Origin of the sequence: Paenibacillus sp. S28, assembly GCF_016624415.1 — a bacterium.
In the GTDB taxonomy this organism is placed as follows: Bacteria; Bacillota; Bacilli; order Paenibacillales; family Paenibacillaceae; genus Paenibacillus_AQ; species Paenibacillus_AQ favisporus.
On record NZ_JACVTM010000010.1, the window covers coordinates 228,284 to 270,116 of the forward strand.

Genomic DNA, 41,833 nt, shown 5'->3' on the forward strand with positions numbered 1-41,833 from the left:
TATGAGGAAGAAAAAGCGAAGCTGGAAGCAAGACTGTCTGAATAAGAATAACATCAGCAACTTTTGAATAGACATACAAAGCTAGGGAAGCAGTTCACCGGTTAATCAACAGCGGGGGACTGCTTTCTTGGCAAATAAGAAAGGGCATGAACATGATTGATCGCTATCGAACCGTCCGGGGGGCGGGATCCAAGGAAATTGTCATTAAGAAGTCCCGTTTTATCGGCCATGTGAAACCGGTGGACAGCGAAGATGATGCAAACGCTTTTATTGAAGAGATCAAGAAGCTGCACTGGAACGCCACCCATAACTGCTCCGCCTACATGATCGGGGAGAGGGATGAAATCCAGAAGCAGTCGGATGACGGGGAGCCGAGCGGAACGGCCGGCAAGCCGATTCTCGAGGTAATCCGCAATCAAGGGTTGAAAAATGTGGCGATCGTCGTGACCCGGTACTTCGGCGGCATCATGCTGGGGGCGGGAGGACTGATCCGGGCATACACGGACGGTGCTGTGGCGGCGATTGAAGCGGGGGAAGCGATCACACGCGTGCTTCACCGCGAGATTTTTGTAGAAATCGACTATACCTGGCTGGGGAAGGTCGAGAACGAGCTCCGGGGCCGTGAGGTCCGAATGGGGGAAACGGTGTTTACGGATAAGGTGCGGCTGACGTGCCTGCCGAAAGACCGTGAAGCGGAGACGTTTATGTCGTGGATGGTGGATTTGACGCAGGGGCAATCCCTGATTACGGAGGGCGAAAAGCTTTATTTTATTGAAGGGGAATAAGGTCTATGGCAAGAAGAGCAGTGGAACAGGAGTTGTCGAGGGAGAGGATTCTGGAAGCGGCCAGGCATTTGTTTGTGACCAAGGGATACCGGGCCATTTCTATGCGCAGTATTGGTCAGCATTTAGGTTACAGTCATGGTTCCTTATACTATCATTTCAAGGAAAAGGCAGAATTGTTCTACGCCATCGTGGTTGAGGATTTCAACAATCTCGCTGTACAGCTGAATAAGGTGCTCAAGGTCGCTCCGACCCAGGACTTGACCAAGGTGGAACAGCTCATGCTGGAGTTCATCCGTTTCGGCCTGGACCATCCTTATCAGTACGAGATCATGTTCATGATCCGGGACGAAGAACTGCTGTCCTACTGCCGTTCTGAGCAGGGGCGCTGCTTCGAATTGTTTGCCTCCATGGTGCGCCGTTATATGAACGAGGAGGAGCACGGCCCCGATCATTGCCGCAATCTGCCGTTAACGTTATTTTTGTCCATGCACGGATTCATATCGTATTACATCCAGGATCGCGTGACTTTTGAGGAGATCAAACCCGCGGCCATCACGCATGTGAAGATATGCTGCCGCAGTCTGCGGTAATTTTTTTAGGTACTTACTTTATAACGGTGAATTGGTATTGCGCCAACGTATAAATGCTGTGGTGAGTGTGAGCGCAGCTGAAGAAAATAAGGTGAAGGGGAGGGCATGCAGAAATGCCTCACACCCCGACACCTGTTTTGTCATGCCTGCTTTTGGGGATACGGCGGGCTTCCTTATCCCTCCATAATTTTTACATGGTATTGTCTGCGGCGCGGCCCGTCGAACTCGCAAAAATAAATCCCCTGCCAGCGTCCGAGCAGCAGCTCACCTTCCGTAATGATCACGGTCTGCGAAGGTCCGCAGGTGATCGACTTCAAATGGGAAGCCGTGTTGCCTTCGGCGTGGCGGTATTTCGGATGCTCCCACGGATATACCTCATCCAAACGCAGCAGCACATCATGCTTCACGTCCGGATCGGCGTTTTCATTAATGGCGATGCCGGCGGTCGTGTGCGGGCAGTAAATCAGCACCGTTCCCTCCTTGACCCCGCTCTGATGAACCAGCGAGATAATCTCGCGGGTAATATCCCTCATTTCGTCCCGTGACGCTGTACTTAATTCCAGGGTATGCAGCATGTTGTATGTCTCCTTTCCTAAAGTGGATTTTACCTGATATTGGACATGTCATAAGCCTATGATACAGCTGCTGTGCCGTAAGCACAATGAACGGGCTGGCCTATTCCTCCACAGGATAAAGTTAATCTAGAAGGTAGCTGGAGAGGGAACGGCAATCAGCAGCGTCTCCCCCTCGGCGATATTTTTGTAACTATGCGGCGTTCGGGCATCGTAATAAATGCTGTCGCCTTCTTCAAGCGTGAACCGTTCATTTCCAAGGATGAACTCCAATCGTCCGGTATGGATAAAAAGAAACTCCTCCCCTTCGGGATGGCCAACGCCTACATCCCCTGATGTTGCGCCTTTTTCGAGAACTCCCCAAATCGGTCCCATCTTATTGCCGCTTCCATGACTGAGAGCATACCAAGTTATTCTGGAACCCTCGGAGTGAACGAGAGGTTTTCGTTCGTTTTTTCTGATGACGATGCTTCGTTTCTCCTCGCCAAACAGATCGGTAAAATTCACACCCAGAGCGTTTGCTATACGCTTGAGAACGCTTAGGGATGGATTCACTTTGTCGCGTTCGATTTCACTGAGAAAAGACAAAGAGATGGAGGCCATGGTGGAAACCTCTTTGAGCGTCAAATTTTGTTTTTTTCTCGTATTTCGAATGGTATCGCCGATTGAATTCATCTGAAGTCCTCCTCACCTGAAAATTTCGCTGTGAACGTAATTTTTATGTGTATCATAGCGGATATTTGCAGTGGTATCAAGCACTTTGAAGCAGAGCGAATTACGCTGTAAAACCGTTGAAATATCAGGGGTTAAGAACTACTATTATATCAAGGTTGATGTTCAGTCTCATACCCGGGTATTTACGAATTCTTTCAACCATTTCCATATTGAGCGAAATTTTTGGGGTGCTTTCAGATCCCATTACAATAGTTGTCTCGAACGATCTACGATTTAGAAAGAAAACCGGAGGATTTCAAATGAACAAAGTCTATAAAGTAGGCGACGCAACCGTAACCCGTGTCACGGAAATGACGCTGAGCGGCGTCCCGCCGGAAGTTTATTTTGCGGGCTCGTGGGACCCGGCGTTTCTGGAAAAGAATCGGAATATCCTGCCTGCCGGGCTAATCGACGGGGATTCTCAACTTGTCGTTAGTATTGGAACTTGGGTCGTGAAGACTCCGGACCATACGATCCTTATTGATACCGCGACGGGAAACGATAAAAATCTTCCGTATAATCCGGAATTGTCCAATCTAAAGCTGCCGTATCTTGATCGTCTCCTGGAGGCAGGGGTTACGCCGGAAGATGTGGACTATGTCCTGTTGACGCATTTGCATGTGGATCATGTCGGCTGGAATACAAGGCTTGCAGGCGGTAATTGGGTACCGACGTTCCCGAACGCCACCTATGTATTTCCGCTTTCGGAACAACAATATTACTCCAGCCCGTCCAGCCATAATAAAGAAAACGAACCTAACTTTAACGCATACGAAGAGAGCGTTTTGCCTGTCGTCGAAGCTGGAATGATTAAGACGATCCCTCCCGAGGGGGGAGAGTTCCTCGACATGTTCAAATTTATTCCGACTCCCGGCCATAGCATCGGTCAGATGTCGATCAGCCTCACGTCCGGCGGAGAAGAAGCTTTGTTCGGTGCTGACGTGATGCACCATCCGTTTCAGGTATATCATCCCGAGTGGAATTCCATGTATTGCGAATTCACGGAACAAGCACGCGTTTCCCGGCGCAGGGTATTGGATTATGTCGCGGATCGGCCCATCATTTATTTCAGTACCCATTTTCCGGGGAGTTCTGCGGGGTACGTGACTCGTGACGGCAACGGATTCAAATGGGAATTCATCTAATAAATTTACCTAATCACATTGAAAGGTGCTGACAACATGACGACAAACGATTTTAGGCACGATATACCGATTTTGACCGAAGACCATCGTATCCCCAGCGATACGCCAGGAATCAAACTATATGTACGCAACAAACGTCCGGCTTCCATGAACACGTTCACGAACGAGAAAACGATTGTCATGGTTCACGGTGCCACATATCCGATTGGTAGTTTGTATGACGTTGAATTGGATGGTTTCACGTTCTTGGACTATTTGGCAAGTCATGGTTACGACGTGTATGCCGTGGATGTACGCGGCTATGGAGGCTCGACGAGACCCCCTGAGATGGAGCAGCCCGCTGACTCCAACCCTCCGCTGGTTCGCACGGAAACCGGGATTCGCGACCTGGGCTCGGCGGTAGACTTTGTTTTAAAACATCGGAACTTATCGAAGGTCAACATTCTGGGAATGTCCTGGGGAGGAACGGTCGCCGGGGCGTATACGAGCCGAAACAACGACAAAGTAAACAAGCTTATTCTTGTTGCGCCTCAGTGGCTGAGCACGAAACCGGTCCCTATCGATAACGGAGGTCCGCTCGGCTCCTATCGTCTCGTCCCGGTCGGAAGCACGAAGGAACGCTGGTTAAGCGCCGCCCCTGAAGATAAACGCGGCGATCTGATTCCGGAAGGCTGGTTCGAACAATGGACCGAAGCGACGTTAGCTTCCGATCCGGGAAGCCAAAGCGTCCATCCGGGACATATTCGGGCGACCAATGGGCCGATTCTGGACATCCGTGAATACTGGACGGCTAACAGAGCTTTTTATGAGCCCAAGGAGATCACGGTGCCTGTCCTTCTTGTTCACGCAGAATGGGACATCGATGTGCCTCTTGATTTGGCGCAAAACTTTTTCACGTCACTGACCGGCGCCGTTTATCGCCGCTGGGTAGAGATTGGGGAAGGAACGCACATGGTGCTGCTGGAGAAGAACAGGATGCAGGCTTTTCAAGCGATCCGCGGCTTCCTGGATGAATCGTACATCCCGGCGAAATAACCCGGGTGCAGTGCCCAACGTTTCATATGCCTAAAACGAGGCCTGCGGCATGCTGCCGCAGGCTTTTTTCGTACCCACTTTTTTGAAAGAAGGCGAATCGTTTGCGATCCTATCTGCTTCTATTGTTTTGCGCATCACTCTACGGTAGCAACTTCGTACTGGGCTCGCTTTTGCTGCAAGCATTTCCTGCGCTGCATCTATCGGCCTATCGGCTTGCCGTCTCCTCGGTGTTCCTGCTCGTTTATTTAATAGGAACCCGGCGATGGGTCCGGGTTACACTGCGGGATGCCGTGTACTTCATACCGTATGCTCTAGTGGGAATGCTGCTGCATCAAGTCTCCTTCTTTACGGGGCTGCGCACGGTCGATGCGACGACCGCTTCATTGATATTATCGTTATCACCGATTTGCACTGCGCTGTTTGCCCGCTTGTTTCTGAAGGAATCGTTTACGCTTCGGATGACGATGGGGTCGGTCGTCGCCTTTGCCGGGGTCTTCTTCGTTGTGGCGAATGGCGCAGGTTTCATGCTTCGCATCTCGTCCGGGATTGGATGGATGCTGATTTGCATGCTGGCATTTTCAGGGTCTGTCATTCTCATGAAAAAGCTGACAGAGCGCATCGAACCGCTTGTAGCAACGACCTACTCTACGATGCTGGGGTGTATTGCGGTATTCCCGGTATCGATCTGGAGCGAACCGCATGCTGAGATTCGTCCACACTATGGATGGTGGCTTGTCTTAATTGGATCCGCGCTGCTTATCCAAGGATTATGCGCCGTCGTCTGGAACGCTCAAATTCGTCAGGTAGGTGCCGCGACCGCGTCCCTGTTTCTGAATTTGCAGCCATTTGTTGCGATGGTGTCAGGCTACTTCATTCTAGGTACGCCGATCAGCTACATGCAAGTTGCGGGTTCGGGGTTGATTATTTGCGGCGTCATCCTGGCAACCTTCCAAAGACGTTCGAAAAGAACTTCGCATGCCGATCAACTCCATATGTCCGTGGTGAAGCGATAACAGAGAGGAGTGCTGGGAATTCCATCGCAGACGGTCTCGATGAGGCAAAGGATCATTACGGTTAGACCTTGACTTTGCCCCGGAACGGATCGAATGTTTTGGACTGAAAAATGCAGGGCCTGCACTCGTGCAGGCTCTTTTCTTTGCGGCGTAAACGGAGACTGGAAATAAATCTATTTTTGTATTGACGGTGTGAGACAGTTTTTGGTAAAGTACTGATAAGTAAAAACCAAGTAGTCAAATAGGAATAATTTAATCTATAATGGAAATCATCAATCGTCAAGCGCCGACCGGGCCGATTCCCGGAGGCAGGGAGGGGTCAAGTGAATACACTGCTGCGACATAAAGGCTGGACCTGGGGTTTTCGAAGCACCGTTCTTCTTTATTTTGTACTGCTGGTCGTGCTCCCTTTGCTGGGAGTGTATTATCATTCGTTCTCGCTGGGATGGAGCGCTTTTGCGGAAAGCGTGAAAGACCCGATTGCCTGGAAATCCGTGCTCCTTACGCTGAAATTGGCCCTTGTGGCCACGATGATTAACGTTTTGATCGGTACGATGATCGGCTGGGTGATCGTCCGCTACCGTTTTCCGGGCAGATCGCTGCTGAACAGTCTGGTGGATCTCCCGTTTGCCCTGCCGACCGCGGTCGGGGGCCTCATGATTCTGCTTCTGCTCGGACCGGGCAGCCTGATCGGCGGAGCCGCCGAAGCGCTCGGCTTTGAAATCGTGTTCCATCAGCCGGCGATCGTCATTGCCATGGTGTTCGTCACGTTTCCTTTCGTCATCCGCGCGGTGCAGCCGCTGCTGGAGGAAATCGATCCTTCCGAGGAGGAGGCGGCGCGGACACTGGGGGCTTCGGGCACCAAAATCTTTTTCAAAGTCGTGCTGCCGTCCATGCTGCCGGGCATGCTCAGCGGAGGAATGCTGGCCTTCTCCCGGGCGCTGGCGGAGTTTGGGGCCGTGGTGCTCGTCGCCGGCAACATTCCGGGCCGAACGCTGATCGCTTCCGTGTTTATCTACGGAGAGGTTGAGAGCGACAATACTGCCGGGGCTGCTGCCGTGTCGATTCTGCTGCTGACGCTGTCTTTTGTCATACTCTGGGTCGTGAATTTTGTGCAGACGAAGGGGAAGAGAGCATGAAGAAACTGTGGATTACGCTGACATACCTGGTCTTTTTCCTGCTGCTGATCGCTCCCCTCGGCAAAATGGTCATGGGCGCCTTTGAAGATGGGCTGGGCGGTCTGGGTGATGCACTGGCAAGGCCCGAGGCGCTGCACGCCCTGATGATGACCGGGCTCATCGTCGTCACCGTGACGGTGCTGAACACGCTGCTCGGCATGATGATGGCCATCTATCTCGTTCGCGGCAGCTGGATGAGCGGAGGGCTCCGGCGGTTTCTGAACAGCATCGTCGACCTGCCGTATGCGGTGTCCCCCGTCATTGGGGGGCTGATGATCGTACTCCTGCTGGGGCCGGGAAGCGCGGTGGGGGCGTTTTTCGAAGATATTGGCTTTAAAATCGTATATGCCTTTCCGGGGATGGTCATTGCTACGCTGTTCGTCACTTTTCCGCTCATGGTGCGCGAGGTGATGCCAGTGCTGCAGGAAATCGGGGCTCAGCAGGAAGAAGCCGCCTCGACGCTGGGGGCCTACGGATGGACAACGTTCTGGAAAGTAACCTGGCCATCGATCCGCTGGGCGGTCATTTACGGCATCGTGCTGACGGTGGCGCGTTCGCTTGGCGAGTTCGGAGCGGTGCTCGTCGTATCGGGTAATATCATTAACAGGACCCAAACGGCGACGACGCTGGTATACCAGGACGTGGAAAATTTCAATGTCATTTCGGCCAACAGCGTTGCGCTGGTTCTGGCTGCTTTTTCGGTAAGTCTGCTCCTCTTGATGGAATGGGCCAAAAAAAGAAGGGAAGTGCGCTGATATGCATGTGGAAGTTCGCGGATTGAACAAGCATTTTGGTGATTTTCATGCCGTAAAGGATGTGCATTTTGGGATTGAAAAGGGCCACCTGATCGGTCTGCTCGGGCCGAGCGGCGGCGGCAAAACGTCGATTCTGCGGATGCTTGCAGGGCTGGAGACGCCGGACAGCGGGGAAATCCGCTTCCACGGAGAGCTGGTCAACGCGCTTCCGCCGCAGGAGCGGGGCATTGGCTTTGTGTTTCAGAACTACGCGCTGTTTAAGCATATGACGGTGTTCGACAATATTGCTTTTGGCCTGAAAGTGAAGAAAACGCCGAAGTCGCAGATCAAGGACCGGGTTATGGAGCTGGTCGAGCTGACCGGGCTGGCGGGCTTTGAGAAGCGTTATCCGCAGCAGCTATCCGGCGGGCAGCGTCAGCGGGTCGCCTTTGCCCGTGCGCTCGCGCCGGAACCGCAGCTGCTTCTGCTGGATGAGCCGTTTGCGGCGATCGACGCCAAGATCCGGCAGGAGCTCCGCTCCTGGCTCAGGGAGCTGATCGAGCGGGTGGGCATCACGTCGATCTTCGTCACGCATGACCAGGACGAGGCGATCGAGGTAGCCGACGAAATCATGATCATTAATCAGGGACGCCTGGAGCAAAAGGGCACCCCGTGGGATATTTACAAGGAGCCGAAGACACCGTTCGTCGCGACCTTTATCGGGGAGTCCACCGTGGTGGAGAATGCGCGCGAGCTGAAAGGCTTCGAGGAAGCTGCCGGGGGCAGCGGCACCCGGGCGCTCATCCGGCCGGAGTACATCGAAGTCGGCGGGCCCGACGAATTCCGGGTGCTGTCTGCAACGGAGGAAGGCATCGTGCGCCATCTGCATTTCCGCGGCAGCGAGTGGATGGTGGAGGTCGAAGTCGGCAGCCACAAGCTGATGACGTACCGCTCGCTGGAGAAGGATACGCTGCAGCCGGGTCAGCCGGTACGGGTGCTGGTGCACCGCGCGTACCTGTTCAACGACGAGCGCAGCTGGATCGAAGAAAACCGGCTTAAGGTCGACCCGATGCCGGTCATTATTTAAAGGGATCCGAGTATCGCTTCTTTGAAATCTCATATTTGACCTCGGAAAATACTTACTCTAGCACGGATAATTCCGAAATTTAGAGATGACACAGCAATACCGCTTCTGTGAACATCATCCGTTTATTACAACTCCAGCCTGCCCTCCGGCAGGCTGATGCGGCAAACACGGCAAGTTTCATCCTAAAGGAGTGGCAGACGATGCGAAAGCAGACGATGCAAAATCACGATAGAAAGCCGGCACTCCGCCCGGGTCTTCTCGGCGCTCTGCTGCTGGCCTGCATTCTCGTCTTTACCGGCTGCAGCAAGGATGCGCCGGTGAATGGCTCCGTATCGGCAGCGGGCGGCGACGTCACCCTGGTGATCGGCGCGTACAGCGTGGCGAAGGATGCGATGGCCGACATCCTGCCGAAGTTTCAGCAGGAATGGAAGGAGAAAACCGGGCAGACGGTCAAATTCCAGGAGTCCTATGAGGCGTCGGGAACCCAGGCGCGGGCGATTGCCGGCGGCTTTGAGGCCGACGTCACCCTGCTCGCGATGGAGGGAGACGTCGATAAGCTCGTCAGCGCGGGGCTCATCGATAAGGACTGGAAGACGAAACATCCGGACCAGGGCATGGTCACCCGCTCCATCGTCGTGCTGGGCACGCGGGAAGGGAACCCGCTCGGGATCAAGGATTTTCAGGACCTGACCAAGCCGGGAGTCAAAGTGCTGTACCCCAACCCGAAAACTTCGGGCGGGGCGCAGTGGGACATCAATGCCATTTACGGCGCAGGTCTGAAAACTTCGGAGCAGCAGGGACACAAGGATCCGGCCGCGGCCAAAGCTTTCCTGAAGCAGGTCCACAAGAACGTGGAGTCGCTCGACAAGAGCGGCCGGGCGTCCATGGCGGCGTTCGAGTACGGCGTGGGCGACGTCATCGTCACGTACGAGAATGAGCTCCTGGCGCGCATCCAGCAGGGCGTCAAATACGACGTCGTCATTCCGGAGAACACGATCCTGATCGAGAATCCGGCTGCCGTCGTGGACGCTTTTGCCAAGAAGCACGGCACCACCAAAGTGGCCGAGGCGTTCGTGAAGTATCTGTGGAGCAAGGAAGCGCAGGAAATCTTCGCCGCACACGGCTTCCGGCCTGTCGACGACGAAGTGCTGAAGGCCAACGCGGCCAAGTATCCGGTGCCGAAAGGGCTGTTCGATATCAACTACCTCGGCGGCTGGGACGAGGTGCGCAGCACGCTCTACTCCAAGCGGGGTGTGTGGTACCAGGTGCTAGCGGGGATTTGAGTGGCAGAAATCGGAGCAGTGTTTAAGCAGGTGACCGCTTGGCGGGGCCTGCTTTTTTTGCTTGGCGGCAAGAATGTCCAGTAGGCGGACGGAAATACGGCCCCCACCCTGCAAAAAAAGCCCGGCCATCAGCCGGGCATTTCTACGTTCATCTCCTGCTGCTGGTGCCTGCGGCTGAGCGAAGGCAGGACAGCGAGGTAATAGACGCTGACGATAAAGATGCTGGCCGCCAGGATCCAGTACAGTGCGGTGACCGATACCAAGCCGGGGAAGGCGACGGCCAGAAATCCGAGCGCGATCGCCTGGCCGGTCGTGTTGAGCGGCTCGATCCAGGCGCTGACACGGCCCATGCTTTGGGGCTCGACGAGCTCCGGCAGCCATCCGCCCAGCACGACGTTGATCGGTGCGAGGATCACACCGAGCAGCACCATCGTGCCCAAGTACAGCTGAATGTGGTTGAAACCGCCGGCGACCAGCGTAATGATGCCGATGAGGAACAATCCGGTGATCAGCACGCCGACTTTACCGATCTTTTTGATAAGCAGGGTACTGATTGCGCTGCCCACCAGGTAGCCGATCCCGAGGAATACCATTACCAAAGGTGTGTACACCTCGTAGTGCTCCGGACTAAGCTTGTATTTCATCGTAAAGAGGGGCAGGATCGAAAACACGCCGTTGACGATGCCGAAGAAGAAAAAGCCGAGAATAATCGCCAACAGCAGGCGCGAACGGACGATGTATTGAAAGCCCATGCCGAAGTCGGCGGCGATGCTTTTCAGATTCAGGTCTTTCAAGCGTACTTTGCCGTTGGGCTGGGAGACATGCTGAGGGAAACGGCATGACATGAGAAGCAGGGCGGAGATGACGAAGCTGGCCATGTCGATCAGAATGGCGCCTTCAATACCGAGGTAATAGTAAGCTGCCGATCCGAGACTCATGCCGAAGAGCATGAATACGCCCGAGATGGACATGTTCAGGCTGGAGGCCTGCACGTACTGTTCGGGTTTCATGACCCCCTGGAGCAGGCTCATTTCGGCGGGTGCAAAAAACTTCGAGATGGCGCTGCGCAGAAATAGAAGGGCAAACGCGCCGACGATCCAGTTTTCATAAATGGCCAGCAGCAGGACCAGGGAGAGGACCGCGCGGATCCAGTCGCTGTTGACGGCGATGCGTTTGCGGTCGAGTCGGTCGGCAAGCACCCCGACGAACAGGAACACGACCAGCGTCGGCAGAGAATACATCAGCTCGGCTAACGTGGCGTAAGCGGGCTGGCTGCTGAAGCGGTCGACGAGATAAAAGGCGAAAGCCATGCTGCCAACCATCGACCCAAGCTGGGATGCGAAGTTGGCCAAAAACACTTTAACAAATGTGGCATTGCGGAAAAGCTCCATGCGGGTGACCTCGTTTCTTCTAAATTTTACGGTACAAATATGGCGAACTTGGAATGGTTGAAGGACTTTCACCCGGGCACCGGGCACCCGCATTATGCGGTCCATCCGGTCATCCGTATCCGGCATGTTGCCGGTCAGGGGCAGTTTTAACAGCGGTGCCTGATGCATCCGTCGTTCGCAGCTTTGATCTCAGTGTACTCGAATAAGCGGCCGGCAAAAATCGCCGCTGGTATGATTTTGAAGTCGGTCTCTGGACCGAGAACTCTCGGAAAGGCGAATATGGTATCATATATAGATTGAACTCAAGTTTCGAATTGAACCCCCTGTTGTAACAGCTTATCCAAGCCCTTCAACATGAATTTCTTGAGTTCATTCTATATAGCTGTAACGAATCAGGAATATGACCACCACCCTACATACATAGGAAAAATAAGGAGATGATCGACTCAATGGACGCATTGATCTTTTTGGGAACCGGGGACGCGATGGGCGTCCCGCGCGTGTACTGCAGCTGCGAGGTATGCGAGGAGGCCCGGACGACGGGGATGAACCGGCGCTTGCGTTCTTCCGTGCTCGTCCAGGGGCAGGGGGAGGCCGACAGCTTTATTATCGATTGCGGCCCGGATTGGCGCAGCCAGATGGAAGCGATCGGGCAGCGGGCGACGGCGCGGATGCTGGTGACGCATGCGCATTTTGACCATATCGGGGGGCTGCCGGAGTGGGCGGATGAATGCCGCTGGCGGCAGGCCAAAGGGGAGCTGTATGCCCCGCAGGAGGTGCTGGACCAAATTCAGCGGCAGTTTCCGTGGATCCACCGGCAGCTTCAAATGATTCCCGCTGATGCTGGAATCGAGCTTGGCGGCTGGAACATCACCACGTGGAAGGTGACGCATGGGGCGAACGGTTATGCCTATGCATACCGGCTGGAGAAGCCGGGCTTCCGCTGGGTGTACTGCTCGGACTCGATCGGTCTGAACGTGGAGGAGAAAAGGCCGCTGCACGGCCTGGATCTGCTGGTGCTCGGGACGAGCTTTTTTCATGAGACGGCGCCATATCCTACCCGGTCCGTGTACGATATGAGGGAAGCGGCAGAGCTGCTGCAAGAGGTGAAGCCGCTGCGAACGGTCTACACCCATATGTCGCATGATATCGACCTGAACCGGTCTTATCCGCTCCCTCCGCAGGTAACGCTAGCTGTGGCCGGGATGAAGGTTGAGCTGGTCTGACCGTTAAGGGAAAAAGGAGGTTCGTATCCATGGCAAACGTCAGCGGATGGAATGGCAGCGAATTGAACGGATGGGAACCCGGCGGATTATTTCCCGAAAAGCTGATGCTGGCGGACTGCCGTCCGGAGGTGAGCGCCTACTATTTTAAAGAGTGGAACGGTTTTGACATGGCGCTGCATACCCATGACTCCTCCGAAATCATGTATGTCATAGATGGGAACTGCTCAGTCGGGGTGAAGCCGTTTGGCGAAAACGAAGCGGTTGTGCATTTGACCAAAGGAGGCTTTATCCTGCTGGACGGAACCGTTCCCCATCGCCTGCTGGTGACGGGAACCTGCCGGATGCTCAACATCGAATTCCGCTTTGCCGAGAGGGATGGGGTGCTGCCGTCGACGAAACAGCTGGCCGAGGGAGAGGAGGCGCTGGCGGCGCTGTTCCGGAACCCGGCTCCCTATGTCGTGCTTAGGGAATTTCATGACGTGCACCAGCTGCTGAAAAATCTAGTTCTGGAGCTGGACGCCGCCGAATCCGGACAGGAGCTGATGCCGCAGCTGATGCTCGCCGAGCTGCTGATCCGGATTGCCCGGCTGCATCAGGAATACGTGGAGGCCGGTCCCGATACGCAGAGTATGTACGTGCGGCAGTGCATCGAGTACCTGTATCAGAACTACGATCGCAGCATCCAGGTAAAAGACGCCGCCGAGCATGTCCGGCTTCACCCCGGGTATTTGCAGCGGGTATTCAAGCAGAAGACGGGTATGTCGATCATGGAATACCTGAACGCCTACCGGATGGATAAAACGGCGATGCTCCTGCGGCAGACGGAAATTCCTGTGGCGGATATCGCAGATTATGTGGGAATCGGCAGCCGCCAATATCTGCATCTGATGTTCAAAAAGCATACCGGGCAGACACCGGTCGAATACCGGAAGGCTTCCCGGATCGCAGGGTACGTGGATTCCCGGGATGTGCAGTAATCCGAATCCAAAAAGTAAGAATTGTTGACACTTTTCCGGCAAAGAGGTCATGAATTTGATAACGTTTTCCCAGAAAGGGTTGCTACAATACCTGTATCAGGGTGAACCTGGCGACTATTCTTGAGGGAGGCGGTTTTTGCCGTGTCATTTAAAATTGCTTTTATCGGGGCGGGAAGCATTGGCTTTACCCGTGGACTGCTGCGCGACCTGTTGTCCGTTCCGGAATTTCATAACGTGGAAGTTGCTTTTACGGACATCAATCCGCACAACCTGGACATGGTAACCGAGCTGTGCCAGCGGGACATTCGGGAGAACGGGCTGGACATTAACATTCACGCGACAACGAACCGCCGCGAGGCGCTGAAGGATGCCAAATACGTCATCTGTACGATCCGCGTGGGCGGCTTGGAGGCGTTCGCGACGGATGTGGACATTCCGCTGAAATACGGCGTCGATCAATGCGTGGGCGACACGCTGTGCGCAGGCGGCATCATGTACGGACAGCGCGGCATCGCCGAGATGCTGAACATCTGTAAGGATATCCGCGAAATGGCGTCCAAAGACGTGCTGCTGCTGAACTACGCCAATCCGATGGCGATGCTCACGTGGGCCTGCAACAAGTACGGCGGAGTCCGCACGGTCGGACTGTGCCATGGGGTGCAGGGCGGCCACTGGCAGATTGCGGAGGCTTTTGGTCTGAAGCAGGATGAAGTGGATATCATCTGCGCGGGCATCAACCATCAGACGTGGTATGTCCAGATCCGCCATTATGGGGAGGACTTGACCGGCAAGCTGCTGGAAGCGTTCGAGAAGCATCCGGATTTCAGCCGGACGGAGAAGGTACGGATCGACATGCTGCGCCGCTTCGGCTATTACAGTACGGAATCGAATGGGCATCTCAGCGAGTATGTTCCGTGGTACCGCAAGCGGGCGGACGAAATCAACGACTGGATCGACCTCGGCAGCTGGATCAACGGGGAGACCGGAGGATACCTTCGCGTCTGCACGGAAGGGCGCAACTGGTTTGAGACCGATTTTCCCAACTGGATGAAGGAGAAGCCGTTCGAATACAAGCAGGACCAGCGCAGCCATGAGCATGGATCTTACATCATCGAAGGCTTGGAGACGGGACGGGTGTACCGGGGGCATTTCAACGTGGTCAACAACGGAGTGATCACCAATCTACCGGATGACGCGATCATCGAGGCTCCGGGATACGTCGACCGCAACGGCATCTCCATGCCGGTGGTTGGGGATCTGCCGCTCGGACCGGCGGCAGTCTGCAATGCGAGCATTTCCGTACAGCGGCTGGCGGTGGGAGCGGCAGTGCACGGCGACGACAAACTGCTCCGCCAGGCGTTTATGATGGACCCGCTGGTCGGCGCGGTGTGCAACCCGAACGAAATTTGGCAGATGGTCGACGAAATGCTCGTGGCGCAGGAGCAGTGGCTGCCGCAATACGGGGATGCTATCGCTGAGGCGTCGGTACGGCTGGCTTCCGGCAACCTGATTCCGACACGGGAAGGATACCGCGGCGCTGCACGCCTCAAGGTGAAGACCGTGGAGGAAATGCAGCAGGACCGGGAAGCCGCCAACAAAAACGCCGGCGAATCGGATAAAGGCAAGGACCGGGCCAAAGCGGTTCAGTAAACGGTAAACCTGCAGGCGGGAAATATCAGCCGGCAAACAAAAAGACAGCTTGCGAACAGGGATCGATGATCTGATTCGCGGCTGTCTTTTTTAAATCTTGCGTATCGCTAAATACTCGACCGAATTAAACGTTCAGCACAAACTTCTCGATCGCGGCCTTCACGCCTTCGTCGTTGTTGCTTAACGTTACGTAGTTCGCAATGTCCTTCAGCGCCGGGATGGCGTTGCCCATCGCAATGCCAAGGCCTGCCGCTTCGAGCATCTCATGATCGTTCCAGGAATCGCCGATGGCGATCGTCTCGGACATGTCGCAGCCAAAGTGGCTGGCGAGGAAGGTGAGGGCATGGCCTTTGGTGCCTTCGCGGTGCATGATTTCGAGGAAGTGCGGCTTCGATTTGGTGATGTGCACTTCGTCTCCCAGCAGGTCGCGCAGAATCGGGATCAGCTGATCCAGGTAGGACGGATCGTCGATGATAAGCATCTTCGGCGTCTTCTGGGCGATCAGCTTTTCAAAATCCGGCTCGATATAGTAAGGCGTGCGGTTCAGCTCGCTGTAATCCTTCAGCTTCTGGTTTTCTTCGCGGGCATACAGCTTGTCGTCGATATAAACCTGCAGGTGAAGGTTATGCTCGATGCAGTATTGGAACAGCTTGTATCCCGCATCCTTTGGCACGTAGCGCTCGTAAAGGACTTTTTCGTCCATCAGGTTTTTGACCAGTGCCCCTTGGTACGTAATGATCGGCACGTTCAGCCCGGTTTGGCGGGCAATGGCTTGGGCAGAGGCATAGGCCCGGCCCGTGGCCAGCGTGACGACTACGTCTTTGGCGACCGCCTGCTCCAGCGCCTGCTGGGTGCCCGGGGTCACCTCTTTATCGTCGTTAATCAGAGTATCGTCGATGTCGATCGCGATCAATTTGTACATGGTTCTCTCTCCTTTAATCATGGCGAACCTCTCTACCTATAAGGGCGCTGAAATGCTCGTCCATGTTCTCTCTACCGCAGGATGGGTATTTCTCTAAACGTTCCTGCACAGTATGGCTCTTATCATTGTACCTCACGCGGGGCAGATTTCAATTCCGCGAGGATCATTCCGGCAAAAATACAAATACATCCCAGTCCCGCCGCAGCGCCCAGCACCTCTCCGCCGAAGGTGACGCCCGTCAATGCCGCAAAGACCGGTTCCATGGCAAAAATGACGGCAACCCGCGACGGGTTCGTATATTTCTGGCACACGGTTTGAATCCAAAAGGCGAAAGCGCTGGTCGGACCGATCGACACCAGGAGCGCCCAGATCACTTCCGGCTTCAGCAGACGATCCGCCGCCTGCGTCAACGGGCCCACATCCTCAAATAACAACGAGGAGAGGAGGCTGAGCAGCCCGACGACCGCCATCTGCATCGCAGCCAGGGGCAGCGCGGAATATCGCGGAGCAAACACGCCCGTATACGCCACATGCAGAGCGAACGCCACCGCGCACAGGAAGATGAGAAAGTCGCCTTTGTTCAGCGTCAGGGCGGTGCCGGCGAAGGCCAGCAGGTACAAGCCGGCGGCGGCCAGCAGCGCGCTGATCCACGTATAGCGGGAAATGGGGCTTTTCAGCAGCAGGAGCGCCAAAAACGGAACAAACACGACGGACAAACCGGTAATAAAACCGGCGTTCGAAGTGGTCGTGTACAGCAGTCCCACCGTTTGAAAGGCATAGCCCAGAAACAAAAAAAGGCCCAGCAGGCACGAGTGGAGCAGCATTTTGCCGGAAATGTCCCGCCACTGGCTGCGGTAGAAAAACGTAATGATCAGGGCCAGGAGCACCGCCGCACCCAAGAAGCGGATGCCGTTGAAGGCAAGGGGAGGCAGGACCCGGACCGCATGTTGCACGATCAAAAAGGTACATCCCCACATCATCGCCACGATGAGCAGGCTGAGGTCGGCAATACGGGAGCGGTTCAAATGAAGTCATTCCTTTCACGGTTCGTACGATCGGCCTGTGCAAAACAGGCAAGCGACCAAATTGTAACGTAAAACCCGAGTGAGAACAAGGATCAAAAAGGCACGAAGGGCGGGTTCAGGGCATGACGGAGCCTGGGAAACCTGCTATAATGTGGGTGGAAACGGAGATGATACGATGGCTAAGAAGAACCGAAACCAAGCCCCGAGCAAGCCGCAAGTCTCGGATAAACCGGCGACGCTGAAGGATCTCCTGAGCAGCGAGGTGCTGGATAAGCTGAAGCAGCAGTCCAACGAGCTGAAGGCGGAGCAGCAGAAGCAGAAGGAAGAGCAGGAGAGACAAGCGGCCGAAGCGCGCAAAGCGGAACAGAAGCGCCTGGATAACGATTTTGAACATCTGCTGGAGAACAGCAGCATGGACTGGCGTAAATATAAATGAGAAAATGATATCTATAAGAAAAGCTGCCGGTTAGCGGCAGCTTTTTGTGTGCTTATTTTTCACTGTCCATATTTAGCTTCTTTTCGAATAAAATGTAATCCTGCCCGGGACCTGCATAGTCTTTGGCCATCGTCAGCTTAAAGCCCATGAGGGCGTGAAATTTCATGGACGTTTCGTTCACAGCTGAGGTAATGCAGCGCACCGTGTCGCAGCCGAGCTGAAGAACTTTTTCAAAAAACAGCTCATACAGCGTCCGGGCCGTACCCTGCTTGCGGTAATCCGGATGGACGCCGACAAAATGGATATACGCCTCGTTCGGATGCGTCTGGGACTGGAAACCGATCAGGAAGGCGACAAGCTTCCCGCTCTCTTTTTCCTCCATCACAAAACTGGTATTTTGAAAATGCTCGAAAAACAGCTTCGGCAGCAGATGCGTCATTTGGCGCCCGCCCCACCAGTCGTTGACGACCGGGATCACGCGGTCATAGTCGGCTTCAAGGATCGGCCTGATTTCCATGGAAAAACCTTACCTCCGTTCATGTGAGCCTGAGCGGTGAGTGAAAGACACCCGTCTGCAAGCTTTTGCAGCCGATTATACCATAGGATGAGAGGGTTCGAGCGATAAAAAAGAGAGGTCCATGGAATTCACGGGGCCTCTCTTTGCTGTATGTCACTATTACCATAAGGACGAATTCCGGGGCTGACTATTCTTCCAAAAAAATCAAACCGATCAGGTCGTCCATCACGATGTTGCCAAAATAGTGCTTCACGTCGATGTCCGCGAGGGCTTCCCGGACTTCGGACTCTTCGTAACGCTTGCCGCGCAGACGCTCCTCAATATCCGCCACATCGCCAACGCCGAAAAAGTCGCCGTATATTTTAATATCCTGAATCCGTGCGTCCTTGATGTCCATCCGGATGTCGATGATGCCGACCGGGAACCGCTTCGTATGCTTGACGTTGGACTGCGGAGACTGCCCGTAATTCCATTCCCAGTTCTGATACCGGTCCTTGGAAATTTGGTTGATAATCTCCCAATCGGCTTCCGTCAGCTTGTACTGCGGCACTTCGTTTGGTTCCATGCCGAAAATGTAGCGGAGCAGCTCGGAGCGGAATTCCTCGATCGTCATCTTCTGGTTCATCAGCTCACTGATGTTAGCGACGCGGCTGCGTACGGACTTGGTGCTCTTCGACTTGAATTTCTCCGGATTGGCGTTCAGGGAAGCCTGAACATCGTCCAGATTCAAGTTGAACATGAGCGTGCCGTGGCTGAACATTCGGCCTCGGGTCGAGAATTGGGCGTTACCGGAAATCTTTTGCTCGCCGACCTGCAGGTCATTGCGTCCGCTCAGCTCCGCGTTAACACCCATATGGTGCAGCGCGTCGATGACCGGCTGGGTAAACTTCAGGAAATTGTGGAACGATTCCCCGTCGTCCTTGGTAATGAAGCTGAAGTTGAGGTTGCCGAGGTCGTGGTACACCGCTCCGCCGCCGGAGAGCCGGCGAACAACCTTGATATTGTTGTCTTTCACGTATTCCTGGTTGATCTCCTCGATCGTGTTCTGATGTTTACCGATGATGATCGAAGGACGGTTAATGTAAAACAGCAGGTAGCTGTCGTCCATGGGCAGATGTTTGAGGGCGAATTCTTCAATCGCCAGATTGACGGCAGGGTCGGTAATTCCCTGGTTATCGATAAACAGCATATTTGATTCCTCCGTTAAAAGGCCTTAATTAATTCGGTTCCTTGTCTATTGTAAACCAATTGCGGACAAGAAACAAAAGCGAAAACCGAATTGACGCGCACCGAAATTTGGCGTAATAATGGGGTCATTCGCAAGCGATTCAAGACAGAGAACTGCTGGGGGGAAAATACATATGCTTGAACGATACGGACATGGCGGGGATCTGGAGAGCGCGTCGGAACTGTACGGCGGCGATCCGGCGTCCTTTCTGGATTTCAGCGCCAACATCAATCCGCTGGGTCCGCCGGAAGGCGTCATGACGAAGCTGGGACAGGCACTGCCTTCCATCCTTCGTTATCCGGATCCGGGACACCGACGCCTGAAAGCGCTGCTGTCCCGCAAACTGGGCGTGGCGCCGGAACATTTAAGCATCGGCAACGGGGCGGCGGAATCGATGGCGCTCCTGCTGCTCGGGCTGGCGCCGTCGAGGGTCGGGATCGTGCAGCCCTGCTTTTCGGAGTACCGGCAGCTGTCGGAGCAGTTCGGCGCCGAGGTGCATGCCGTCTTCGGCAGCCGGGAGCGCGACTGGAGAGCTGAGGTTTCGGACATTGCGGGACTGATGAAAAAGGTGGACCTGCTCTTTCTGGGACAGCCGAACAATCCGAACGGTGTGCAGTATCCGCTCCAAGAGATTCGGGAATTGGCGGCCGAGGCGGAGCGGACCCGGACCTATTTTGTCGTCGATGAGGCGTTCATCGACTTCATCCCGGAAGGGCGGAGGATGACGCTGCTGCCGGAGCTGGAGCGGTTTCCGCGGACGATCCTGGTCCGCTCGATGACGAAGTTTTATGCCATTCCGGGCCTGCGGCTGGGCTATGCGGCCGCGCATCCGGACGTGATCCGGGCGATGACGGGCAAGCAGGTGACGTGGAGCGTCAACGGCTTGGCCCTGCTCGCCGGGGAATTGTGCCTCGAGGGCGGCGAGGCGCATGAGCGCGAGACGCTGGAGCTGATTGCCGCAGAGCGCGCCGGGCTGACGGCGGGTCTGCGGGATCTGGGCTGCCGCGTGAGCGGCGGCGAAGCCAATTTCCTGCTCGCGGAGCTGCCGGCACCGTGGAGTGCCGGGGAGCTGCAGCGCGAGCTCGGGCTTCGCGGCGTCCTGATCCGCAGCTGCGCCATGTACCCGGGCCTGGGGCCGGGACATGTCCGGTTTGCGGTGAAGGGAGCGGACGCCAACGCGCGGCTGCTTGCTGTGATTGGCGACGTGCTTCCTATCCGGGCGGAATGATCTGCACGTTGGGAGCCATTTTGATGTAAGGAGCAGATCTACACGAAAGGAGAGGCTGTGCAGGCCCAAGACGCAGGGCTGGTACGGCTGCTATGCAGGTAGGCGCTGGCAAGGGATGTGCACATTCTTTGCGGGGCGGATTTCGGAGTCCGCATAAACACAAGATTGATATGGGGGAGAAGAAGCGATGACGACACCATTTATGGACGGATTGCAGGATACGTACCGTTCCACCGTGTGGCCGGGGCTCGTGCTGACGCGGAAAGAGCGGCATTTGCTGCTTGAGGCGCCGGAGCTGCTGGACAGCCTCGGAAGCTCCATTCACGGAGGCGGCATGGGCCGACTGCAGCGGGTGACGAATATGTATGTGGACCGGACATATGACTGCAGCGACCCGGTGCGCGATACGGAGGAATGGCTCACGGCGTGGGGATACCCGCTGGAGACCACGGCGGGGCTGCTGACGGCGGTCCAGCTGCGCCATGCGGCGGTGCATGAGGAAAAGAACGAGCAGGCCGCGGTGTTCTGCTGCACGACGGCGGGCATATCCAACGCGGCCCGAGCGGGCTCTGAGCGGCGGACGTTCGCGGCCTATACGCCGGGAACGATCAACATCATGCTGGCCATCGACGGCCAGTTGACGAAGGCGGCCATGCTGAACGCCGTCATGACGGCGGTGGAGGCCAAGGCCGCTGCGCTGGCCGACCTGGACGTGCGCGACCCGGACAATGGGCTGATTGCCACGGGGACGACGACGGACGCCGTCGTCCTCGGCGTCAGCCAAAGCGCCGCTTACGCCGGTCTGCACTGCTATGCGGGCACCGCGACTGACCTCGGCGCGATGATTGGCCGCGCGGTGTACACCACGGTGAAGGAAGGCCTGCTGGCGGCCTGGAGCGAGCGGAAATGACCGCAATATGGATCCTTGCCGCGGCTTTTATCATCGATTGGATCATCGGGGATCCAAGGTGGATTCCCCATCCAGTCATCGGCATGGGCAAGGCGATTAAAAAGGTGGAGAACGCCATTCGGGCAAGGGTCACCCGCCCGGCAGGACTCAAGAGAGCGGGAATTCTGCTCCCGGTCATTGTGGCGGGCGGCTCTATGCTGCTGACATGGTTTGTTCTCTGGGGGCTGCATCTGGTGCATCCGTGGCTGGCCTGGGCAGTGGAGGCGGTGCTCATCGCCACGACGATCGCCGTCAAGGGCCTGAAGGATGCCGGCAAGGAAGTGCTTGGCCATCTGCGGCGCGGCGATCTGCCCGAGGCGCGCAAGTCGCTCGGCATGATCGTCGGCCGGGACACGGCCCATCTGGACGAGCCGGAGATCGTCCGCGGCACGGTCGAAACGGTGGCGGAAAATATCGTCGACGCCGTCGTCTCGCCGCTGTTCTATGCCATCATCGGCGGCGCGCCGCTGGCGATGGCCTACCGGGCGGTGAACACGCTCGATTCCATGGTCGGCTACAAGAACGACAAATATTTGCAGCTTGGCTGGGCGTCGGCGAGGCTGGATGACATCGCCAACTTCATTCCCGCTCGGATCACCGCGGGCATCCTGGTGCTGTCCGCCTGGCTGCTGCGTTTGGACGCCGTCAGAGCCGGGCGCACCGTGCGCCGGGACGCGCGCCGCCATCCGAGCCCGAACAGCGGCTTCCCCGAATCCGCGGTGGCGGGCGCGCTCGGCATCCGGCTCGGCGGCGAGAACGTGTACCACGGCGTCGCCTCGTTCCGGGCTTACATGGGCGAGGCGCTGCGTCCGATGGAGGCGCGCGACATCACGATGACGATCCGGCTGCTTATCACGGTATCGGTCATCTTCATTCTGCTGGGCATCGCCGTGCTGTGGGCGGCAGGAGGCAGCTTATGGACGTCCTAGTGAAACAGGTCGATCTGCTGCTTGTCCGGCATGGCACGACGCGGTGGAACCGGGAGAAGCGTTACCTCGGGCATACGGATATCCCGCTGGATCGGGGCGGCAGGGACGAGCTTGCGCCGCTGGCCCGGGAGCTGGCCGGGAAGGCGTTCCGCGGCGTATATTGCAGCGACCTGGCCCGATGCCGGGAGACACTGGCGATCATCAGTCCGGCGCACGCAGATACTGCGATGTATGACCCTAGGCTGCGGGAAATGCACTTTGGCGCCTGGGAAGGGCATACCTATGAGCAGCTGCAGCATGAGCCCCTATACCGGCAGTGGATCGATTCGCCGCAGCAGGTGATGCCGCCGGGCGGGGAGCCTTGGGCGGATTTTGCCGGGAGGATCGACGGGTTTGTCGGCAGCTTGTTGAAGGACGTGGAAGGGACATGCAGCAGACCGGCAGAGGCCCAGAACGACGGCGGAGCGGCGCATTCCGAATCGAAGGGGATCGGGAATAGCGGGTCGGCACTGCCTAGATCGAAAGGGATCAAGATTGGCGGGTCGGCACTTTCCGAATCGCAAAGGATCGAGATTGGTGAGGCGGCATTGCCCGGTTCGCAAGGGAACGAGAATGGTGGAGTGGAACTTTCCGGATCGAAAGGAAACGAAATTGGCGGGGTGACACTTTCCGGATCGAAAGGAATCGGTGACAGGGAGGCGGTCCTTTCCCGGTCGGAAGGACCGGAAGGCATCGGTCCCGAATCGCAGGTTCCGCCGGAGATGCTGATTGTCGCCCATGGCGGCGTTCTGCGGCAGCTCGCGGTCAGCCTTGTCCCGGGGCTGTCCTTCTGGGACGTTCACGTTCAGCCCGGGAGTTTGCTGCGGATCCGGCTGAGCTTCACTGAAGAAACCGGCGGTTGGAACGGCAAGCTGGTGAATGAAGCTTGAGAGAGGATGCGAACGAGGTAATGGTCGTCATCGACCGGTCCGAGCTTTTCTGCACTCCGGCAATGGGAAGCGGCGAAAGGGCTCAGGCAGCTGACATACAAGGACGTGTTTCCCGGATCGTCCGTTCCCCCGGGTTTGGTCATGGCTCTCGGGCCCGCGTCCGGACATTCCACCGGGCACGCGACTGGACATGTATTCCGGCAAGTGCCGGACACAAAAATTCCATTGTCACCCGCAGGCTTTTCCCCTATAATCAGGACAAAAGAAGCATGGCCAGGATAATTGAATAGGAGTGCTTGTGAGGTCCCGGAAGCTGTCTGCCGTATAAGGAGAGCGTTGATCCGGGTGAAAAGGGAAGCCGGTGCAACTCCGGCACGGTCCCGCCACTGTAAACAGGTATGTCCCCAGGAAGCCACTGTTCCGCCGCTACACGGGATGGGAAGGCGGGGACGATTTTACCCAGCCTGTAAGTCAGGAGACCTGCCTCACGAGAGGAAATGACGGTCCTTCGAGGAAAGGATTACGTTTCACGTGCCCTTCATAACGCATGTTCACCGCGGCTCAAGCAAGCATTGGCTTGACCACTTGACCTCGCAGCATGCCACAAGGCACACCGGTCCATCGCGGCGAAGCCGCGGGATGTTCCGTGCAGACGTAATCCCTGATTCTTGATCGAACAAGAGTCAGGGTTTTTTAGTTGACAAAGAATGGAGCGGCAGACGCCATACACCTGCTCATGGTGAGCAGCGGCGCTGCAACTCTAGCATTTCCGTCAGGTTTATTCCGTTTTCGTATACCGGTCAGGCCTCTTTTGTGCAAATTATTCGATAGACAAAGAGGGAGAGAACGAAATCATGAACGTAACGTTGAAACGCTGGTCCACAGGCCTTGCGGCGCTGCTGCTTGCCTTATCGCTGAGTGCCTGCGGCGCCAAGAACGAAGACAGCTCCGCCTCGCAGCAGCCTGCTGCCCAAACGGAGCAAAGCACGGATAACAGTGCGTCCCAGACAAAGACAGACGAACTGAAAACAACCTATCCACTGACCATCCAGGATGCGACCGGAGAGTCCTTTACTTTCAAGGAAGCGCCGAAGCATATTATCTCGGTATCTCCTGCAGAGACGGAGGCGCTCTTTGCGATTGGGCTGGACAGCGAGATCGTTGGGGTGTCCGATTATGACGATTATCCGGAAGCGGCCAAGTCCAAGGCAAAAATGGGCGGCATCACTAAACCGAACGAGGAAGCGATCATTGCGGCCCAGCCGGACATCGTGTTCACGGGCATTTCGATGAGCGAGGAAGCGGTGAAGAAGCTGCGCGACCTCGGCATTCAAATTTTCAAGACCGATCCGAAAACGGTCGATGACGTCATCAAAAATATCGAAACCTACGGCCTCATCACCGACCATCAGGCGGAAGCCAAAGCGGTGGTCGACAAGATGAAGCAGGAGGAAAATGAGGTTACTGAAGCGGTCAAATCGCTGACGCCGGAGCAGAAGAAAAAAGTATACATCGAATTTTCCCCGGGCTGGACGGTCGGCAAGGGTGAGTTCATGGATGAGCTGATCACCCTGGCCGGCGGCGTGAACGTGGCGGCGGACACCGAGGGCTGGAGCGAAATTAGCGAAGAGAAAATCATCAAGGACAATCCGGACGTGATTTTGTATGCCAACAGCGTCATCGACGAGAAGACGAAGAAAAGCCTTGGCGATATCATTAAAGGCCGCAGCGGCTGGGACCAGATTACAGCTGTGAAGAACGATGCGGTCATCGGTCTTGACGACAATCTGCTGAGCCGTCCGGGCCCGCGCGTCACACAGGGCTTGAAGGAAGTGGCGAAGGCCATTTATCCGGACCTGCTTAAATAATGAGCAAAAAGCTGGCAGGCTATGGAGGAATCGGCATCGTCCTGCTCGTCCTGACCCTGCTGATCTGTCTGGGGATCGGCTCGGTCGCGCTGCCGGTCCGGGACATCGCCCTCATTCTGCTGCACCGGATTCCTTGGATCGGGAGCCATATCGACCCGACGTGGAACGCATCGTTTGAGCAGATTATTGTAAAGGTCCGGCTGCCGCGGATTCTGTTGGGCATGCTGGTCGGCGCGGCTCTGGCCGTGGCCGGCTCGGGGTTTCAGGGCGTGCTGCGAAATCCGCTAGCCGATCCGTTTACGCTCGGGGTTTCCTCGGGGTCGGCGGTAGGCGCGTCGTTCCTGATCTTTTTCGGGCTGCAGTATTCGGTTTTCGGCGGCTGGACGCTGCCTGCGGTCGCTTTCGTGACCGGAATGCTGACGCTGTGGATGGTTATCGCGTTGGCCAGGGAGAGCGGAAAAATTCCGACGAACAGTCTGATTCTGTCCGGCGTGGTGATGCAGTCCTTTCTCGGAGCGGTCGTATCCTTCCTTTCGGCGATGTCGAACCGGACGATCAATGAAATTATATATTGGACAATGGGCAGCCTCAGCCTGCGTGGATGGTCGTATACGGCCATCCTTTTGCCGTATTTTTTGGTGGGATTTGCGGTGGTCTGGAGCCGGGCCCGCGCGCTGAATCTATTGTCCTTAGGTGAGCGGCAGGCGGCCCATATGGGGATGAACGTGGACCGCGTGAAGCTGGGGGTGCTGCTCGTCAGCACGCTGCTCACGGCTGCCGCGGTGTCGGTTGCGGGCATCATCGGGTTCGTCGGACTTGTCATTCCACATGTGATTCGGCTGATTACTGGCCCCGATTACCGGCTGATCGTACCGCTGTCGGCCATTGGCGGAGCTATCTTCATGGTCTGGGCTGACACGATCGCCCGCTCCCTGCTGGCGCCGACCGAGATTCCGCTCGGCGTGGTGACGGCCTTCGTAGGCGCTCCGTTTTTTGCCTATTTGCTGTACCGGAACAAAAAGCAGCGGAAGGGGAGATGGACATGATCGAGATCAGGGAAGCAGGGAAACAGTATGGCGGCATCACAGCTCTCCATGGCCTCAACTGGTCGGTCCAGGAAGGCGAATGGTGGGGGATTATCGGGCCGAACGGCAGCGGCAAGTCGACGCTGTTGCAGCTGGTCTCCGGCGTGGAGAAGGCCAGCAGCGGCGAGGTACTGATTCACGGCAAACCAGCCTCTGCCTATAACCGGAAAATCCTTTCCCGCATGATGGCCGTTCTCCAACAGGACGGCCTTCCTCCTGTTCATTATCCGGTCAGGGAAGTGCTGGAGATGGGACGTTACCCGTATCAGGATTGGCTCGGACGGGACGAGGGCGGCGATCCTGACGCCCTGATTGAGGGCATTATGGATAAGCTGCAGCTGCACGAACTTGCGGACCGCCCCTTGGATGAGCTGAGCGGCGGGCAGCGCCAGCGCGTCGCCCTTGGCAAAGTGATGGCGCAGGAGCCGCAGATTCTGCTGCTTGACGAGCCGACGACGTATCTGGACATCCGCTACCAGCACCAGTTCATGGAGCTGGTGGCGCAGTGGCGGAAGGAAGAGGGCATCACGGTCGTCGCCGTCCTGCATGATTTGAACCTGGCGGCGCAGTTTTGTGATAAACTGCTGGTATTAAGGGACGGGCAGGCGGTCGGAATGGGAACGCCGGAAGACATGCTTACCGAGGAAACGATCCGTCTGGTGTACGGCATTGAGCCGGTCATCGTTCCCCATCCGGTCAGCGGTATTCCGCAGGTGCTGGTGACCAGGCAGCGGTAGGATTAAAGCAGCCCGGAGACGAGTGCGGAAAGTAGGCGGGCCGTGAGTTGATCGGTTTGAAGGCAGTTTTACGAGAGAGGGAGTGGATGCAAGATGAACGAACTTTTGAAGCAGTACGTGGAGCGGATTCAGCCCCTGGATGAGACCGCGTCGAAGGAGGCGGCAGCCCATATCGCCAACCTGACGGTGCCGCCGGGCAGCCTCGGCAAGCTGGAGTCGCTGGCAATCCGCCTGGCCGGCATAACCGGCGAGACGAAGCCGCTGTTCGAGCGCAAAGAGGTTATCATCATGGCTGCGGACCACGGCGTGTGCGAGGAAGGTGTCAGCGCCTTCCCGCAGGAAGTGACGCCGCAGATGATCCTCAATTTTCTCGCCGGAGGCGCAGCGGTCAACGTGCTGTCGCGGCAGGCCGGCGCGGACATCGTCTGCGTCGACATCGGGGTGAAGAGCGACCTTGCCCATCCGCAGCTGGTGTCCCGCAAGGTGCGGTACGGGACGGCCAATATGGCCAAGGGACCGGCGATGACCCGCGAGGAAGCAGAGCAGTCGATCCTGACCGGCATCGCTGTTGTCGAGGAAGCGGTGGCGCAAGGCGTCCGCATCTTCGTTACCGGCGAAATGGGCATCGGCAACACGACGGCCAGCTCGGCCGTCATGTGCGCGCTGACCGGCACGCCGGTCAAGGAGGCGGCCGGACGCGGGACAGGCCTGACCGATGAGCGCCTGCTTCATAAGATCGGCGTCATCGAGAAGGCGCTCGCCGTCAACGCGCCGGACGCGGCCGACCCGATCGGTGTGCTCGCCAAGGTCGGCGGGCTCGAAATCGGCGGCCTGGCCGGCGTCATCCTCGGCGCCGCCGCCCATCGATGTCCCGTGGTCATCGACGGATTTATTTCCAGCGCCGCCGCTCTGCTTGCGCGGGCCATCTGTCCGCTGGCCGCGGAATACATGATCGCGTCCCATGCCTCGCATGAGCAGGGGCACCGCCTGCTGCTGCAGGAGCTCGGGCTGGCGCCGATGCTCGATCTGGATATGCGCATCGGCGAAGGCACCGGCGGCGTGCTCGGCCTGACGCTGGTGGACGCCGCGTGCCGCATCGTGCGCGAGATGGCCACCTTCGAAAGCGCCGGCATTTCCGGTGGCGAGGCGGTGACGTCCGAGTGAGCGTACTCGTAACGGGCGGCGCCCGCAGCGGCAAGAGCTCCTTTGCGGAGCGCTGGATGATGGCCCACGCCGGGCAGGCGGTGTACGTGGCGACGGCGCAGGCCTTTGACGGGGAGATGGAGGAGCGGATCGCCCTCCATCGGCAGCAGCGCACCGAAGCGGCGTATCCCTGGGAGACCCGGGAGGAGCCGCTGCGGCTGGCGGAGCTGCTGCAGGCGCTGCGCACCGCGCAGGCTGATCCCTCTGGCGCTGCTTCATCCGCGGAAGATCGCGCGCCGGCCGTGCTGGTGGACTGCCTGACCTTGTGGCTGTCCAATACGCTCCTGGCGCTGGAGGGCGAGGAGGATATGGAACCGCGCCTCATGGAAGCCATCAACCAGCTCGTGGAGCAGATTCAGGCGTATCCCGCTCCGCTGGTGCTGGTCACCAATGAGGTCGGCGACGGCATCGTGCCGGAATACCGGCTGGGCCGGGTGTTCCGCGATTACGCGGGCATCTTGAACCGCAAGGTAGCGGCCGTCAGCGACCAGGTATTTCTGGTGACGGTCGGCATTCCGATCGAGCTTAAGAGCAGGGAGTATCACCTATGAAAATGAACGTTCAGGCGGCTGCGGCCGCTTTTCAATTTCTGACCCGTTTTCCGGTCAAGATGACCCTGGATTATACGCCAGAGCTATTTCGGCGGAGTACGCGCTTCTATCCGCTGGTCGGGCTGGCGGTCGGCTTGACCGTCTGGATCGGCGGAGCGGCCGCTTCGTATCTGCTTCCGCCGCTTCCTGCCTCCGTGCTCATGCTGATCCTGTGGGTCGGCCTGACCGGAGGCCTGCATCTCGACGGCTGGATGGATACGGCGGACGGCCTGCTCAGCTACCGCTCGCGGGAGCGGATGCTGGAGATCATGAAGGACAGCCGGGTCGGGGCCATGGGCGTCATGGCCTGCGTGCTGCTCCTGCTGCTGAAGGCATCGCTGATTTACTCGCTGCTGCTTGGCGGCCTCCCGCCGCTGCTCCTGCTGCTGCCGCCGGTATGGAGCCGCTGGTTCATGGTCCATGCGATGGCTTCCTGGCCGATGGCGCGGGGCAAAGAGGGACTGGCGGGCAGTTATTTCAACGGCATGACCCGGAAGCAGAGCATGGAGTCCTTCCTGCTGGCGGCTGGGCTCACCCTGATCGCGGTGCTGCTGTCTCCGCTGCTTCCCTATGGACCTGCCGGGATCTGGAATTATAGAGGCATCACCTGGCTTCATGCCGGATTAGCTTGGCTGCTGCTTCCTTTGGCGGCATGGGCTGCCGGATGGTGGGCCGGACGGCGGATGAACGCCAAGCTCGGCGGCTTAACGGGCGACACCTACGGCGCGCTGAACGAGGGCATTGAGACTGTGCTTCTGCTCGTGCTGACCATACTCATCTACCGTTTTTGACTAGGAGGCAGACGCGATGGAATTAACCGATACAACATGGAAGGACGGCTCACCGGGAGCCGTGCTGATGCTGCAGGGAACGGCTTCGGACGTCGGCAAAAGCGTCGTGACCGCGGCGCTCTGCCGCATCTTCGTGCAGGACGGATACCGCACGGCACCGTTCAAGTCGCAAAATATGGCGCTGAATTCCTACGTGACCGCGGACGGCAAGGAAATCGGACGGGCGCAGGGGATGCAGGCTGAAGCCTGCGGGATCGAGGCGACCACCGATATGAACCCGATCCTGATCAAGCCGACGGGCGATATGCATTCGCAGATCGTCGTTCACGGGCGCCCGCTGGCACACATGAGCGCGACCGATTACCGCAGCCGCTTTCTGCCGGAAGCAAAGGACACGGTGCTGGAAGCCCTCGACAGGCTGCGCGGACAGTACGACATCGTCGTGATGGAAGGCGCAGGCAGTCCGGCCGAGATTAATCTGAAGGATCGTGACATCGTCAATATGAACCTGGCCGGCTGGGCGGATGCGCCCGTGCTGCTCGTTGCGGACATCGACCGGGGCGGCGTGTTCGCGTTCCTGGTGGGTACTTTAGAGCTGCTGGAGCCGCACGAGCGGCAGCGGGTGAAAGGTTTTATCATCAACAAGTTCCGGGGGGACTTGTCCCTGCTGCAGCCGGGGCTGGACTGGCTGGAGGATCGGACCGGCATTCCGGTGCTGGGCGTGCTTCCGTATATCCCGGACATCCGCATCGAGGCCGAGGATTCCGTCGTGCTGGATGAGCTGACCGCCAAAGGGCAGTCCAGCCCGGAAGCGGACATCGACATTGCCGTCATCCGCTATCCGCGCATTTCCAACTTCACCGACTTTGACCCGCTGCAGGAGGAAAGGGATGTCCGGGTCCGCTTTATTACCAAGGCTGCCGATCTCGGTCATCCGGATGTGATCATCCTGCCGGGGACGAAGGATACGATCGGGGACCTGCAGTATCTCCGCAGCCAGGGCTTCGATCTGGCGATCGCCGCCGCTGTCGAATCGGGCGATGCGCAGCTGGCCGGCATCTGCGGAGGGTACCAGATGCTCGGCAAAATGTTGCATGATCCGGACGCCGCCGATGGTGGCGTGGCCCGCGAGGAGGAGGGACTCGGCTATTTGCCGGTCGCGACGACGTTTGCGAAGGAGAAGCGCACGGTCCGGGTGACCGGCCGGGTTGCAGACCATTCTCCTCTGCTGCTGTCCGCACAGAGCCGATACCTGCTGGCCGCCGGCGAACCGATTCCCGTCGAAGGGTACGAAATCCATATGGGGCAGAGCCGCAGCCTGAAAGGGAAGCAGATGGCCCCGGTGTTTAAGCTGGGGCCGGACGGAGAGCAGCCGGCAGCTGAAGGCTGGGGGACGCTGGACGGGCGGATCTGGGGCACTTATCTGCACGGGGTGTTTCATAACGACCGGCTTCGCCGTTTATGGCTCGACCGGATCCGCGAGAGTAAAGGGCTCCGCCCGGTAAAGGAGACATTCTCCGCGTCGGGGCTGAAGGAGCAGGAGTTTGACCGGGTTGCGTCGCTCGTCAGAGAGCATCTCGATCTGGAGCGGGTGTATCAAATCATGGGAATATCCGCCAAGACGGTATAGTTTTGAGCAGGTTGCGGGTAATAAATAGAAGTCATTCCGAAGTACACCTGGCGAATGGCTTCTTTTTCTTTTTTTACAGCAAATTGTAACATGAAATTAACCCTACCCAAATAGTATGAATTATGCTACACTAAAGTCCAGTTTCACAGATTGCCCAAAAAAGCAAGCGACCTGCCCGCGGGCAAGCCGCAGGGACAGGCGTTAACATTAGTGTTACAAGAGGGGAGAACGAAAGAGAGATGGACACACTTTGGACTGTAGTGAACGTCGTTGTGATGCTCATCCTGATCGGCTTGTTGATCTGGATGCAGAAGAAGCACGTATCGTTCACGAAACGCGTATTTACCGGCCTGGCGCTTGGTATTATTTTCGGATTTATCCTTCAATGGGCCTTCGGCACGCAATCGGAGGTCGTCAGCAAATCTACCGACTGGTTCAGCCTTGTCGGCAACGGCTATGTCGGCTTGTTACAAATGGTCGTCATCCCGCTGATCATGGTTTCGATCATTTCGGCGATCATGAACCTGAAGGGCAGACAGAACCTCGGCAAAATGAGCGGCTCGATCATCGCTGTTCTGCTTATCACCGTAGCGATTGCAGCTTCGGTAAGTATCGTAACCAGCTTGTCCTTTAACCTGAAGGCGATTGAGATTCAAGCGGGAGACCGCGAGCAAGCCCAAGGTCAGAAGCTGGAAGAAAAAGTGGGAGACGTGAAGGACAAATCGATCCCTCAGCAGGTGCTGGAATTCATTCCAACCAATCCGTTCGCGGATATGACCGGAGCACGCCGCTCCTCGACGCTGGCTGTCGTTATTTTCTCGGCCTTTATCGGAGTTGCTGTTCTCGGCATTGACCGTAAAAAACCGGAGCAGGCGGCTACCTTCCGCAAAATGGTCGAAGCGGTCTATGCGGTGGTCCTGCGAATCGTTACACTGGTGCTCAGGCTGACGCCATACGGCATCCTGGCCTTGATCACGAAGACGACTGCTACCACGAATATCGATGAGATTTTGAAGCTGGCCAAGTTTGTCGGCGCTTCGTATGTGGCCCTGATCGTCATGTTCATCATTCATCTGATTCTGATTACACTGTTCGGATTTAACCCGATCCAATACGTACGCAAAGTTTTCCCGACGCTCGTCTTCGCATTCACTTCCCGTTCCAGTGCGGCAACCATCCCGCTGAACGTGGAAACCCAGACGAAGAAGCTTGGGGTATCGGAAGGGATCGCCAACCTGTCGGCAACCTTCGGTGCCACAATCGGCCAGAACGGCTGCGCCGGTATTTATCCGGCGATGCTGGCGGTGATGATTGCACCGACGGTCGGCATCGATCCGACAAGCTGGGATTTCATTATTAAACTGATTCTGATCGTAACCATCAGCTCCTTCGGGGTTGCCGGCGTCGGCGGCGGTGCCACCTTCGCATCCCTGATCGTGCTGTCCACGATGAACCTGCCGGTGGCGCTCGCCGGTCTCCTGATCTCGGTTGAACCGCTGATCGACATGGGACGCACGGCGCTGAACGTCAACGACTCGATCACGGCCGGTCTGATCTCGAGCAAAATTTTGAAAGAGAACGACCAGGATACGTTTAACAACAATCATGTCGAGCTTGACTCGGCGCATGCGTAAGCTTGCGGACGCGTCCGAAGAAACCAAAGCCTTTACGGGCTTTGGTTTCTTTTTTTTGATATGAGAAAGTATGGCTTGTGAGGATCGGCATTTTTAGATTGCAATAAAAATCTAGACCATTCGACGTTATTTTCTGCGACCAAAGGACCGGCTGGCGAATCCAAGCGAACTGTCCTCAGGGTGAGGAGAGGCCGCAGCAAGGCTTAACAGCGCTGAGATGTTTGAGCGCCCCGCACCATCGGGCAAAATAGATTCGTCACGAAATAATCCCAAGAAATGAGCCTTTGGCCGCAGTCCCTAAAAAAAGGAAAACACCGCACCTTCGCGAACATGTTAACCATCCGAAATGACATCCCACGATCGCCACCTGGAAGGATACTCTTACAAATTCAGGAGGGAATGAGCATGAAAAAGACGAAATGGCTGCTGAACATCGGCCTGCTGGGCACGCTGCTGCTGTCCGGATCGGCTGCGGCTTTTGCGGACGACGCGGAGCTGGTACCGATTGAGACGCTGAAACCGGCGGTCCCCATGGTGAAACCGGTGCTGACGGGAACGGGCGGATCCCTGATCCTGAGCGACTCCCCGGAATCCCCTAAAGTTGAAGGCGCTTACTACAGGGATGCGGTGACCGGATCGTTCCGCGTATTTTGGCATCATCAAAATATGACCGGCGAGCCGCTGACCGTGGCCGTGGCCGTGACCAACACATCCGACGAGCCTGTCATGCTGTTCTCGGAGGGGATCGGGCTTGCAACGGATTATTATCCGGATGTCGCCGGCCAGATGGCCTTGGCTGATTTTATGAGCAATCGTGCGGCCCAGAAGCAGGAAGCGATCCTGCAGCCGGGTGAGAGCTATTACTTGACCGCCCTCGCGGAAAATACGCACACCGCCAGCGGCATCGCCAATTTTGCCGCGTATACGCAGCAAGGGCATGGGGATGCGACCGTCACGGTAACGACACTGGGCTATAAAGAGCAGCCGGCCAATCCGTTGGACGTACCGATTCTGCCGAAGGATGTGCACGTGCGCGGGACATTCCCGCATGCAGACCGTACCGGTACATTGGACTACAATACGTCGAACGGCAATTCGCTGATCCGCATTTCCTCAGCGGCGAGCGGTCCGTGGAGCGACAGCATGCCGGGTGAGTATGAGGAAGGCAGGAACGCGGTGGACGGCGGAACCGTCATCAACAACGGCAACTATGGGGTCATGTACAACCTCAGCGTGGCCATCAACAACGATTTGGACGTCAAACGGACCATTTCCGTGTACGATAACCCCTCCGGCGGCGCAGGTCACTACGTGATCGGCTGGGGCAAGGATTTGCTGCAATCGCCGTTCGTAAACTATCAGAACGCCTGGAAGTTTACCGAATTTACGGTGAACAAAAAGGGCAAAACGATCGCGGCCGAGCTGAGCCTGACCGGTGGAGCGGCCGGACCGCAGACGCTGTATTTTACCAATTCGGACGTGCAGTAAAGCCATGCCTTGTGCCTTGTTCAGGACGATGAACGAGTGTGATCCATTTTATATGAGATATTGAAAACACTGCCCATGCCGGCTGCGAACGCCGGAACGTGGGCAGTTTTTGTTTGCAGCAGTGTCTCCCGGTGGTTGCGGAGCCCTGCCCAAGACATTTCCAGTCCCAGAAAAAAACATGGCAACTTCCGTTTCCGTGTGATACAGTAGTACATGTTTTGGGTTTGAAAGAATAGACAAAGACCCCAAAACCGCGGTTCGCAACCATCCCGCGTAATCAAAACTAGGAGGAACACGAGTGTACAATTTGTTGTGGGGTATTTTGTTCGTACTTGTTAATTTTTCGCTGTATCTGCTGTGCTACCGTTTATTCGGGAAAAAGGGGCTGTACGCCTGGATCGGGGTCGCGACGGTGATCGCGAACATTCAGGTGACGAAGACGATCGATATTTTCGGCATCGTCCTGACGCTTGGCAACACGATGTATGTCAGTCTGTATATGACCAGTGACCTGCTCAACGAAAAATACGGCCGGAAGGAAGCGCAGAAGGCGGTGTGGTTCGGTTTTTTCACGCTGCTGATGACGACGCTGCTGATGCAGATGGCGCTGTTCTTTACGCCGGACGAGAGCGACCTCGCGCAGGAATCGCTGCAGAACATCTTCGGCCTGATGCCGCGCCTGGCGCTGGGAAGCTTGACGGCTTACTTCGTCAGCCAGTTCCTGGACGTGCGCCTGTATGCCTGGCTGCGGAAGCTGTTCGGCGCGCGGAACCAATTCTGGATCCGCAACAACGGCAGCACGATGATCAGCTCGCTGGTGGACACGCTTATTTTCTGCACGATTGCTTTTGCCGGACGTTACGAGCTGTCGGTCTGGATTGAAATTTTCCTGACGACGTATCTGATCAAGTTCGTGCTGACCGCGGTGGGAACGCCGTTTCTATATATCGCCCGCGATTTCAAATTCAAGGACGAGGATTAAGCAGAGCAGACGGCCACTGTATGATTGCCGCTGTTCAATAGATAAGCTGAGTGGTTGCAGCACAAAAAAACCGGAAGATCCATCTGTCGATGGGATCTTCCGGTTTTCCTGTTTCATAAGGCATTAACCGCCGATTACCGTTAATTCTTTCGGATACGAGGTCAGGACTTCAACGCCGTTGTCGGTGACGACGATATCGTCTTCGATCCGTACGCCGCCCAGTCCCGGCACGTAGATGCCCGGCTCCACGGTGAAGACCATGCCTGGCTGTGCGAGATCGGTATTGCCGCCATGCACGGACGGATACTCGTGGACATCCATGCCGAGGCCGTGCCCGAGACGGTGCATGAAGTACTGGCCGTAGCCTGCGTCCTCCGTTACTTGGCGGGCCGCCTGGTCGATGGAAGCCAGCGTCACGCCCGGCTTGATCGCTTGAATGCCCTGCAGGTTGGCTTCGAGCACGGTGTTGTAAATCTTCGTCAGCTCCGGCGAAATGTCGCCGACCGCAAACGTCCGGGTGATATCGGAAGCGTAGCCGTTGGCGTAGACGCCCATGTCAAACATGAGCAGGTCGCCGGACTGGATCTTGGTCTGACCTGGCGTGCCGTGTGGGAGCGCCGTCTTCGGTCCGGTCAGCACCATCGTGTCGAACGAAGGACCGTCCGCACCGAGTTTCTTCATTAAATATTCAAGCTCGGCGACGATTTCGATCTCGGTCACACCCGGCTTCACGCGGGAGAGGCCCTGCCGCAGCACTTCTTCAATCAGGTCAATCGCATGCTTCATGCGCTGGATTTCCTCCGGCGTCTTGCTGACGCGCATCGCGCGCAGCAGCGGACCGATGTCTTCGTACTGCCCGGCGCCAACCGACTGCTGCAGCTGTTCGTAGCGCGCCACGCTGATCTGTTCCTTTTCGATGCCGAGCTTCCCGATCGTGTTCTTGAACTGCTGCCGAAGCAGGTCGTACGGATTGTCCGTGTCGGCATGCGTGATGATGTTTTTTACCGAGGATGCGGCTTGGGCGGCCTCGGCATCGAGGGCGGGAACAATCAGGAGCGGCTGTTCGCCGCGGGTCAGCAGCAGGCCGAGAAACCGTTCATGCGGGTTGCTGGCAAAACCGGTCAGGTAATAAACATGCTTAGAGTCGGTGACGAGCAGGCTGTCGAGGCCGTGTTCGTTCATGGCCTTTTCCAAGGCGGTGATTCGGTTGCTCATGGTTATTCATCCTTTCTTATGTAGAGGGGGCTGGTGGGCAGGCAGTGTCCGTCAATGTTGTTGTCCGATTGCCCGATGGCTCGATTGCTCGTTGATCGAACTGCCCGATCCAGGCTCCCCTTGTCAATTCAATCATATGGTTACGCGGCTCGAAAATTTTCTTTAAACGCGGTCATCTTTAACGCAATAACGCCGATAGACGTATGGGTTACCGGTGACTTTGAATGATCTCCCGGATGCGTTCGTTCGGAGACTTGTCATACAAGCCGCCGTGGTAGCAGAACACCGCGTCCAGCGGCAGATCGGCCAGCTTGCCCATGCTTTCGATGGCCTGCGCCATATTCGGCGTGAAACCGGGTACCGGTCCCTGCAGTTCGCCCTCGCGAATGGTCAGCTCATCGGCTGCGAGCAGCAGCTTTTCTTTGGGAAGGTACAGACAAATATGTCCCGGTGTATGCCCTGGTGTATGGATTACTTGAATGCCGCCGTGCAGCTCCAGATGATCCCCGTCATGCAGCACCCGGCTGATGGAAATGGAGGAACGCTCGTCGAGAACGTTTTGAATCGCCTCCCGGGCCGCTTCGGGCATTTGGGCGAGACGCTCCGGCGTGACCTTGATCAATGGCTCTTGTCCGATGATGACGGGAATATCGTCTTCATGGGCCCAGATCTCGATGCCGGGATTGGCTTCAAGCAGGCGGGATACGTTGCCGATGTGGTCGATGTCCTGGTGCGTGAGGATGACGCGCTTGATATCGTTCAGGGTGAGACCGGCTTCGGAGACTGCTTTCTGGACCTGGTCGAACAGGCCGACATTGCCGGTGTCGACGAGCGTGGCTCCGGTTTCATCCCACAGCAGGACCGGCTGGTAAGCAGGCTGCTCGGCCGTCGGCTGGGAAAACAGCTCAATGGATACGATCTGATGTCCGATTTGCATCATTTCCCGGATAAATCCGGTACACCTCCTATGTTTTTTAATGTGAAAGCATGGATTGCTTCTATTATAAACCTCTCATCTGCAAAAAGAAAAAGCACTTCTTGAAAGTGCCTCGAGTCTTGGTGCTGCAAAATGCTGTCCGTTATGGCCAAATCCTGCAGGATGCGACTCTAGTACGAGCCTGCGGAAAAGCCGTATATAATGGCGCTGCCTACGCGGAAAGAAGAGGAGAGGAATTCAGCAGAACCATCTACGCTTTCCCTTGCCTGTGTGCTAGTATTTTAGAAAAAGCAGTACGCGTAAAGGGAGGGATCAGGGTGAGCATGGAGCAAAAAACGGTAGTCGTGACCGGCGCCAACTCCGGTATGGGACTGGCGACGACGTTCGAACTGGCGAAGCAGGGAGCGCACGTTATTATGGTGTGCCGGAGCGAGTCGCGCGGCCAAGCTGCGCTGCAGGAGGCTATCCGCCGGAGCGGCTCGGAGGCGATCGAGCTGATGCTGTGCGATTTGGGCGATCTGGCGAGTATCCGCCGCTTTGCAGAAGAGTTTAAGGCGCGTTATCCGGTGCTGGATGTGCTGGTCAACAACGCGGGGGTAGTCATGCTGAAAAGACAGCTAACCCGCGACGGCTTCGAAATGGACATTGGCGTGAACCACCTGGGCCATTTTTTGCTGACCAACTTGCTGCTGGACCGGCTGACCGCGGCGGAGCAGGGAAGAATCGTGGTCGTTGCATCCGGAGCATACAAGGCCGGCAGCATCCATTTTGCCGATCCGTTTTTGTCTCGCAGCTTTAATCCGATCAAGGCGTACGCCCAGTCGAAGCTCGCGAACATTTTGTTTACGGTGGAGCTGGCCGAGCGGCTGAAAGACACCCGGGTCACCGTGAACTGTGTCCATCCAGGCGCCGTCGCGACGCAAATCGGGGTGAACCGCGATACGGGCTTTGGCAAGCGGGTGCTGGCCGCGCTGAAGCCCATGTTCTTGACGCCGGAGCAGGGGGCGGACACCGCCATTTACCTGGCGGCTTCGCCGGAGGTTGCGAGCGTGAGCGGGAAATATTTTTACCGGAAAAAGCAGCAGGCGCTGAAGCCCAAAGCAGCCGACCGGGAGAGTGCAAACCGCTTGTGGGCTTGGAGCGAGCAGATGGTGGGACTGGACAGGTGAGTGCAGCGTCAAAAGCTTCCTATAGCACAGATTCCCGGATTCTTTTACAATAGAAAATAACGATTCGTAGACAAGCGGTAGGAGGCTGAACAGGGCAGATGACGACGCAACAACATTACATCATTGAAGACGCCGCGCTGGAGGATTTGCAGGCGGTGGTCGATATTTACAACACGACGGTGGCGGGAAGAATGGTGACCGCGGATCTGGAGCCTGTGACGGTAGAGAGCCGGCTGGCCTGGTTCCATGAGCATAACAGCCATCACCGTCCACTGTGGGTCATGCGTTCCGAAGGGAAGGTTGTGGCCTGGCTCAGCTTCCAGTCTTTTTATGGGCGGGCAGCCTATAACGCGACGGCGGAGATCAGCATCTATGTGGCGGAAGAGTGCCGCGGGGCGGGCGTCGGCCGGATTTTGCTGGAAAAGGCGCTGGCCGAAGCTCCACGCTTCGGACTGAACCGGCTGGTGGGCTTTGTGTTCGGGCATAACGAACCGAGTCTGAAGCTGCTGCGCCGCTATGGCTTTGAGGATTGGGGCGTACTGCCGGGCGTGGCCGAGATGGATGGCGTGGAACGGGATTTGGTCATCGTTGGGCGCAAAGTATAGTAAGCCCGGAGGCAATGACGGCTCATTTCCATAATAAAGGCAGGAATATCGAAAAGGCGCTCTGCATGCAGCAGGCGCCTCTTGTTGTGAGTGATGATGAGGGCGTTGGTCCAATCCGTACGTATTAAAGGTCCTCGTCGCAGGCAGGCTTCGCTTCGCAGCACTTGGCAGCTTCGGCGGGCGTGGAGTCCGCATTATCAATCGTGACCCATTGCTCGGACCAGAGCTCGATTCCCCGGATGACCGGTTCGAGTGCCATGCCCTTCTCGGTCAGGGAATATTCGATTCGCACCGGCGTTTCCGGAAAAACCTCTCTCCGGACGACACCGTCCTGCTCTAAATCCTTAAGCCGCTCCGACAATAACCGGCCGCTGATCGGCAGGGAGGATTCAATGGTGCAAAAACGCTTCGGGCCGCTCAGCAGCTGATGGATGATCAGGCTGGTCCAGCGCCGGTTGATAATTTCCATCCCTTTTTCCAATTTGGGGCATAAATGGCTTGATTGCATGCTTCTTCACCTCGTTTATGATGTTCATTATATCGCAAATGGAGCTTTAAATATATACGGTTTGAAATGTTCTTTACATTCGGTGTTACCTGCTGGCATACTATATAAAATGGAATTTTTTCCATGCATACATAATGGGGAGGTAAACTGATGAAGAAGCGTTTCAAATGGGGATTGGCGCTTGGACTGGCCATCATGCTGATTGTGCTGGCAGGCTGTCAGGCCGTTGGCGGCCTGGACGTCAACAAAGCGGTGCTCAGTACCCTGGATGTCAAATCGTCCGAAGCGAAGTCCTCGCTGTCGCTTGAACTGGTGCCTGCGGATAGCGGCCTGACGGCAGAAGATAAGCAGATGATCGACCTGATCAACTCCATCTCGCTCACGATTGACTCGGCTCGTACGCAGGATCCAAACACCGGATCGATTGAAGGCGCCGTGAAGGTTAACGGCAAGCAAATTCCGTTCCATCTGTCCGTAGATAAGGACAACCTGGCCTTGTCTCTTGAAGGCATGACTCAACCTGTCGTGATTCCGCTGAACGGTATGGAAGGCATGGAAGGGCTCACGATGACCGGACTTCAAATGTCTAACGAAAGCGCGTTGAAAATGGTGAAGGATGTCGGCGGCTTCCTGATCAAGCACGCGCCGAACCCGTCCTCGATCGCACTGTCCTCCGTGACTGACAAAGTGAACGGCGAATCGCTGTCGCTGCAGAAGCTGCACATCGACATTCGCGGGGATGAGCTGGCAGGCCTGGTTAAAGGCTTCCTGAGCAGCGTATCCCAGGACAAAGAAGGATTGAAAGAAATGATCGCGGCCGTCTACGACGTCTACTATCCGATCTTTGAATCTACGTTTAGCCAGTCCGGTGAGGACATGGGCGATATGGCTGCAGCGTTCGGCACGCCGGAAAGCGTGCTGAAGGATAAAGACGCGGCGGTGACTTATTTGACCGATGAAGCGCTGAAGGCGCTGAACGAGTTCCTGCCTCAATACGACGACACCGTCAAGGAATTGACAGCTGACCCGGATCTGTCCGTACTGCTTGGCAAGGATACCGTGCTGTCCCTGGACTTCTTCCTGGACAGCAAGCTGCAGATCCGCAAGCAGAACATGGACCTGACGATCCAAATTCCGCAGGGTGAAGGCGTGCCTGTGAAGCAGGTGAAAGTTCACTCGCAGTCGGAGACGTGGAACGTCAACCAGCCGGTGACCGTGAATAAGGTCGACACGTCCAAAGGCGTGTGGGAACCAAGCTTGATCGGCGTGACGCCAGGTGAAGTGATCCGTCATCTCGATGCGAAATCTGACCTGTACCGTCTCTTGACGGAAGATGCGAAGATTACGCAAAAGCAGATTTCGCTGACAACGCGCCAAAATGCTGAAGACGACGAAGACTACTGGTACTACCCGGAAGCCATTATCGTGAACAACACGACGATGGTGCCGATCAAATACGTTGCGGATCAGCTGGATGCCCAGCTGAAATGGAACGGGGCCACGAAGCAGCTGACGCTGGTCGAAGACCTGAAGGGCACCCAGATCGTCATCAAGGAAGGCTCCAAGCAAGCGACGATCGACGGCAAAGCCGTTACCTTGACCCAGCCGGTGATCAACCGCGACAGCACGCTGTACGTGCCGCTGCGTTTTGTGGCCGACGCTTTCGGCACGAAGGTGAACTGGGATAAGAGCGAGCAGCTGGTGACGATTGAGCGGGAGTAGATTATTAATGGGTTTGAAAGCTGGAAAGCTTGAAAAACTCGGATGAAGAATGCGGAACGTATGAGAAGAACTGAAGGCAGCCCTGAGGGGCTGCCTTTTTTTAATGGGGGTAAGGGACACAGGGGG

At 56.7% G+C, this 41,833-nt stretch carries 41 protein-coding genes and 1 riboswitch (1 of these 42 only partly in view); of the genes, 31 read left to right on the forward strand and 10 right to left on the reverse strand.

Annotation, left to right across the window (positions count from 1 at the left end; genetic code table 11):
* The 3 genes from IAE55_RS23205 to IAE55_RS23215 all read left to right on the forward strand — a co-directional run.
* Positions 1-45 carry the 3' portion of a glucose-6-phosphate isomerase gene (locus tag IAE55_RS23205; RefSeq protein ID WP_200633988.1) on the forward strand. Its footprint begins 1,311 nt before the window's first position, so the window shows 45 of its 1,356 coding nt (coding positions 1,312-1,356); its start codon lies beyond the left edge, outside the window; its stop codon occupies positions 43-45.
* 107 nt (positions 46-152) lie between these two features.
* Positions 153-785, forward strand: coding sequence for a YigZ family protein (locus IAE55_RS23210; protein ID WP_200633989.1), 633 nt, complete (start codon positions 153-155; stop codon positions 783-785).
* A gap of 5 nt (positions 786-790) precedes the next feature.
* Positions 791-1,375 (forward strand): TetR/AcrR family transcriptional regulator, encoded by a 585-nt coding sequence (locus IAE55_RS23215; RefSeq protein WP_076173442.1) that lies wholly within the window; start codon positions 791-793, stop codon positions 1,373-1,375.
* Between the two features lie 173 nt (positions 1,376-1,548).
* Here IAE55_RS23215 and IAE55_RS23220 read toward each other — a convergent pair whose 3' ends face one another.
* Both IAE55_RS23220 and IAE55_RS23225 read right to left on the reverse strand, forming a co-directional pair.
* Positions 1,549-1,950, reverse strand: a complete 402-nt coding sequence (locus IAE55_RS23220) for a secondary thiamine-phosphate synthase enzyme YjbQ (RefSeq protein ID WP_089545536.1) — start codon at positions 1,948-1,950, stop codon at positions 1,549-1,551.
* 126 nt (positions 1,951-2,076) lie between these two features.
* Positions 2,077-2,622 (reverse strand): helix-turn-helix domain-containing protein, encoded by a 546-nt coding sequence (locus tag IAE55_RS23225; protein ID WP_200633990.1) that lies wholly within the window; start codon positions 2,620-2,622, stop codon positions 2,077-2,079.
* A 299-nt stretch (positions 2,623-2,921) separates the two neighbouring features.
* On the opposite strand from IAE55_RS23225, the gene IAE55_RS23230 reads away from it, so the two are divergent.
* From IAE55_RS23230 to IAE55_RS23260, 7 genes are all read left to right on the forward strand, one after another.
* Positions 2,922-3,806: an MBL fold metallo-hydrolase gene (locus IAE55_RS23230; RefSeq protein ID WP_200633991.1), complete on the forward strand. Its 885-nt coding sequence runs from the start codon at positions 2,922-2,924 to the stop codon at positions 3,804-3,806.
* A 36-nt stretch (positions 3,807-3,842) separates the two neighbouring features.
* On the forward strand, positions 3,843-4,841 hold the full coding sequence (locus IAE55_RS23235; RefSeq protein WP_200633992.1) for an alpha/beta hydrolase: 999 nt from the start codon (positions 3,843-3,845) through the stop codon (positions 4,839-4,841).
* Between the two features lie 101 nt (positions 4,842-4,942).
* Complete coding sequence (locus IAE55_RS23240; protein ID WP_200633993.1) at positions 4,943-5,854, forward strand: DMT family transporter; 912 nt, start codon at positions 4,943-4,945, stop codon at positions 5,852-5,854.
* A 323-nt stretch (positions 5,855-6,177) separates the two neighbouring features.
* Entirely contained in the window at positions 6,178-6,993 is an 816-nt protein-coding gene (gene cysT, locus IAE55_RS23245; protein ID WP_145160682.1) for a sulfate ABC transporter permease subunit CysT, read from the forward strand.
* Positions 6,990-7,787: a sulfate ABC transporter permease subunit gene (locus tag IAE55_RS23250; RefSeq protein ID WP_094595329.1), complete on the forward strand. Its 798-nt coding sequence runs from the start codon at positions 6,990-6,992 to the stop codon at positions 7,785-7,787. The genes cysT and IAE55_RS23250 overlap by 4 nt, the downstream gene beginning before the upstream one ends.
* A 1-nt stretch (position 7,788) precedes the next feature.
* A complete protein-coding gene (locus tag IAE55_RS23255) occupies positions 7,789-8,853 on the forward strand; it encodes a sulfate/molybdate ABC transporter ATP-binding protein (protein WP_076173434.1) in 1,065 nt (354 codons plus the stop codon).
* A 200-nt stretch (positions 8,854-9,053) separates the two neighbouring features.
* The gene (locus tag IAE55_RS23260) at positions 9,054-10,136 is read left to right on the forward strand and encodes a sulfate ABC transporter substrate-binding protein (RefSeq protein ID WP_234489779.1); all 1,083 of its coding nucleotides are present in this window, start codon (positions 9,054-9,056) and stop codon (positions 10,134-10,136) included.
* A 128-nt stretch (positions 10,137-10,264) separates the two neighbouring features.
* Here IAE55_RS23260 and IAE55_RS23265 read toward each other — a convergent pair whose 3' ends face one another.
* Positions 10,265-11,695, reverse strand: coding sequence for an MFS transporter (locus IAE55_RS23265; protein ID WP_234489780.1), 1,431 nt, complete (start codon positions 11,693-11,695; stop codon positions 10,265-10,267).
* Between the two features lie 281 nt (positions 11,696-11,976).
* Here IAE55_RS23265 and IAE55_RS23270 point away from each other — a divergent pair, with 281 nt between their 5' ends.
* From IAE55_RS23270 to IAE55_RS23280, 3 genes are all read left to right on the forward strand, one after another.
* Positions 11,977-12,753, forward strand: coding sequence for an MBL fold metallo-hydrolase (locus IAE55_RS23270; protein WP_200633994.1), 777 nt, complete (start codon positions 11,977-11,979; stop codon positions 12,751-12,753).
* Between the two features lie 29 nt (positions 12,754-12,782).
* Positions 12,783-13,730, forward strand: a complete 948-nt coding sequence (locus IAE55_RS23275; protein WP_325168677.1) for an AraC family transcriptional regulator — start codon at positions 12,783-12,785, stop codon at positions 13,728-13,730.
* Between the two features lie 141 nt (positions 13,731-13,871).
* Positions 13,872-15,380, forward strand: a complete 1,509-nt coding sequence (locus IAE55_RS23280; protein ID WP_200633995.1) for an alpha-glucosidase/alpha-galactosidase — start codon at positions 13,872-13,874, stop codon at positions 15,378-15,380.
* Positions 15,381-15,504: 124 nt separating this feature from the next.
* Here IAE55_RS23280 and IAE55_RS23285 read toward each other — a convergent pair whose 3' ends face one another.
* Complete coding sequence (locus tag IAE55_RS23285; RefSeq protein ID WP_200633996.1) at positions 15,505-16,302, reverse strand: Cof-type HAD-IIB family hydrolase; 798 nt, start codon at positions 16,300-16,302, stop codon at positions 15,505-15,507.
* Positions 16,303-16,424: 122 nt separating this feature from the next.
* On the reverse strand, positions 16,425-17,327 hold the full coding sequence (locus tag IAE55_RS23290; protein ID WP_200633997.1) for a DMT family transporter: 903 nt from the start codon (positions 17,325-17,327) through the stop codon (positions 16,425-16,427).
* 175 nt (positions 17,328-17,502) lie between these two features.
* Here IAE55_RS23290 and IAE55_RS23295 point away from each other — a divergent pair, with 175 nt between their 5' ends.
* Positions 17,503-17,763 (forward strand): YqkE family protein, encoded by a 261-nt coding sequence (locus IAE55_RS23295; protein ID WP_105446012.1) that lies wholly within the window; start codon positions 17,503-17,505, stop codon positions 17,761-17,763.
* Between the two features lie 52 nt (positions 17,764-17,815).
* Here IAE55_RS23295 and IAE55_RS23300 read toward each other — a convergent pair whose 3' ends face one another.
* Positions 17,816-18,280, reverse strand: coding sequence for a GNAT family N-acetyltransferase (locus IAE55_RS23300; RefSeq protein WP_200633998.1), 465 nt, complete (start codon positions 18,278-18,280; stop codon positions 17,816-17,818).
* A gap of 187 nt (positions 18,281-18,467) precedes the next feature.
* Complete coding sequence (locus tag IAE55_RS23305) at positions 18,468-19,469, reverse strand: lipoate--protein ligase (RefSeq protein ID WP_200633999.1); 1,002 nt, start codon at positions 19,467-19,469, stop codon at positions 18,468-18,470.
* Between the two features lie 172 nt (positions 19,470-19,641).
* On the opposite strand from IAE55_RS23305, the gene cobD reads away from it, so the two are divergent.
* The 14 genes from cobD to IAE55_RS23375 all read left to right on the forward strand — a co-directional run bounded on the left by cobD (position 19,642) and on the right by IAE55_RS23375 (position 35,551).
* Positions 19,642-20,736 carry a threonine-phosphate decarboxylase CobD gene (cobD, locus tag IAE55_RS23310; RefSeq protein WP_200634000.1) on the forward strand — a complete coding sequence of 365 codons (1,095 nt, stop codon included), beginning with the start codon at positions 19,642-19,644 and terminating at the stop codon, positions 20,734-20,736.
* Between the two features lie 187 nt (positions 20,737-20,923).
* On the forward strand, positions 20,924-21,646 hold the full coding sequence (locus tag IAE55_RS23315) for an adenosylcobinamide amidohydrolase (protein ID WP_200634001.1): 723 nt from the start codon (positions 20,924-20,926) through the stop codon (positions 21,644-21,646).
* Positions 21,643-22,614 (forward strand): adenosylcobinamide-phosphate synthase CbiB, encoded by a 972-nt coding sequence (cbiB, locus tag IAE55_RS23320; RefSeq protein WP_200634002.1) that lies wholly within the window; start codon positions 21,643-21,645, stop codon positions 22,612-22,614. The genes IAE55_RS23315 and cbiB overlap by 4 nt, the downstream gene beginning before the upstream one ends.
* Positions 22,602-23,543 (forward strand): histidine phosphatase family protein, encoded by a 942-nt coding sequence (locus IAE55_RS23325; RefSeq protein ID WP_200634003.1) that lies wholly within the window; start codon positions 22,602-22,604, stop codon positions 23,541-23,543. The genes cbiB and IAE55_RS23325 overlap by 13 nt, the downstream gene beginning before the upstream one ends.
* Before the next feature lie 284 nt (positions 23,544-23,827).
* Positions 23,828-24,045: riboswitch (cobalamin riboswitch) on the forward strand.
* 352 nt (positions 24,046-24,397) lie between these two features.
* Positions 24,398-25,411, forward strand: a complete 1,014-nt coding sequence (locus tag IAE55_RS23330) for an ABC transporter substrate-binding protein (RefSeq protein ID WP_200634004.1) — start codon at positions 24,398-24,400, stop codon at positions 25,409-25,411.
* Positions 25,411-26,457, forward strand: a complete 1,047-nt coding sequence (locus tag IAE55_RS23335) for a FecCD family ABC transporter permease (protein WP_145160662.1) — start codon at positions 25,411-25,413, stop codon at positions 26,455-26,457. The genes IAE55_RS23330 and IAE55_RS23335 overlap by 1 nt, the downstream gene beginning before the upstream one ends.
* Positions 26,454-27,233, forward strand: a complete 780-nt coding sequence (locus IAE55_RS23340) for an ABC transporter ATP-binding protein (protein WP_145136761.1) — start codon at positions 26,454-26,456, stop codon at positions 27,231-27,233. The genes IAE55_RS23335 and IAE55_RS23340 overlap by 4 nt, the downstream gene beginning before the upstream one ends.
* Positions 27,234-27,326: 93 nt before the next feature.
* Positions 27,327-28,397: a nicotinate-nucleotide--dimethylbenzimidazole phosphoribosyltransferase gene (cobT, locus tag IAE55_RS23345; RefSeq protein ID WP_200634005.1), complete on the forward strand. Its 1,071-nt coding sequence runs from the start codon at positions 27,327-27,329 to the stop codon at positions 28,395-28,397.
* The gene (cobU, locus tag IAE55_RS23350; protein WP_200634006.1) at positions 28,394-28,987 is read left to right on the forward strand and encodes a bifunctional adenosylcobinamide kinase/adenosylcobinamide-phosphate guanylyltransferase; all 594 of its coding nucleotides are present in this window, start codon (positions 28,394-28,396) and stop codon (positions 28,985-28,987) included. Before cobT ends, cobU begins: the two co-directional genes overlap by 4 nt.
* Complete coding sequence (gene cobS / locus IAE55_RS23355) at positions 28,984-29,817, forward strand: adenosylcobinamide-GDP ribazoletransferase (protein ID WP_200634007.1); 834 nt, start codon at positions 28,984-28,986, stop codon at positions 29,815-29,817. Before cobU ends, cobS begins: the two co-directional genes overlap by 4 nt.
* A 16-nt stretch (positions 29,818-29,833) precedes the next feature.
* On the forward strand, positions 29,834-31,447 hold the full coding sequence (locus tag IAE55_RS23360) for a cobyric acid synthase (protein ID WP_234489782.1): 1,614 nt from the start codon (positions 29,834-29,836) through the stop codon (positions 31,445-31,447).
* A gap of 239 nt (positions 31,448-31,686) precedes the next feature.
* Complete coding sequence (locus IAE55_RS23365; protein ID WP_105446005.1) at positions 31,687-33,081, forward strand: L-cystine transporter; 1,395 nt, start codon at positions 31,687-31,689, stop codon at positions 33,079-33,081.
* A gap of 405 nt (positions 33,082-33,486) precedes the next feature.
* Complete coding sequence (locus IAE55_RS23370) at positions 33,487-34,569, forward strand: hypothetical protein (protein ID WP_105446004.1); 1,083 nt, start codon at positions 33,487-33,489, stop codon at positions 34,567-34,569.
* Between the two features lie 298 nt (positions 34,570-34,867).
* Positions 34,868-35,551, forward strand: a complete 684-nt coding sequence (locus IAE55_RS23375; protein ID WP_105446003.1) for a queuosine precursor transporter — start codon at positions 34,868-34,870, stop codon at positions 35,549-35,551.
* Positions 35,552-35,674: 123 nt separating this feature from the next.
* Here the strand turns inward: IAE55_RS23375 and IAE55_RS23380 are convergent, their stop codons facing one another.
* Positions 35,675-36,766, reverse strand: coding sequence for a M24 family metallopeptidase (locus IAE55_RS23380; protein ID WP_200634008.1), 1,092 nt, complete (start codon positions 36,764-36,766; stop codon positions 35,675-35,677).
* Between the two features lie 208 nt (positions 36,767-36,974).
* On the reverse strand, positions 36,975-37,706 hold the full coding sequence (locus tag IAE55_RS23385; RefSeq protein ID WP_200634009.1) for an MBL fold metallo-hydrolase: 732 nt from the start codon (positions 37,704-37,706) through the stop codon (positions 36,975-36,977).
* Between the two features lie 320 nt (positions 37,707-38,026).
* Here IAE55_RS23385 and IAE55_RS23390 point away from each other — a divergent pair, with 320 nt between their 5' ends.
* Together IAE55_RS23390 and IAE55_RS23395 are read left to right on the forward strand one after the other, a co-directional pair.
* Positions 38,027-38,872: an SDR family oxidoreductase gene (locus IAE55_RS23390; protein ID WP_200634022.1), complete on the forward strand. Its 846-nt coding sequence runs from the start codon at positions 38,027-38,029 to the stop codon at positions 38,870-38,872.
* 98 nt (positions 38,873-38,970) lie between these two features.
* Positions 38,971-39,477: a GNAT family N-acetyltransferase gene (locus IAE55_RS23395; RefSeq protein ID WP_105446000.1), complete on the forward strand. Its 507-nt coding sequence runs from the start codon at positions 38,971-38,973 to the stop codon at positions 39,475-39,477.
* Between the two features lie 124 nt (positions 39,478-39,601).
* On the opposite strand, the gene IAE55_RS23400 is transcribed toward IAE55_RS23395, so the two are convergent.
* Positions 39,602-39,985, reverse strand: coding sequence for a winged helix-turn-helix transcriptional regulator (locus tag IAE55_RS23400; protein ID WP_200634010.1), 384 nt, complete (start codon positions 39,983-39,985; stop codon positions 39,602-39,604).
* A 150-nt stretch (positions 39,986-40,135) separates the two neighbouring features.
* On the opposite strand from IAE55_RS23400, the gene IAE55_RS23405 reads away from it, so the two are divergent.
* Positions 40,136-41,707: a copper amine oxidase N-terminal domain-containing protein gene (locus IAE55_RS23405; protein WP_145160641.1), complete on the forward strand. Its 1,572-nt coding sequence runs from the start codon at positions 40,136-40,138 to the stop codon at positions 41,705-41,707.
* The last annotated feature ends 126 nt before the right edge of the window (positions 41,708-41,833 follow it).

Excerpts from the sequence above, each read along its gene's own strand:
- IAE55_RS23225 (WP_200633990.1), bottom strand. The coding sequence starts at position 2,622 with ATGAATTCAATCGGCGATACCATTCGAAATACGAGAAAAAAACAAAAT.
- IAE55_RS23390 (WP_200634022.1), top strand. The coding sequence starts at position 38,027 with ATGGAGCAAAAAACGGTAGTCGTGACCGGCGCCAACTCCGGTATGGGA.
- IAE55_RS23400 (WP_200634010.1), bottom strand. The coding sequence starts at position 39,985 with ATGCAATCAAGCCATTTATGCCCCAAATTGGAAAAAGGGATGGAAATT.
- IAE55_RS23365 (WP_105446005.1), top strand. The coding sequence starts at position 31,687 with ATGGACACACTTTGGACTGTAGTGAACGTCGTTGTGATGCTCATCCTG.
- IAE55_RS23275 (WP_325168677.1), top strand. The coding sequence starts at position 12,783 with ATGGCAAACGTCAGCGGATGGAATGGCAGCGAATTGAACGGATGGGAA.
- IAE55_RS23265 (WP_234489780.1), bottom strand. The coding sequence starts at position 11,695 with ATGCATCAGGCACCGCTGTTAAAACTGCCCCTGACCGGCAACATGCCG.
- IAE55_RS23295 (WP_105446012.1), top strand. The coding sequence starts at position 17,503 with ATGGCTAAGAAGAACCGAAACCAAGCCCCGAGCAAGCCGCAAGTCTCG.
- IAE55_RS23370 (WP_105446004.1), top strand. The coding sequence starts at position 33,487 with ATGAAAAAGACGAAATGGCTGCTGAACATCGGCCTGCTGGGCACGCTG.
- IAE55_RS23210 (WP_200633989.1), top strand. The coding sequence starts at position 153 with ATGATTGATCGCTATCGAACCGTCCGGGGGGCGGGATCCAAGGAAATT.
- IAE55_RS23220 (WP_089545536.1), bottom strand. The coding sequence starts at position 1,950 with ATGCTGCATACCCTGGAATTAAGTACAGCGTCACGGGACGAAATGAGG.
- cobT (WP_200634005.1), top strand. The coding sequence starts at position 27,327 with ATGAACGAACTTTTGAAGCAGTACGTGGAGCGGATTCAGCCCCTGGAT.
- IAE55_RS23285 (WP_200633996.1), bottom strand. The coding sequence starts at position 16,302 with ATGTACAAATTGATCGCGATCGACATCGACGATACTCTGATTAACGAC.
- IAE55_RS23360 (WP_234489782.1), top strand. The coding sequence starts at position 29,834 with ATGGAATTAACCGATACAACATGGAAGGACGGCTCACCGGGAGCCGTG.
- IAE55_RS23325 (WP_200634003.1), top strand. The coding sequence starts at position 22,602 with ATGGACGTCCTAGTGAAACAGGTCGATCTGCTGCTTGTCCGGCATGGC.
- cobD (WP_200634000.1), top strand. The coding sequence starts at position 19,642 with ATGCTTGAACGATACGGACATGGCGGGGATCTGGAGAGCGCGTCGGAA.
- IAE55_RS23260 (WP_234489779.1), top strand. The coding sequence starts at position 9,054 with ATGCGAAAGCAGACGATGCAAAATCACGATAGAAAGCCGGCACTCCGC.
- IAE55_RS23395 (WP_105446000.1), top strand. The coding sequence starts at position 38,971 with ATGACGACGCAACAACATTACATCATTGAAGACGCCGCGCTGGAGGAT.
- IAE55_RS23380 (WP_200634008.1), bottom strand. The coding sequence starts at position 36,766 with ATGAGCAACCGAATCACCGCCTTGGAAAAGGCCATGAACGAACACGGC.
- IAE55_RS23315 (WP_200634001.1), top strand. The coding sequence starts at position 20,924 with ATGACGACACCATTTATGGACGGATTGCAGGATACGTACCGTTCCACC.
- IAE55_RS23250 (WP_094595329.1), top strand. The coding sequence starts at position 6,990 with ATGAAGAAACTGTGGATTACGCTGACATACCTGGTCTTTTTCCTGCTG.
- IAE55_RS23335 (WP_145160662.1), top strand. The coding sequence starts at position 25,411 with ATGAGCAAAAAGCTGGCAGGCTATGGAGGAATCGGCATCGTCCTGCTC.
- cobS (WP_200634007.1), top strand. The coding sequence starts at position 28,984 with ATGAAAATGAACGTTCAGGCGGCTGCGGCCGCTTTTCAATTTCTGACC.
- IAE55_RS23405 (WP_145160641.1), top strand. The coding sequence starts at position 40,136 with ATGAAGAAGCGTTTCAAATGGGGATTGGCGCTTGGACTGGCCATCATG.
- IAE55_RS23270 (WP_200633994.1), top strand. The coding sequence starts at position 11,977 with ATGGACGCATTGATCTTTTTGGGAACCGGGGACGCGATGGGCGTCCCG.
- IAE55_RS23235 (WP_200633992.1), top strand. The coding sequence starts at position 3,843 with ATGACGACAAACGATTTTAGGCACGATATACCGATTTTGACCGAAGAC.
- IAE55_RS23255 (WP_076173434.1), top strand. The coding sequence starts at position 7,789 with ATGCATGTGGAAGTTCGCGGATTGAACAAGCATTTTGGTGATTTTCAT.
- IAE55_RS23215 (WP_076173442.1), top strand. The coding sequence starts at position 791 with ATGGCAAGAAGAGCAGTGGAACAGGAGTTGTCGAGGGAGAGGATTCTG.
- IAE55_RS23340 (WP_145136761.1), top strand. The coding sequence starts at position 26,454 with ATGATCGAGATCAGGGAAGCAGGGAAACAGTATGGCGGCATCACAGCT.
- IAE55_RS23305 (WP_200633999.1), bottom strand. The coding sequence starts at position 19,469 with ATGCTGTTTATCGATAACCAGGGAATTACCGACCCTGCCGTCAATCTG.
- IAE55_RS23330 (WP_200634004.1), top strand. The coding sequence starts at position 24,398 with ATGAACGTAACGTTGAAACGCTGGTCCACAGGCCTTGCGGCGCTGCTG.
- IAE55_RS23230 (WP_200633991.1), top strand. The coding sequence starts at position 2,922 with ATGAACAAAGTCTATAAAGTAGGCGACGCAACCGTAACCCGTGTCACG.
- cbiB (WP_200634002.1), top strand. The coding sequence starts at position 21,643 with ATGACCGCAATATGGATCCTTGCCGCGGCTTTTATCATCGATTGGATC.
- IAE55_RS23300 (WP_200633998.1), bottom strand. The coding sequence starts at position 18,280 with ATGGAAATCAGGCCGATCCTTGAAGCCGACTATGACCGCGTGATCCCG.
- IAE55_RS23385 (WP_200634009.1), bottom strand. The coding sequence starts at position 37,706 with ATGATGCAAATCGGACATCAGATCGTATCCATTGAGCTGTTTTCCCAG.